The sequence below is a fragment of the Saccharopolyspora mangrovi genome (assembly GCF_035320975.1).
Taxonomy (GTDB): Bacteria; Actinomycetota; Actinomycetes; order Mycobacteriales; family Pseudonocardiaceae; genus Saccharopolyspora; species Saccharopolyspora mangrovi.
Map to the genome: position 1 here is coordinate 1 of NZ_JAWLNX010000014.1, position 57188 is coordinate 57188.

Sequence of the window (57188 nt, forward strand, 5' to 3'; positions counted from 1 at the left end):
CTACAAGATCCCGCGTTACGTGCACGTGGTCGAGGAGTTCCCGATGACGGTCACCGGCAAGGTCCGCAAGGTCGAGATGCGAGAACGAGCCCGCGAACTCCTCGACCTCTGACCCCCGAGGGTGGGGCGAGCAGCGCTGGTTATCGCCTGGTAATTCTGTGCGGGTGGCGGAGTCCCGGGTGGGGCTTCGCCCGCATCGGTCGACGGGAGCGGGATGCGAATCGGGGAGCTGGCGGAGCGGACGCGGATTCCGGCCCGGATGCTGCGGTACTACGAGGAGCAGGGGCTGATCACCCCGCGACGGCTGGACAACGGCTACCGGGACTACGACGAGTACCTGGTGGACCGCGTCCTGAAGATCCGCGGACTGCTCGACGCGGGCATCCCCACGCGGATCATCGGCGACATGCTGCCCTGCCTGAACCAGTCGCAGGACATCGTGGTGGCCAACCCGGACCCGGAGCTGCGCGAACTGCTGGAACGCGAGCGCGACCGGATGACGGAGAAGATCGAGTTCCTGACGCACAACCGCGACGCGATCTCCCGCTACATCGACGCCCTCGGACGCGCCGAGCAGGAGATGACGGTCACCTCAGATTGACCGCCGACACCGTGCGCAAGACGCTGGGCGTCTCCGACGAGTTCAAGCTCCTGTTCGGCATCGCGTTCGGGACCGCGAAACCCGATTCACCGGTGCGCGATCTCGACATCGGGCGGGTTCCGCTGCCGGAGAGCGTGGTGCTGCACGACACCCCGCTGTGGTGAGCTCAATCCCGGTGGTGGGCGAGCAGCGCGTGGGCCGAGTCGGCTCCGGTGGCGGGTTCGGTGTGGACGACCGCGGTCGTCAGGCGCGGAACCTGGTGCACCAGTTCGTGTTCGACGTCGTGGGCCAGGCGGTGGGCCCGCTCCACGGTCAGCGCGGGATCGACGGCCACGGCCAGTTCGGCGTGCAGGCTGTGGCCGATCCAGCGCATCCGCACCCGGTCGACGCCCCGGACCCCGGTGACTTCTGAGGCGGCGCGTTCGGCGAGGTCCACGGTGCGCGGGTCGACCGCGTCCAGGAGCCGGTGCAGGACCTGCTTGGCCGCGTCGCGCAGCACGAACAGGATCGCCACCGTGATCGCCAGGCCGATGATCGGATCGGCCACCGGGAAGCCCAGCGCCACACCGGCGGCACCGAGCACCACGGCCAGCGAGGTGAATCCGTCGGTGCGGGCGTGCAGCCCGTCGGCGACCAGCGCGGCTGAGCCGATCTGACGCCCGACGGAGATCCGCCAGCGCGCGACGAGCTCGTTGCCGGCGAACCCGATCAGGCCCGCGGCGGCGACCACCCACAGGTGCTGCACCGGCCTCGGCTCGATCAGCCGGAGCACCGCCTCGTACCCGGCGAACGCCGCCGAGGCGGCGATGATGAGCACCACCACGACCCCGGCGAGGTCCTCGGCCCTGCCGAGCCCGTAGGTGTAGCGCCGGGTCGCCACGCGCCGGCCCAGCAGGAACGCGATGCCCACCGGCAGCGCGGTCAGCGCGTCGGCGAAGTTGTGGATGGTGTCGCCCAGCAGCGCCACCGAGTGCGTGTGCAGCACGAGCACGAGCTGCGCGATCGCGGTGACCAGCAGCGCCGCGAACGACCACACCAGGGTGCGCAGGCCGCGCCGGCTGGTCTCCAAGGCCGTGTCGAACCGGTCGGCGCTGTCGTGGCTGTGCGGCGTCACCGCGTGCGTGACGTGGTGCCACCACCTCCGGCGAACCTCGCCGTGCCCGTGCCCGTGCCCGTGCCCGTGGCCGTGGGGGTGCTGCGCCATGAACTCGCCACCTCCGCTCGCGTGCGTCCGCTTGAAGAATGCCCTGGTCGGAGGCAACATGCAAGCATGCGCGCGCACGACAACATGGCAACAGCCAACGGCTCGCAGCAGCCGGACGACGCCCGGTTCGCGGTGGCGGCGGAGGTGCTGCGGCACCTAGCCGACCCGACCCGGCTGCACCTGCTGCGCCTGCTGACCACCGAGCAGGACGTCAGCACGCTGACCGACCAGGTGGCGGCTTCCCGCTCGTCGGTCTCCCAGCACCTGGGGCGGCTGCGCCTCGCCGGACTCGTCCAGTCCCGCCGCGAGGGGCGGCGGATGCTCTACCGGATCGCCAGCGATCACCTGGCCGCGCTGGTCTCCGAGGCCCTCGAGTTCGCCGATCACACCGTCCACGGCATCCCGCACCACACCGACGCCCCGGACTGACCGCTACCGTCGGGGCGGAGTCAACCGAGATCGAGGAGCGATCGATGCCGCACGTGAACATCAAGCACTTCCCGAAAGAGGTCACCGACGAGCAGAAGCGCGCGCTCGCGGAGTCGATCACGGCAGCCTTGATCGAGCACCTCGGCACCCGCGACGGAGCCGTGTCGGTCACGCTGGAGCCGGTGGAGAAGGAGGTCTGGAACGACACCGTCGTCGAACCCGAGATCAAGGGCCGTTCCGACCTCCTGATCAAACGTCCCGACTACCTCTGACGACGCGGCGTCGAGGCGGTCAGCGGCCCGCCGGGGCTTCGGTGAACAGCTGCGGGGCGATCTCCAGGCCCTGGGCGAAGTTCTGCTCGACCTCGGCCTTCTCCTCCGGGTTGGGGAGGTCGTTCGCGCAGTCGGTTCCGGCGCTGGCCCCGGACATCAGGTCCTCGCAGACGCCGGTCCGGTTGTCGGGCAGCCCCAGGATGTGCCCGAGCTCGTGGGTGGCGATGCGCGGGACGTGGTGGCCCTCGTTGACCGCCTCCCGGCCCATCCACACCGTGCCCGCGCCGAGCGAGTCGGTCTGGGCGCGCGGCCAGCCGTCGTCGGCGAGCACCGTGAGGTCGGCCTGCCCGTCGGTGGCCTTCTCGAACTTGACGTTGGTGACCTGGGCGTTCCACGTCGCCGTCGCCTCGTCGATGGCGGCCTGGAACTCCTGGGCGTGGCTCGCGTCGTAGGTGACGATGTGCGGTTCGGCGGCGTCACCGGAGACCGCTCCCGCCAGCGGTGCGCCCGCTACCAGCAGAAACGCCGTCGCCACACCGGCGAGCGCGGTGGTCGTCGAAAACCTGGGCATGTCGGCTCCTCACTGTCGGACGTGCTCATCGGGAGGCGATGAGCACGTCCGGAGGCTAGGCACGAACCCCGCGACGATCCGGACACTGGCGGATACCCGCCATTCCCACCCTTCTTCACAGTCCTATGTGGATTTTTCGGGCGTGCTCGCACGGCACCGGTTGACGATTTTGCCAGAATTTCCCGCGATCAGCGTCCGCCACGTCCGGTCAACTCCACTGAAGACCGCCTCAGTAGCGGCGGTCGATGACGGAGTTGTTGGCGGCGGTCCAGCGGATGAAGCCGTGCTGGAAGTTGTTCTGCCTGCCGCCCGAGACCGAGAACTCGCCGGTCGTCGGGTAGCCCAGGTACGAGCGCTCCCAGCCCAGCACCGCCCAGCGCTCCCGGATCCGGCCGTAGACCTCGTGCGACCAGGTCTGCGGTGTCCAGTAGATCGACGCGGCCTTGCTGAAGTGGTTGTACCGTCCCACCTGGTCGGGCGTGATGCTCTCGTCGGTGGTCGGGTAACCCATCGGCCCGGTTTCCCAGCCGAGCCGGCTCCACAGGTCGCGGTTCGCACCCCAGATGCCGTGCGCGCCGGTCTGCGGTGTCCAGTAGATCGACGACGCCTTGCTGAAGTGGTTGAACCGCCCGACCCGGTCGGGAGTGCCGGTCTCGTCGGTCGTGGGATAGCCGACGGGGCCGACTTCCCAGCCCAGCCGCGCCCACTGCTCGCGGATCCCGCCCCACACCGCGTGCGACCAGGTGCCGGGCGTCCAGTAGATCGACGCGCCGTTGGTGAAGTGGTTGTAGCGGCCCACTCCGTCCGGTGTGGACGTCTCGTCGGTGAGCGGAGCGCCGAAGAACGCGTGCCCGCCGAGTTCGAGGTACTTGGCGAGGTTGGCGCCGTGCACCGCGTGCACGCCGGTCTCCTTGGTCCAGTACAGCCTGCCGTTGGCGTAGGAGCGGTGGTGCACCGGCCCGTCGGTGATCTCCGGTCCGGTCGGCGCGCCCAGCAGTGCCCGCAGCCCGGGATCGGTGCTGTAGCGCTGGTCGATCACCGACAGGTACTCGGCGCGCAGCGTCTGATCGGCCGGGCCCATCGTGATGAACCGGGACCGCGCGGTCGGCCCGTCGACCCACCGCGAGAACGTCGACCCGCCGTCGGTGGCCGTCTCGGCGGCCAGCACGTCCAGCTGCGCGCCTTCGGTGACCATCGCCGAGCTCGCCCCGCCTTCGACGGGGATCTGCAGCGCCGCCGGGACGTTGCTGGTCAGCGTCAGCAGGTGCTCGCGCGGGTGGGCGACGTAGCTGGCCGAGGAGGTGACGCCCTCGGCATCGGTCGCGGTGGCGGTGAACTGCATCCGCGCGTCCGGGTGGTCGGTGAACGCGGTGTCGAAGTCGGGCCCCTGCGCGCCGCTGCCCGGGTGGTCGTGGCAGGTCGTCTCCTCCGGGCAGTGCACGACCGAACTCGTCCACGTCACCTCCAGCGGCCCGTCCTCGGCGTCTGTGGCCTCCGCCGACAGCTGGATCGGGTCCCCGACCGCGTAATCGGCCTGCGCGGGCGGTGTCAGACTCAGCGCGGGGGAGTGGTTCGACGGGGCCACGACGATGTCGAGCCGGTCGGCGGCGTTGAACGGGTCGCGCACGGTCAGCCTGGCGGTGAACCGCGGCGCACCCGGCGCGTAGGTGTGCGTCGCGCGGACTCCCGTGGCGGTGGTGCCGTCACCGAACTCCCAGTCGTAGCGCAGGTTGTCGCCGTCGAAGTCCAGCGAACCGGAGGCGTCGAAGGTGACTGTGCGGGTGGCCGGGTCGGTGGTCGTGGTGGCCTCTGCCACCGGCGGGTTGTTGGCCGACGAGTAGCTCAGGCGGCGGAGGGAGCCGCCGTAGATGTCGGCGTAGACCAGGTCGCCGTTGGGCGCGGCCTCGAACTTCACCGGCCCGCCGATGTCGGTGCTCAGCGGTGGGCTCTGCGGCGCTTGCGCCAGGTTCCCCTGGTCGTCCAGCCGCAGGCTCCACAGCTTGCGCTGGCTGAAGTCGCCGAAGAAGTACGCGCCCCGATAGGCCTCCGGGTAGCTCTCGCCCTGGTAGGTGATGCCGCCGGTGACGCTGTTGCCCTGGTCCGTGCCGCTGCCGTGGTGGTACTCCCACACCGGGGGCGTGTTGGCGACGTTGGCGCACTCGGGACGCTCGGCGTAGCCGGGAGCGGGGTGGTTCCCCTCCCAGCAGGGCCACTTGTAGTTCTGCCCCGGCCGCACGGCATCGACCTCTTCCCAGGTGCTGTAGCCGACGTCGCCGAGGATCGGCGCCCCGGTGGTGGGGTCGAGCGACAGCCGGAACGGGCTGCGGAAACCGCTGGCGTAGACGCGACTTCGCCACGAGTTCGGGGACGACGGCTGGAAGTGCGGGTTGCTCGCCACGCCGCGGCCGTCCGGCGTGATGTGCACGACCTTGCCCGCGGGCGAGTCCAGGTTGAACGCCTGGAACGCGGCGGGGTCGGTGAACCGGAAGTCGGCCAGGTCGCCGATGGACACCCACAGCGTGCCGTCGCGCGCGGCGACGATCCCGGTCATGCCGTGGACGTCGGAGAAGGTCCTGGTCTCGAAGATCACCTGCTCCTGCGCGAGCCCGGTCGGCTCCGGGCTCCCGGTGACCGTCCAGCGCGCGAGCCGCAGCAGGTAGCCGCTGGCCCCGTCCGGGACCGAGCGGGCTAGGTAGATGTGCCGGGACGTTTCGAAGTCGGGTGCTGCGGCGATGCCGACCAGCCCGAGGTCCTGCACGGTGTCCACCGGCAGGGTGGCCAGCGAGTTGACCTTGCCGCTGGTCGACACCCACGCCACCTTCCCCTTCTTGCCGGTGCTGAGCACGCTGTTGTCCGGCAGGTGCGTGAAGTCGGTGAGGTCGTTGGGCGCCTGTCCGCTGGGCTGGTCGCGCAGCACGAACCCGGGCGGCAGCGACGGCGCGGCCGAGGCCTCGGGCGGTGGTGGGGCGGCGATCAGCCCGACGGCCATCGCCAACGCGCACAGCACCGCGCATGCCTTCGAACGATCGACGTCGATCATCACCGTTACCCCAGTTCAGCCGGGAACAAAGCAACTGTGCCGCGTTCCCGACAAGAACAACCAGGGCCCTCCGACCCAGCCCGGCACGGGCTGCGAAGAATTCCGCCCGGTTCGGGGTGGCGTGGTCACCTCGCGTTACAGGAGTTCCCCGCAGTGTGACAACACGCACTCGCGCAGGCGTGTGGTGCGGCGTTGATCTGCTGGAGATCGTAGGCTGGTCAGTCTGCCGCGAGTGGGTCGTTCGGACCACCGCACAGCCGACAGGAGAAGGATGCCCGTGGGTTCACGTCCAGACCTCAGCTTCGAGACCTCGCAGTCGGCGGAACGGCGGCTGCGGTGACGCTGACAACGGCACGTGAACCGCTGCGGGAGACCTCGACCGGCGCGCTGTTCTGGTCGGACTTCGCCCCGGACCAGCGCACCCTGATCGACCTCCTCCACGCCACCGCCAAGCGCCACCCGGACGCCCCCGCGATCGACGACGGCTCGTCCGCGCTGACCTACCGCCGGCTGCTCGGCGAGGTCGGCGCCGTGCGCGAGCGGCTCGCGAAATCCGGTATCGGCGCAGGTGACAGGGTCGGCATCCGCATCCCCTCGGGGACCAACGAGCTGTACGTGTCGATCCTGGGCGTGCTGGCCGCGGGCGCGGCCTACGTGCCCGTCGACGCCGACGACCCCGACGACCGCGCCCAGCTGGTGTTCGCCGAGGCCGACGTGTGCGCGGTACTGACCGGCGGCGGAGCGGTGGAGCGGCTGCGCACACCGCAGGGCAACCCCGGCGAACCGGCCCCGGCCGACGACGCCTGGATCATCTTCACCTCCGGCTCCACCGGCAAGCCCAAGGGCGTGGCCGTCACCCACGCCTCCGCCGCGGCCTTCGTCGACGCGGAGGCGCGGTTGTTCCTCACCGACGAACCCATCGGGCCCGGCGACCGGGTGCTGGCCGGGCTGTCGGTCGCCTTCGACGCCTCCTGCGAGGAGATGTGGCTGGCGTGGCGCCACGGCGGCTGCCTGGTGCCCGCACCGCGCGCGCTGGTGCGCACCGGCGTCGACCTCGGCCCCTGGCTGGTGGCGCAGCGGATCACCGTCGTGTCCACCGTGCCGACCCTGGCCGCGCTGTGGCCGGTCGAGGCGCTGGAGGACGTGCGGCTTCTCATCCTCGGCGGCGAGGCCTGCTCGCAGGAGCTGGCCGAACGCCTGGACGTCGAAGGCCGGGAGGTGTGGAACACCTACGGACCCACCGAGGCGACCGTGGTGGCCTGCGCGGCTCAGCTCAGCGCCGACCAGGAGGTCCGCATCGGCCTGCCGCTGGCCGGCTGGGAGCTCGCGGTCGTCGACGACCGGGGCGAACCGGTCGCGATGGGCGGGACCGGCGAGCTGGTCATCGGCGGCGTCGGCCTCGCCCGGTACCTCGACGTCGACAAGGACGCCGAGAAGTTCGCGCCGCTGCCCTCGCTGGGCTGGTCGCGCGCCTACCGCAGCGGTGACGTCGTGCGCGCCGAACCGGAAGGCCTGCTGTTCGTCGGACGCGCCGACGAGCAGGTCAAGCTCGGCGGCCGCCGGATCGAGCTCGGCGAGGTGGACGCGGCGCTGGCGGCCCTGCCGCACGTGGCCGGTGCGGCCGCCGCGGTGCAGACCACGGCCGCCGGCAACCAGGTCCTGGTGGGCTACGTCGTGACCGGCAGCGACGAGTTCGTCCACGACGCCTCCGTGCGGCAGCTGCAGGAGCGGCTGCCGGCCGCGCTGGTGCCGCTGCTGGCGGTCGTCGACGACCTGCCGACCCGCACCTCCGGCAAGGTCGACCGCGCGGCGCTGCCCTGGCCGCTGCCCCACCCCGGGACCTCCTCGGACGCCGCAGAGCGTGCGCTGACCGGCACCGAGTCGTGGTTGGCGCAGGGCTGGGCGGAGATCCTCGGCGTCGAGGTCGCCGACCCGGCCGCCGACTTCTTCGCGAACGGCGGCGGCAGCCTCACCGCCGCGCAGCTCATCGCCCGCATCCGGCTGCGCCACCCGCAGGTGTCGGTCGCCGACATCTACCAGGAATCGACGCTCGGCGGACTCGCCGCGCACCTCGACGCGCTGGACGCGGCCACCGAGAACCCGCAGCACGAGGTCGTGCCGACACCGCGCCGCACCGGACTGCTGCAGCTGCTGATCATGCTGCCGATGCTCGGGCTGGTCGGGCTGCGCTGGCTGACCGCGCTCGCGGCCCTCGGCAACGTCCTGACCTGGACCGGATCTGTGGGGTTCCTGCCGACCGCGTCCTGGTGGTGGATCGCGGGGGCCTGGCTGGTGCTGTTCACCCCGGCCGGGCGCATCACGATCTCGGCCGTGGGCGCGCGGTTCCTGCTCGACGGGGTGCGCCCAGGCACCTACCCGCGCGGGGGTGGTGTCCACTTGAGACTGTGGGCCGCGCAGCAGCTCGCCGAGTTCTCCGGCGCCACAGGCGTTTCCGGCGCCTCCTGGACCGCCTACTACGCGCGGGCGCTGGGCGCGAACGTCGCCGACGACGTCGACCTGCACTCGCCGCCGCCGATCACCGGCATGCTCAAGATCGGCAAGGGCGCCGCCGTCGAACCCGAGGTGGACCTCTCCGGCTACTGGGTCGACGGCGACCGGGTGCACATCGGCAAGATCCGGATCGGTGCCGGATCCCGCGTCGGCGCGCGCAGCACGCTGCTGCCGGGCGCGCGCATCGGCAAGCGCGCCGAGATCGCCGCGGGCTCCACCGTGCACGGCTCGGTGCCCTCCGGGCAGCGCTGGTCGGGATCTCCGGCCAGCCGGGTGAGCAAGTCCGCGCAGGCCTGGCCGACCTCGCGCCCGCCCAGGTCGCGGACCTGGGTCGTGCTCTACGGCATCTCCTCGATGCTGCTCGGGATGCTGCCGGTGGCCGCAGCGGTGCCCGGTGCCGTCCTGCTCGGTCGCGCGATCGCCGGTGCACCGGACCTCGCTTCGGCGCTGGTGCGGATCCTGCCGGTGGTGCCGCTGGCGGGCGCGTCCTACTTCCTGGCCTACGCGCTGCTGGTGCTGGTCTGCGTCCGCGCGCTGAGCATCGGCTTGCGCGAGGGCTACCACCCGGTGCACGGCCGCGTCGCGTGGCAGGCGTGGACGACCGAGCGGCTGATGGACATGGCGCGCGTCGGCCTGTTCCCGCTGTACGCGAGCCTGATCACGCCGGTGTGGCTGCGGCTGCTGGGCGCCAAGGTCGGACGCGACGTGGAAGCCTCCACAGTGCTCGCGCTGCCGAAGATGACCGAGGTCGCCGACGGCGCGTTCCTCGCCGACGACACGATGGTCGCCGCCTACGAGCTCGGCGGCGGGTGGCTGCACGTGGCACCGGCGCGCATCGGCAAGCAGGCGTTCCTCGGCAACTCCGGGATGACCGCCGCCGGACGCCGCGTGCCCAAGCGTGGGCTCGTCGGCGTGCTGTCGTCGACTCCGCGCAAGGCCAAGAAGGGTTCGTCCTGGCTGGGCATGCCGCCGATGCCGCTGCGGCGGTCGGTGGACCGGGCCGACCGGAGCCGGACGTTCGCGCCGCCGCTGCGGCTCAAGCTCGCCCGCGCCTTCGTCGAGCTGTTCCGGATCGTCCCGGTCCTGCTCAGCGTCGCCCTGTCGGTGCTGGTGCTCGCCGGGCTCGCCCAGCTGCACGCCAGCGTCGGGATGCTCGGTGCGGCGTTGCTGGCGGGACCGGTGGTGCTGGGCGCCGGTCTGGCGGCCTGCCTGGTGGCGACCGCGGTGAAGTGGCTGCTCGTCGGGCGCTACCGGGCCGGTGAACGCCCGCTGTGGTGCTCGTTCGTGTGGCGCACGGAGCTGGCGGACATGTTCGTGGAGGTGCTGGCGGTGCCGTGGCTGATCGGTTCGGCCGTCGGCACCCCGCTGCTGACGATGTGGCAGCGCAGCATGGGCGCGAAGATCGGCCGCGGCGTGTGGCTGGAGACCTACTGGCTGCCCGAAGCCGACCTGGTGCGGCTCGGCGCGGGAGCGACGGTCAACCGGGGCTGCGTGGTGCAGACCCACCTGTTCCACGACCGCGTCATGCGGCTCGACGAGGTGCACCTGGACGCCGGGGCTACGCTGGGCCCGCACGGGATCGTGCTGCCCGGCGCGAGCATCGGTTCCGACACGACCATCGGACCGGGCTCGCTGGTGACCCGGGGCGACGAGGTGCCCGCCCGCACGCGCTGGCTCGGCAACCCGATCACGAACTGGCAGAAGGGACGCGATCGGTGAGTTCTGCTCCATCACCGGGTGCGGATCGATCGGCGGACCCCTACCTGCCCGAGCACGGCAACGGCGGATACCGCGTCGAGCACTACGACCTGGACCTGGACTACCAGGTGGGGCCGAACCGGCTCGACGGCCAGGCCCGCATCTCGGCGGTGGCCACCCAAGCCCTGTCGCGCTTCAGCCTCGATCTCGCCGACCTGCGCGTCCGGCGGGTCCTGGTGGACGGCAAGCTCGCCAAGCACACCCACAGCGGCGGCAAGCTGCGGATCAGGCCGCAACGGGCCATCCCGGAGGGCGCCGGGTTCCGCGTGGAGATCCGGTACTCGGGCACGCCCAAGCCGATCCGCGGCCGGTGGGGCGAGATCGGTTGGGAGGAGCTCACCGAAGGTTCCCTCGTCGCCGCCCAGCCGATCGGCGCGCCGTCGTGGTTCCCGTGCAACGACCACCCGGCCGACAAGGCCGCCTACCGGGTCTCGTTCACCGCCGCGACGCCGTTCTCGGTGCAGGTGACCGGGAACCTGGTGTCGCAGCAGCGGCGCGGCAGCACCACCACGCACGTCTTCGAACGGCCGGAACCGACCTCGACCTACCTGATGAGCGTCCAGGTCGGCCCCTACACCGACGTGCCGCTGATCGGCGGTGAGGTGCCGCAGCGGGCCGCGATCCCGGCCCGGTTGAGCGAGCGCTTCGCGTTCGACTTCGGACGCCACGGCCAGATCATGGACTGCTTGCAGGAGCTGTTCGGCCCGTACCCGTTCGGCGGGCACGTCGTGGTCGTCACCGACGACGACCTGGACGACCCGGTCGAGGCCCAGGGCATGTCGATCTTCGGCGCGAACCACGTCGACGGCCAGCGCACCCACGAACGGCTCGTCGTGCACGAGCTGGCGCACCAGTGGTTCGGCAACAGCCTCACGATCGCCGACTGGCGGCACATCTGGCTCAACGAGGGCTTCGCGACCTACGCGGAGTGGCTGTGGTCGGAGCGCTCCGGGGGCCCGACCGCCCAGCAGCACGCCGCGGACTGGCACGCCCAGATCGCCGGCGACCTGGCCATCGCCGATCCGGGCGTGGACAGGATGTTCGACCCCCAGGTCTACAAGCGCGGCGCGATCACCCTGCACGCGCTCCGCCACGAGCTCGGCGACCAGCCCTTCTTCGCGCTCCTGCGCCGCTGGGCCACCGACCACCGCCACGGCACGGTGTCCACACCGGACTTCACCGCCCTGGCCGCGGAGTTCGGCACCCCCGACGGCTTCTTCACCAGGTGGCTCGACGAGGAGGAACTCCCGCCGCTGCCAAGCTGATCCGCGGTCAGCGGGGTTGCAGGGTGTGGGGGAGGACGAGTTCTCCGGTGGTGCGGCCGTGGCGGTCGAGGATCCAACCCATGCGCTTGCGGGTCCGCAGCGTCAGCACCGACTCGGACAGGCGCAGCCAGGGCAGCTTCTCGTTCACCGAGCGCTCGATGCGCATGAGGTCGCCGGAGGATCGGGCCCACAGCAGGAACATCAGGTTCGACTGGCCGGCCGTGGACACCAGCAGCCGCAGCTCGGGCAGCGTCGACAGCGAGCGGACCGTGTGGTCCAGCTCGGTCATCGGGACCTGCGCGAACCACGTGCACACGATCGGCCAGCGGCTCCGCAGGCCTGCGACCTCGCAGCGGAACGCCAGCGCGTCGGTGGCCAGCAGGCGGGCGACCTGCCTGCGCACCGTCGCCGGATCGCGGCCCAGCGCCCGGGCGATCTCGGCCGCGTTCTGCCTGCCGTCCTGCGCCAGCCGCTGCACCACCGGCCAGTACGAATCCGGGATCCGCCCCGGCGCGGGAGTTTCGGCGTGCCGGGCCGCGTCGCGCACCGCGAGCTGCTGCTCGCGGTCGAGGGCGTCCAGGCGCCAGTCCGCGCCCTGCCGGTGCACCTTGGTGGCCACGTGCGTGTTCACCGCCCGCACGCCCGGGGTGGTGGGCAGCTCGTCGAGGGTGAACGCGGCCAGCGAGTCGTAGTCCGGGACGATCACCGTCAGGACCAGGTCGCGACCTCCGGCGGTCTCCTCGACCGAGGCCGCTCGGGGATCGCGCGAGATGCGCTCGATGGCCTCCGCCCGGTGGGCCGGGTCCACCCGCAGGTCCACGAACGCCACCACGTCGTGCGACTGCTCGCCGGAATGCACCGTCACCCACGCCAGGCCCGCCGCGCGCAGCCGCTGCCAGCGCGCGGCCAGCGCCGTCGGCGAGGAGTCCAGCACGCGCGCGGCCTCCGCCCAGCTCACGCGCGGCGCGATCTGCAGCGCGTGGATCAGTGCCAGATCCTCTTCTGCCAGCTCCGGTGCACGGGAATGCACGAATCACCTCTCCTGGCGGCAGTCGTTGCACGAATCCTGCGATTTAACACGTCCGACCCGGCCGACATCGCACACTGACGCGCTCTGGTGCCGTTATGAACCAGGTCACTTCCGGAGGTAGCAGTTGACTGTGCACGAGGACGCGCGGGCGATCCACGACGAGCTGATCGCGCTGCGCCACGACTTCCACCGGGACCCCGAGGTCGGGCTGCGACTGCCCCGCACCCAGGAGCGGGTGCTGGCCGCGTTGGACGACCTCCCGCTGGAGATCACCACCGGGCGGGACACCACCTCGGTGACCGGCGTGCTGCGCGGCGGCGACGGGCCGACCGTGCTGCTGCGCGCCGACATGGACGCGCTGCCGGTCCGCGAGCGCACCGGTCTCGACTTCGCCTCGCAGACCGGCGACACCATGCACGCCTGCGGCCACGACCTGCACACCACGATGCTCATCGGCGCGGCGCGGCTGCTGTGCGCGCACCGCGACCGGCTGGGCGGCGACGTGGTGCTGATGTTCCAGCCGGGGGAGGAGGGCTGCGACGGGGCGCGGATCATGGTCGACGAGGGCGTGCTGGAGGCCTCCGGTCGCCGGGTCGACGCCGCCTACGGCATGCACGTGTTCTCCTCGAACGCGCCGCAAGGCCTGTTCGTCACGCGCCCCGGCACGATGCTCTCGGCCTCCGACGAGCTGCACGTGCGCGTGCACGGCTCCGGCGGGCACGGTTCGGCGCCGCACCGCACCCAGGACCCGGTCGCCGCGATCAGCGAGATGATCACCTCGCTGCAGACGATGGTGACCCGGCAGTTCGACATGTTCGACCCGGTGGTGCTGTCGGTCGGCTCGCTGCACGCCGGGACCGCGGTCAACGTCATCCCGGAGATCGCGACCTTCGGCGCCACCGTGCGCACCTTCTCGCCGGAGTCGCGCGAGCGGATGCGGGAGCGCTCGGCCGAGGTGCTGCGCGCCGTGGCCGCCGCGCACCGCGTCGACGTCGAGGTCGAGTACCGGCCGGGCTACCCGCCGACCAGCACCGACGCCGAGGAGACGGCCTTCGCCGACAGCACCATCCGGGAGCTCTTCGGCGAGGAGCGGCACGAGACCCTGGTCAACCCGCTGTCGGGCTCGGAGGACTTCTGCCGGGTGCTCGACGAGGTGCCGGGCAGCTTCATCGGCCTCGGCGCGGTTCCCGAGGGCATCGACCCGGACTCGGCCGACTACAACCACTCGCCGACGGCTCTGTTCGACGACGCGGTGCTCGCCGACGGCGCCACCGCCTACGCCGAACTCGCCCTGGCCCGCACCCACGTGGGGGGATGATCATGACGACCTCCGTGCCACAGCCGGTGCGCCGCAAGGCGGTGCTCGCGGCCTCCATCGGCAACTTCATCGAGTGGTTCGAGTTCGGGCTCTACGGGTTCTTCGCCGCCGCGATCGCGGCGAACTTCTTCCCGGGCAGCAACAGCCTGATCGCCACCTTCGCCGCGTTCGGCGTGTCGTTCGTGCTGCGCCCGCTGGGCGCGCTGATCTTCGGCCACTACGGGGACCGGATGGGGCGGCGCACCACGCTGTCGATCTCCATCATCGGTATGTCGGTGGCCACCTTCATCATCGGCCTGCTGCCCACCTACGACGGGATCGGCTTGACCGCGCCGATCCTGCTGGTGATCGCCCGCGTGGTGCAGGGGTTCTCGGCAGGGGGCGAGTTCGGCGGCGCCACCGCCTTCATGGTCGAGTACGCGCCGCGCAACCGGCGCACCTTCTACGGCAGCTGGCAGATGTTCACCCAGTACGCGGCCACCTTCGTGGCCACCGTGATCGGCGCGCTGCTGTCGCTGGCGCTGGCGCCCGAGGCGCTCAACGAGTGGGGCTGGCGGGTCCCGTTCCTGATCACCCTGCCGCTCGGCGCGATCGGGCTGTACCTGCGGCTGAAGCTGGACGAAACCCCCGAGTTCCAGGCCGAATCCGCCGAGCACAGCGGCGCCCCGCTGCTGATCACCTTGCGGGAGCACTGGCCCAACGTGCTCAAGGTGATCGGTCTGATCATCTCCGGCACGACCTGTACCTACATGGTCCAGGCGTTCTGGCCGGCGTTCCTGGTGAAGAACCTGCACATCCCGCAGGTGGACATGTTCAGCGCGATGCTGGTGGGCATCGCCGCGCTGCTGCTGACCTGCCCGGCCTGGGCGCTGCTGGCCGATCGCATCGGACGGCGCAAGCCGTTCCTGATCGCCACCCCGCTGGCGCTGATGGTGCTGGCGGTGCCGATGTACGAGCTGATCCTCTCCGGCCGGTTCGCGCTGATCACGCTCGCGTACGTGCTGCTGGGGCTGCTGATGGCGCCCAGCCTGGCGGCGATCTCCACGGCCATCGCCGAGGCCTTCCCGACCAAGGTGCGCTACAGCGGCCTGTCGCTGGCCTACAGCGCCGCGGTGTCGATCTTCGGCGGCTCGACGCCGCTGATCCTGTCCACGCTGGTGGAATCGACCGGCAACCCGATGGCACCGGCCTACTACCTGATCGGGGTGGCCGCGATCTCGGCGGTGGCGGCGGTCCTGCTGGCCGACACCGCCCGCAAGCCCGCACCGGCGGAGGCGGTGGTCGCGGCCTGACTCGCCGAGGGCGTCCGCGCGTTTGGCGGGGCCGGGGTCTGCGGTGGACGATCGGGGCATGGCCGGTGAATTCAGACGGGACATGAACTACATCGCCACGCGGATCACCGCCGACGGGCGGGACGGCTATCCGGTGGAGCCCGGGCGCTACCGCCTGGTGGTGGCCCGGGCTTGCCCGTGGGCGAACCGCGCGGTGATCGTGCGGCGTCTGCTGGGGCTGGAGCCGGTGCTGTCGATGGGCATCGCCGGCCCCACCCACGACGAGCGCAGCTGGCGCTTCGACCTCGATCCGGGCGGCCGGGACCCGGTGCTGGGCGTCGAGCGGTTGCAGGAGGCGTTCCTGGCCCGCTTCCCCGACTACGACAAGGGCATCACGGTGCCCGCGATCGTCGACGTCCCCAGCGGGCAGCTCGTCACCAACGACTTCCCGCAGATCACCCTCGACCTGTCCACCGAGTGGCGCGAGCACCACCGGGCGGGCGCGCCCGACCTGTACCCGGAAGACCTGCGCAGCGAGATCGACGAGGTCGGCGACCTGGTGTTCCGGGTGAACAACGGCGTCTACAAGACCGGTTTCGCCCAGACCCAGGAAGCCCACGACAAGGCCTTCGGCGAGCTGTTCGAGGCGATGGACCAGCTGGCCGAGCGGTTGTCCGCGCAGCGCTACCTCGTCGGCGACACGATCACCGAGGCCGACGTGCACCTGTTCCCGACGCTGGTGCGCTTCGACGCGGTCTACCACGGCCACTTCAAGTGCAACCGCCACAAGCTCACCGAGATGCCGGTGCTGCGCGACTACACGCGAGACCTGTTCCAGACCCCGGGTTTCGGCGACACGATCCACTTCCCGCAGATCAAGGAGCACTACTACGTGGTGCACCGCAACGTGAACCCGACCGGGATCATCCCGGCGGGCCCGGAACTCACGGGCCTCCTGGAACCCCACGGCCGAGAGAAGCTCGGCGGCCGCCCCTTCGGCAACGGCACCCCACCTGGCCCACCCCCGCAGAGCGAGCAGGTCCCGAGCATCGGGTGAGGGAGGGCGTCCTGGTCAGAACCGTCCGCGCGACGTGGAGATCGAGCATGGACGGTTCTGACTGCAGACGGCCGCTAGCCCTTCAGCTCGGGGAACTGGTCGTCGCGCCACTCGGTGTCATCGCGGGGGGCGTCCTCCTCGCGGGCGCGCAGTTCGACGCGGCGGATCTTGCCGGAGATCGTCTTGGGGAGGTCGAAGAACTCCAGGCGGCGGACCCGCTGGTAGGGCGCTAGGTGCTCGCGGGCGTAGCGCAGGATCTCCAACGCCGTGGCCTTGCCGGGTTCGTGGCCCGGGGCGAGCGCGATGTAGGCCTTGGGCACCGCGAGCCGCACCGGGTCGGGCGCCGGCACCACGGCGGCTTCGGCAACAGCGGGGTGCTCGATGAGCACCGATTCCAGCTCGAACGGGCTGATCTTGTAGTCGCTGGCCTTGAAGACGTCGTCGGTGCGGCCGACGTAGGTGATGTAGCCGTCCGCGTCGATGGTCGCGACGTCGCCGGTGCGGTAGTAGCCGCCGCCCATCGCGGCGTCGTTGCGCTCGGCGTCGTCGCGGTAGCCGGTCATCAGCGGCAGCGGTTGCTGCGCGAGGTCGAGGCAGATCTCGCCCTCCCCGGTTCCCTCCACGGGCCGGTCGGTCGCCGGATCGACCAGCACGACAGGCACTCCGGGCAGCGCGCGGCCCATCGAGCCCGGGCGGATCTCCGAGCCGGGCGTGTTGGCGACCTGCGCGGTGGTCTCGGTCTGCCCGAACCCGTCGCGCAGCGCCAGCCCCCACGCGCGCTGGACCTGCTCGATGACCTCGGGGTTGAGCGGCTCGCCCGCGCCGATGACCTCGCGCAGCGACTCGGGCCGGTCGCCGAGGTCGGAGTTGATGAGCATCCGCCACACCGTCGGCGGCGCGCAGAACGTCGACACCTCCCACCGGTGCAGGCGGTCGAGCAGCATGGCCGGGTCGAACCGGCGGTAGTTGCACACCAGGACCGTCGCTTCGGCGATCCAGGGCGCGAAGAAGCACGACCACGCGTGCTTGGCCCACCCGGGCGAGGAGATGTTCAGGTGCACGTCGCCCGGCCGCAGGCCCAGGAAGTACATGGTGGTGAGGTGGCCGACGGGGTAGGAGATCTGGGTGTGCTCGACGAGCTTCGGTCGCGAGGTCGTGCCGGAGGTGAAGTAGTGCAGCAGCGGATCCCCCGGCGCGGTCCCGGGGTGGGCCACCGGCGTCGCCGGGCGCTCCGCCGCTTCGCGCAGGTCGGACCACCCGTCGGCCGGGCCGACGCTGATGCGGCCGTAGTCGCCGGGCACGTCGGCGAACTTGTCGGTGTCGGTGGCGTTGGCGATGACGTGGCGGGCTCCGCTGCGGGCGATCCGGTCGACCAGCTCGGCCGGTCCGACGGCGGTGGTGGTCGGCACGATCACCGCGCCCAGCTTCATGATCGCCAGCATCGATTCCCACAGCTCGACCTGGTTGCCGAGCATCAGCACCACCGGCTCACCGCGCCGCACGCCCCGCTCGGACAACCAGCCGGCGAGCCGGTCGGAGGCGGCGGTCATCTCGGCGTAGCTGCGCCGCAGCTCGGAGCCGTCCTCCTCGACGATCACCAGCGCAGGGCGGTCGTTGCCGCGGGCGATCGCGTCGAACCAGTCGATCGCCCAGTTGAACCGCTCGCCCAGCTCCGGCCAGCGGAACTCGGCGACCGCGCGGGCGTGCTCACCGCGCAGCGCCAGCAGCTGGTCGCGACTTTCCCGGTAGGCGCTGGTGACGTCCATGCGGCTTCCCCTTCGACGTGACGACGGTGTCCGGACGAGACTGCACCGCCGGCTGGTGCGGCGAATACCCACTCGCGGGGGTAGCGGCGATGCGCCGTTGCGCGGTATCCAGCCACGTGGACCGGCGATGGGGCTGGGGAGGGCGCATGGATGACGTGACCGACTGGATCGATCGTCTCCTACCGGAGCGGTTGCGCTGGCTGGCGCGCTCGACCGGCATCCCGGTCGTCTTCGGCGGAACCACCTCGACGACGCCGCAGCGCCTGGTCATCGGCCGGTTGCGAGGCACCTACGGGGCCGGACTGCGCGGACTGGAGGTGCGCCCGGGCAGCGGGCTCGGCGGCCGGGTGCTGCGCGATCGCGCCGCGCACTGCGTCAACGACTACGCCCGCACCGCCGACATCACCCACGAGTACGACCCCATCGTGGTCCGGCAGGAGCGCCTGACCTCGGTGTTCGCCCTGCCCATCACGGTCGGCAACGCGGTCTGCGGGGTCCTCTACGGCGCCTCCCGCGACCACCGGCCGGTCGGGGATCGCGCCGTCCGCACCGCCGAGGTCGCGGCCACCCAGCTCGCCCGAGACGTCGAGGAGCGGCTGCGCCCGGACCCGGAGCTGGCCGACGGGGACCCGCTGGCCGAGCTGGCCGCGGTCATCGCCGAGACCGGCGACGAAGCCCTGCGTGCCCGCCTGACCCGAATCCACCGCCAACTCGGCGGACGCGAACCCTCGACCAGCCGCGGCGTCACCCTCGCGCCCCGCGAGATCGAAGCCCTCCGGCTCGTCGAGATCGGGGCGTCCAACGTGGAGATCGCCGCCCGACTGGGCCTGAGCCCCCAGACGGTCAAGACCTACCTCCGCAACGCCACCCGCAAGCTCGCGGTCCGCAACCGCACAGCAGCGGTCCACGAAGCCCGAACCGCTGGCCTCCTGTAGGTGCGCTCCTATCGGCTGCGCACCGCGCGCAGACCGCCGGGCCGCCTTCCTTCGAGCCGCTCGAGCGCGGCTTCGGCCGCGGCGTCGGCGGGGAGGTGCACGACGAGGCGCTGGTCGTCGTCGGCTGACAGTTCCAATACCTCGTAACTGAGGCGGATTTCCCCCACCTCGGGTTGGTGCATGCGTTGGATGCCTGTGGCTGCGGCGAGGCCCGGAACGGTCTCCACCCGCCGGGCGAAGTCCGCGCCCGCAGCGATCGTCAGCTCGTCGGCCAGTGAGGCGACGTCCGGATCAGCGCGGAACGGTCCGTGCTTCAGCACGGCCACCACCTCGTCGGCCACGTGCTCCCAGTCCGGGAAGGCGCTGCGCGCGCGGGGATCGGTGAAGACGAACCGGGCGAGGTTGGGCCAGTCAGGGGCGTCGAGGAGGCCGAGGGGAGCCATCAGTCGACGGTAGCCATCGGTGCAGGCCAGGACTTCCGTCAGGCGGTTCAGCACGACGGCGGGCGCCGGTTCGAGGTGATCGAGGATCGCGCGCACCGCCTCGCGGACCTCTCGCTTCGGCTGCTCGCCGCCCATGCAGTGGAACCCGGGGTCGGCTCCCTTGCTGAGCCGGTGCAGGTGGATGCGTTCACTCGGCGAGAGCTGGAGGGCATCGGCGAGCGCGGAGAGCACCGGAGACGAAGGCCGGCGGTCCCGCCCCTGTTCGAGCCGGATGACGTACTCGACGCTGACGCCGGCCAGGGTGGCCAGCTCCGCGCGGCGCAATCCGGGTGTGCGACGCCGGTTTCCCGCAGGCAGACCGGCTTGAGAAGGGGTGACCGCTTCGCGCCGGCTCCGCAGGAACAGGCCCAGCTCGTTCTCGCTCACCCCGCGAACGGTACCGGCGTGGGCAGATCACCGGGTGGCTCTCCCACTACCACCATCCGCACGGTCTTCCTAGCAACCGCTGCCAACGGGCAGATTCAGCACCAGCGGCCGATCGGGTCGCCTGACAATCGCGAAGGAGAACGTGAATGTCCCGCATCAAGCTCGCGGTGATCGTCGGCAGCGTCCGCGAAGGGCGCTTCGGCCCGGTGGTGGCGCGGTGGATGAGCGAGCAGGTCGAACGTCACGGCGCGTTCGAGGTGGATGTGATCGACCTGGCCGAGGCCGAACTGCCGCTGGAGCTGACCGCTGTCCCACCCGCAATGGACCCCGGCATGAACCGGCCGGAAGGGATGTCCGACCTGACCCGGCGACTGGACGAGGCCGAGGCGTTCATCATCGTCACCCCCGATTACAACCGCAGCTTCCCCGCGTCGCTCAAGGCGGCGATTGACTGGCATTTCACGCAGTGGGACGCCAAAGCCATCGGCTTCGTCGGCTACAGCGGAGCCAGCGGAGGAGTGCTGGCCATCGAAGCGCTCCGGCAGGTGTTCAACGAGCTCAACGCGCACACCGTCCGCAACTACGTTTCGTTCCCGCGCTACTACCTCCTGTTCGACGACGACGGGGAGCTCCGCCGCCCGGAGGAACCGGCCATCGCGGCGCGCGAGATGCTCGACCAGCTCCAGTGGTGGGCCAATGCCCTCACCGCTGCCCGCGCGGCGCGCGCAGCCGCGTGAAAGGCGAGACGAGAGTGGAACTCGGTGGCCAAGGCTTCGGCGCGATGAGATTGCGCGAGCACCGCAACCCCGACCCTGATCGAAATCCGGTGGCGGTGCTGCACGCTGCGCTCGACGCCGGAATCACGATGATCGACACGGCCGACGCCTACCGGAATGAGGAACTCGTCGGTCGCGCCATCCGGCGACGCCGGGGCGAGGTGGTGCTCGCCGGCAAGTTCGGCCTGGTGTGGAAGGGTGGGATCCCCGGCGACTTCGACGTGCGGGCCGATCCGGCGTACGTGCGGCAGGCGGCCGAGGCGAGCCTGAGGAGACTCGGCGTGGACGTGATCGACCTCTACTACCTGCATCATCGCAGCGAAACGGTCCCGATCGAGGACACCGTCGCAGCGATGGCGGAACTGGTCGACGGGGGAGCGGTGCGTGCGCTTGGCTTGTCCAACGTCACCGCCGACGATCTCCGCCGCGCCCACGCCGTCCACCCGATCACGGCGTTGCAGGAGAAGTGGTCGCTGCTCGAACGAGACGTGGAGCGGGATCTGCTCCCCACCGCGGCCGACCTCGGGGTGACCATCGTGGCGCACTCGCCGACGGGTCACGGCTCGCTGCACCGGCAGCCAGACGCGACCCTCGACGAGATCGCCCGCACGCACGACGTCACCCCGGGTCAAGTGGCGCTCGCCTGGGTCCACCACCGAAGTGGAGTCCACGACCTCCCGGTCGTCCCGCTCCCCGGCACCACGAGCGTTCGTCACCTCCATGCGAACGCCGCCGCGCGCGACATCCGCCTCACCGAAGAGGAACTGCACCAGCTGAGCACGCCGCGGCACCCATCCAACCGCGCCGTGGGGTCCTGAAATGCGCGGTGTTGCGGGACGGAACGTCGTGGCGGCTCTCGCCATCTCAGGATCGCACCACACCGCGGCTGGACGAACTGCTCGAACAGCGGTGACTTCAAGCCGCCGACGTGAGCACGAAGCGCGACGTCCCCACGTCGCGCGAGGACCGTCCGCAGACCTAGGTCGTCGGGACTTCGACGACGAAGAACTGGAACGTCGGTGTCGTGGCGAGGTTCTGGAAGACGTCGGGGAACAGGTCGCGGACGGCCGGATCGGGCTGGGGCTCGCTGATGGTGGTGAGGCGGAACCCGGAGGTGGTGAAGGCCTCGATCATCGCGTGCAAGGACCTGCGCCAGAACTTCATCGGGACCGTCTTGTCCCCGAAGCTCCAGTTGAAGGTGTAGCTGGTGGTCGCGAAGTAGTCCGGCCGGGGCTCGCTGATCGTGTAGGCGACGAAGGGGTGCTCGACCGAGACGATCAACCGTCCTGCTGGCTTGAGGACGCGCCGGAACTCGGCGAGCGTCGGTGACCAGTCCTCGATGTAGTGCAACACGAGCGACGCGACCACATCGTCGAACGCCTCATCGGCGAACGGCAGCCGGTTCCGCAGGTCGGCGAGGTGCAGGTCTGCGTCGTCACCGAGCTTGCGCTTCGCCGACGCCAGCATCCCGGCGCTGGAATCGATCCCCGTGACGAGCGCCCCCCGATCCCGCAGCTTCGCGGACAGGGCTCCGGAACCGCAACCCGCGTCGAGAATGCGGCGGCCCGACACGTTTCCGGCGAGCGCGAGCATCGCGGGACGTTCGTAGTGGGCGTTGACGGGACTGCTCTCGTTCGCCGCCGAGTACTCCTCGGCGAACGCGTCGTAGTCGTTGAACCGCGAATCCATGATCGGAGGGTAGGGGCGCGAGGTTCACCGCGTTCGAGGTTCGGCTGTTCTGCTGCTCGTCGTGGTGATGATGAGGGCGGTCGTGGCGAGGGGGAGCAGGGCCCAGAGCGCTGCTGCCGTGTAGTCGTTCTGGTTGGGCAGCGCCGTGGAGGTGGCGAGCAGGAGCCCGGCCAGCGCGCTGCCGGTGCTGAAGCCGATGCTGCGGACGATCTGGTTGATCGAGAGCACGCTGGCCGTTTCCGCCTGCGGCACACCGGCGAGCACCAGCCGGGGCATCACCGCGGAGATGCCGCCGACGCCGAACCCCAGCAGCCCGATCGCGGTGAGGACGACCGGGAGCGACTGGTCGGCGGCGAACAGCAGCGCCGCCGCGATGGCGATGGCGGCCGAGAGCGCGTACGTCCCACGTTCGGTGAGGCGCGCGAGGAGACGCGGCTGGACCGTGCCCGCGACGAAGCCGAGCGCGGAGAACGGGATCAGCGCCGCTCCGGCGGCGACACCGGGCAGCGCGAACCCGTACCCGGCGCCCGCCGGTGTTTGCACGTAGCGGGTGAGCAAGCTGAACAGCAGGTACAAGCCCATCCCGGCGATGAGCATCGCCAGGTTCGCGCGCAGCACCGTCGCCCGGCCGAGCAGTCGCAGGTCCACCAGCGGCGCGGTGGTGCGCCGCTCGACGATCGCCCAGACGACGAGGACCGCACCGGAACCCGCGAGCACGCCGCAGACCAGCCACGCCGAGGACCAGATCGCCGGTTCGGCGACCAGGAGCAGGAACCCGAGAGTGCCGAGAGCCAGCAGCGTCGCGCCGGTGAGGTCGATCCGCGGTCGCTCACCGGGTTCCTCGACCGGCAACGCCCGCCAGGCGATGACCAGCGCGACGACCGACAGCACGAACCCGAGCCCGTAGGCGGCCCGCAGTCCCGCGAGCTGGTCCAGGAGGCTGATCACGGGATATCCGACCCCGATGCCGACCGTCCCCGCGATCGACAGGGCCGCGATCGTGGACGTCGAGCGCTCCGGCGGCAGGTGCGCGCGGGCGACGCTCATCAGCAGCGCCCCCACCGCCACGCCCAGCCCCTGCAACCCGCGTCCGAGCAGCAGCACCGCGAACGGCAGCGGGAGAACCGTGAGCAGACCGCCGAGCGCGACCAGCGCCAGCGCCGCCAGGATCGTGGTGCGCCGGTGCGGGCCGCTGCCCAGCCTGCCCAGCCTGCCCAGCACCGGGCCCGCTATCGCGCCGGTGAACAGCGGCAACGTCAAGGTCCACTGCGCGGCGTGGAACGACACGTGCATCCCGGTGGCGACGGGGGTGATCAGGGGTGCTCCAACGCTGCCGATCACCGCGGCCGACAACGCCGTGCTCACCAGCGCCTCGCTCAGCCGCCCGCCGACGGCTTCGCTCACCGGTTCACCTCGGTCGTGATGTGGTGGAACAAGCCCGGTTGGACGCGGGTGCGGACCCCTTCGGCCCAGGTCTCGTCGAGCTCCTCGACGTCCATCGCGGCACCGGCGTTGAGCAGCATCCCGAACGCGAGGAACGTCTTGACCGCCACCGGATCGAGCCCGGTGCCGTCCTCGGCGGTGCCCCACATCCGCGCGAAGCACGCGCGGACCGCGTCCTTGACCTCCGGGTCGCCGCACGCGGCGAACCCCTGGAGCTGCAGCAGCAACGAGGTCCGGTCCGCCAGCAGGTCGAAGTACTGAGCGCCCATCGCCGACAGCGCGTCGATGCCCGCCTTCCCGTCGCCGGCCTCGCGCATCCCGGCGCTGACCCGCTCGAACGCCGCCTGGACCAGCTCCAGGAACAGGGCCTTCTTCGTCCCGAACATCCGGAAGACGTAGGCCTGCGTGATCCCGGCGTTGCGCGCGATCGCCTCCGTCGAGGCCCCGTGCAGCCCGTGCTCGGCGAACTCCTCGGCCGCGATCGCCAGCACCTGAGCACGTCGTTCGGTCCCGCTCATCCGTTGAGCCATGCCGACAAGTTACCAGTTACTAACCACTAACCAAACTGGTCGCACCGGGACGGGAGTCCTCGTCCCGCAAGCCGATTCAGCGCAGGAGCGCGCGTTGACAGGGTGCATTCGCGCTCGCACGATGGGCCGCACGTTGACGTGGGCACGATCGGAGCGCGGATGGGTTCGACCGCTGGAACGCTGGCCAGGTGGGCGCACGAACTCGTCCCCGATGCCGAGGACCTGGCGCTGGCGCAGCGCTCGCTGGTGGACACCCTCGCGGTCACCCTCGCCGCCCGCGATGACGACTTGGTGCGGATCTCCGCCGGGCTGCCCGACGCGGCGCGCTGGGCGGCGGTGGGGCACGTGCTGGACTTCGACGACCTGCACATGGAATCCACCGCGCACATCAGCGTGGTGTGCGTTCCGGCCACGCTGGCGGCGAGTGGTGATGCGCGCGCCTACCTGGCCGGTGCCGGTGTCATGGCGCGGATCGGGACGGCTTTGGGCTGGTCGCACTACGCGAGCGGGTGGCATGCGACGTGCACGGCCGGTGCGCCCGCTGCCGCTGTTTGCGCCGCCGTGGCCCTGGGCTTGTCGAGCGAGCAGATCGCGACGGCGATCGCGCTGGCCGTGCCTGCGGCCGGGGGAGTGCAGCGGGCGTTCGGGACCTCCGGCAAGTCGTTGCAGGTCGGGTTCGCCGCGGATGCGGGTGTTCGCGCGGCCCGGTTGGCGGCTGCGGGGGCCACGGCTGATCCGGCTGCGTTGGACGCCTGGCTGCGGCTGGTCGGTGGTGATCCCGGCCGGATCGAGGTCGACGGCCCGGCGGTGCCGGGTGGCCTGGCGATCAAGATGTTCCCCTGCTGCTACGCGCTGCAGCGGCCGATCAGCGCGTTGCGTGAACAGCTCCCCGACGGCATCGCCACCGAGGACGTGGCCGAGATCGAGGTGCGCACACCGGCCGGGACCGTGCAGCCGCTGATCCACCACCGCCCGAGCACCGGCCTGCAGGGCAAGTTCAGCATGGAGTACGCCGTGGCGGCCGCCCTGCTGGACGCGCACCCCGGTTTCGGCAGCTTCACCGACCGGGCCGTGACCCGAGCCGAGGCCCAGCGCCTCGTCCGCCTGGTGACCGTGGACGAAACACCCGGCGGCGACTGGCTCCTGGCGGGCCAGGTCGACATCGCGCTGACCCTGCGCGGCGGAGCGCGACACGCGGTCCGCCTGGAACTGCCGCCCGGATCGCCCGGCCGTCCTCCGTCCGAACAGGACATGAGCGCCAAGATCGCGGACTGCGGGGACGACGTCCCCGCGCTGCTGTCCGAAGTGGAGTGGAAGCGGGCCGCGGCGCTGCTCGCCGAACACCTCCCCGGCACCGACCAGAAGGAACCCGCGTGAACACCCTCAGCGAAGAAGAGCAGGCGATCGTCGACACCGTGCGCGATTTCGTCGACCGGGACGTCCGGCCGGTCGCCCGCGAGCTGGAGCACGCCGACGACTACCCCGAGAAGCTGATCGAGCAGATGAAGCGGCTCGGCATCTTCGGTCTGGCCATCCCCGAGCCCTACGGGGACGTCGCGGTGTCCACGCCGTGCTACGTGCGGGTCACCGAGCAGCTCGCGCGCGGCTGGATGAGCCTGGCCGGGGCGATGGGCGGGCACACGGTGGTGTCCAAGCTGATCCACACCTTCGGCACCGAGCAGCAGAAGCAGCGCTACCTGCCGAAGATGGCCACCGGCGAGATCCGGGCCACGATGGCGCTGACCGAACCCGGCGGCGGCTCCGACCTGCAGGCGCTGACCACCAGCGCGCGTCGCGACGGCGATCACTACGTGATCAACGGGTCGAAGACGTGGATCACCAACGCCCGCCGCTCGCAGCTGGTCGCCCTGCTGTGCAAGACCGACCCGCAGGCCGAGCCCCAGCACCGGGGCATCAGCATCATCCTCGTCGAGCACGGCGAGGGCTTCACCGTCTCCAAGGACCTGCCCAAGCTCGGCTACAAGGGCGTGGAGAGCTGCGAGCTGTCCTTCGACGACCACCGGGCTCCGGTGGACGCGCTGCTCGGCGGCGAGGAGGGCCGCGGTTTCGCGCAGATGATGAAGGGCTTGGAGATCGGCCGGATCCAGGTGGCCTCCCGCGCGCTGGGCGTGGCCCGCGCCGCGCTCGACGACGCCCTGCGCTACTCCCAGGAGAGGGAGAGCTTCGGCAAACCGATCTGGAAGCACCAGTCGGTGGGCAACCACCTCGCCGACATGGCCACCAAGTACACCGCGGCCCGCCAGCTGGTGCTGCACGCCGCCGACCGCTACGACAGCGGCGAGCGGTGCGACATGGAAGCGGGCATGGCCAAGCTGTTCGCCTCCGAGGCCGCGATGGAGATCGCCCTCAACGCGGTCCGCGTGCACGGAGGTTACGGCTATTCCACCGAGTTCGACGTCGAGCGCTACTTCCGGGACGCCCCGCTGATGATCGTCGGCGAGGGCACCAACGAGATCCAGCGCAACGTCATCAGCTCCCAGCTCATCGCCCGCGGCGGACTCGACACCTGACGCGGGGGGCCCCGGGCAGCCGCGGCCGGCCCGCGGGGGCCGGGGGCCCCCCGCCCCCGGGGGGCCACCCCCCCCCCGCCCGCGTCCCCGCCTTCCCCCGGGGGCCGAACGGCGTCTCGCGCGGACCCGCCTCAGCTGAGGGCGTCGGGGTGCGGACCGGTGCGGAGTCCGCGGTCGAGGGTGGCGACCGGCTGCGGGATCGTGACGCCGTCGTTGAGCGTGATGTCGGGAATCACGGGTGAACTCCTCCTGCGCGTTGCGGATCAGACCTGCGCCGGAACCGGTGCGGTGGTCTCGGTGGTCTCGACGGCGCGGCTGCGGCGGTCGAGGAAGGCGGCGAGGAACGACAGCAGCAGCGCGCTGCCAGCGAGGACGGCCCCGACCCAGTTCGGCGCGGTGTAGCCGAACCCGGCGGCGATCACGACGCCGCCCAGCCAGGCGGCCAGCGCGTTGCCGAGGTTGAAGGCGCCGATGTTGGCGGCGGAGGCCAGGGTGGGTGCGGCGGACGCGTGGTCGAGGACCCACTTCTGCAGCGGTGGCACGGTGGCGAAACCCAAGCCCCCGATCACGGGCAGGGTGATCGCGGCGAGCACCTGGCTGTGCGCGGTCACCGTGAACAGCAGCAGGACGACGCCGAGCGCCGAGAGCGTGACGAACAGCATCGGCATCAGGGCCCTGTCCGCGAACTTCCCGCCCAGCAGGTTCCCCAGGAACATGCCGATGCCGAACAGCACCAGCAGCCAGGTCACCGCGCCCGGCGAGTAGCCGGCGACCTCGGTCATCATCGGCGCGATGTAGGTGATGGCGGCGAACACTCCGCCGTAACCGAGGACGGTCATCGCCATCGCCAGCCACACCTGGGCGTTGCCGAACGCGGCGAACTCGGTCCTGATCTTCGCGGCCTCGGGCTTGCGCTGCTCCGGGACGAGCAGCGCGACGCCGAGGAACCCGATCACGCCGAGCAGCGCGACGACGCCGAAGGTGACCCGCCAGCCGAAGGCCTGGCCGACGTAGGTGCCGCCGGGCACGCCGATGATGTTGGCGACGGTCAGCCCCATGAACATCAGCGAGATGGCGGAGGCCTTCTTCTCGGCGGCCACCAGGCCGGCGGCGACCACGGAGCCGATGCCGAAGAATGCGCCGTGGGCGAACGAGGCGACGACGCGCCCGACGAGCATGAGCGCGAAGGTCGGCGCTGCGGCCGAGAGCGCGTTGCCCACGATGAACACGCCCATCAGGAACAGCAGCATCTTCTTGCGGGACACCTTGGTGCCCAGGACCGTGAGGATCGGTGCGCCGATGAGGACGCCGAGCGCGTAGCCGGACACCAGCCAGCCCGCGGCGGGGATGCTCACGCCGAACTCAGCGGCGACCTGCGGGAGCACCCCCATGATCACGAACTCGGTGGTGCCGATCCCGAAGGCTCCGATGACGAGGGCCAGAAGCGCGAGAGGCATGTGCGTGCCTTCCTGATTCATCCGCGTCTGTCATGTACAGGCGTCGACAATAGTTGCAGACGCGGGATACCGCCACGCGCATTACTGTGATGTGGGAGATAGTTGCAGGCGCCGCATAACAGTGCTGGCTGGTAACCTGGTTGCGAAAGGTCGACCGAGGGGAGTCGCTCGTGGGGATCGCGGACGATGCCGTCGAAGTGCGCGCTCACGGCTGGCGCACGCTCGCCGCGCTGCACGGAGTGCTCGACGTCGCGCTGGAGAAGGCGCTGCAGGCCGAGCACGGCCTCTCCGTCGTCGAGTACACCGTGCTCGACGCGCTCGGCCGCCAGGACGGCTGGCACATGCGCATGCAGCAGCTGGCACGCGCCACCGCGCTCAGCGGCAGCGCCACGACCCGCCTGGTCAGCCGGCTGGAAGATCGCGAACTGCTGACCCGGGTCCTGTGCAAGGAGGACCGCAGGGGCATCTACACCGAGCTCACCGACGCGGGCCGATCCCTGCTCGAACGGGCCCGCCCCACCCACGACGCGGCCCTGGAATCAGCGCTGAACTCAGCGGCCGAAACCCCGGAGCTCGCTCCTCTCGTCGAAGCCCTGCACGGCCTGACCCAACCCGTGCCACAAGGCTGAGGCGAAAGCCCTTCCCCTCGCTCGGGTGCTCTCGCGCGTGCGCGGAAGTCGATGGCGGAGCGCCGGTCGTGGAACGGATCCGGGAGCGTCGTCCTCCTGGCCGCGATGTGCGTCCTGACCTACCCGCAGTCCCCGCCGGTGCTGGCCTGGATGGTGGTGTGGAGCTGGTCTTTTCGCGGCGTCGAACGCCGGATCGATGCCCTGGTGGGCTCCGCTGCTCGTGGTCCGTGCATCCTGGTGGGGTCCGAAGCGGATCAGGCGAGGGGAACAGCGCCTGCTGACCACAGGGGGAAGGCATGACCACCGAGAACGAGCGTCCGGAGATCGACTTGTCGCGGGACCCCAACCCGGGCGTCCCCAACCACGCCCGCCCCGAGGGCGCCGGCGTGGACCCGCTCATCGATCTCTCCCGCGACCCCAACCCGGGCAAGGCCGATCACGCCAAGCCCGAAGACGAGGACTGAGCCCGACCCGTGCGAGCTGAGCCGTCCCCGCCAGCCGGGGGCGGCTCAGCTCGTCTCAGGCGCCCGTCCTCGATGGCGTCTCGGCCTGATCAAAGGCAAGGGTGTGCGCGCCAACGGCTTTGCGGCGAGTGCGATGCGGCGGGAGTGGGTCAGCGCGACTTCAGGGCGTTGCCGGAGAGGGCGAGTTGGCGGCTTTGGGCGACGAGGCGGCCTCGGGAGTCGTAGATGACCGCGTCCTCGTTGAACCAGCCGTCCGAGCTGAGGGCGTCGCAGCGGGTGTACCCGGCGACCGGGCCCGGGGCCGGCAGGGCTCGGAGCTGGTAGGTCAGCTCGACGGTGGGGCACCAGCCGGTCTGGCCGAGGCCGAACACCGTCGGTGGCAGCATGTCGACGGCCACGATCAGCGACAGCGGGTCGAAGTCGGTGCCGTCGGTGAGCCGCATCCAGCCGCGCACCTCGCCGCCGCCGGAGGTCTCGCCGCGCAGGAGAGCCGCGGTCTCCGGGTCGAGCCGGATCTCGAGGTGGTCGAGCAGGCCGCCCTCGGCTGACGAGCGGAGATCGCCGCACTCGTCCAGGGGCTTGATCGGCGGCTGCCCGGCCGCCTCCCACTCGTGCGCGGCGCCGGAGATCTCGCCAGCCGTGACGGTGACTTCGACGCAGGGCTTGCCGCCCTGCACCAGCCGCGCGTGGACGGTGCTGAACAGGCGTCCGCGCTTGACCTGCTCGGTGTGCAGCTCGACCTCGCCGACGTCCGGTGAGCGCAGGAAGTGCGTGCTGACCACCAGCGGGTGGGACCGGCCTGCGGTGGTGAGCGCGGCCTTGGTCAGCAGCGCCATCATGTACCCGCCGTGCGGGTTCTTCCCGATCGACCAGTCGGTGTCCAATGTGGACGAGTAAACGCCGTCGCGGATCTCCGTCACGGTCGTGGCCTCGGCGAAGCTGCGCATGCACCGACACGTTACCTGCTCGAACGAGTTCCGGAACGGATCTCGAATCGCGGGCCTCGCGTCTTGCAAAGGATCTTTCGATGATGTGACCTGGGTTACTCGGCCCGGGTTGATCGCTGTCGGAGGAGCTGGTCATGAGCAGATTGCGGTTCGGCGTTTTCCTCGCTCCCTTCCATCCAGCGGGGCAGAACCCGACGCTGGCGATGCAGCGCGACCTGCGGCTGATGGAGCACCTGGACCACCTCGGGTACGACGAGGCCTGGATCGGGGAGCACCACTCCGCGGGCAGCGAGATCATCGCCTCGCCCGAGATCTTCATCGCCGCTGCGGCCGAGCGCACCCGGGCCATCAAGCTCGGCACCGGCGTGACCTCGGTGAGCTACCACAACCCGCTGTGGGTGGCCGACCGCATGGTGATGCTCGACCACCTGACCAGGGGTCGTTCGATGCTCGGCGTCGGACCGGGCTCGCTGCCCACCGACTCGGCGATGATCGGGCTCAACCCGACCGACACCCGCGAACTGCTCGACATCAACTTCGACATCATCATGCGCCTGCTGGCGGGCGAGACCGTCACCGAGCAGACGCCGACGCACAAGCTGGTGGACGCCCAGCTGCAGCTGCGGCCCTACACCGAGCCGCGCTTCGACGTCGCCGTCGCCGCGGTCGCCTCACCCACCGGCCCCCGGCTGGCCGGGCGGTACGGCACCGGCTTGCTGTCCATCGGCGCCACCCTCACCCAGGAGGGCTTCGACGCGCTGGCCCACCACTGGAACGTCGTCGAGGAACGGGCCGCCCACTACGGGCAGCCCGCGCCGGACCGGTCCGGGTGGCGCCTGGTCGGACTCATGCACATCGCCGAGACCCGGGAACAGGCCTACAAGGACGTCGAATACGGCATCGAGCAGTGGTTCACCTACTTCCAGAAGGTGGCCGCGTTCCCGCAGATGGCGGTCGACGGCTCCAACATCCGCGAGATGATCGACTTCATCAACGAGGCCGGCATCGGCGCCATCGGCACCCCGGAGGACGCCCGCGCGCAGGTGCAGCGCCTCGCCGACCAGTCCGGTGGCTTCGGCGCCATGCTGCTGCTGGCCCACGAGTGGGCGACCCCGGAGGCCACGAAGCGGTCCTACGAGCTCATCGCGCAGGACGTCATGCCGCACTTCCAAGGCCACGGCATCAGCCACCACGAATCGACCCTGCGCGCCAAGCAGCGCGCCCGCGACACCCGCAGCGGGCACGCCGAGCAGCAGCTCGCCGCCGTCGAGCGCATGACCGAGAAGTACGCCGAGGAAGTCGCCGACAACTGAAAACAGCACCGACGCGGTCGATGTTCGGAGGAGAACGCGATGCCGTTGGAACCCGCTTCCCAAGCGCTGCTGGCTGAACTGGCCGAATCCGGCGACCCGCCGATCCACGAATCGACCCCCGCGATCGCCCGGCTGAGCGGGCCGATCTTCTCCGGCCTCAGCGGGCCGGGCCCCGAGGTCGCGGCGGTGCGCAACCTCAAGCTCGACGGTGGTGGCGGATCGTTCCGCGTCCGGGTCCTGCAGCCCGAGGGTGACCCGCAGGCCGTCCTGGTCTACTTCCACGGCGGCGGCTGGGTCATCGGCGACATCGACCTGCAGTACGACCACCTCTGCCGCCGGCTGGCGAACCTGACCCGGTCGGCGGTCGTGATGGTCAACTACCGCAAAGCCCCGGAACACCCGTTCCCTGCCGCCATCGACGACAGCTTCACCGGGCTGACCTGGGCCGCCGAGCACGCCACCGAACTCGCCCCGGACGGCGTTCCGCTGCTCGTCGCCGGGGACAGCGCGGGCGGGAACATCGCCGCGGTGATGACGCTGCGGGCGCGCGAGCGGTCCTGGCCGAAGATCGACTACCAGGTGCTGGTGTATCCGGTCACCGACTGCGACTTCGACCGGCCCTCCTACCTCGCTCCCGAGAACCAGCTGCTGCTGAGCCGCGACACGATGCTCTGGTTCTGGGACCACTACCTGCCCGACGAGCAGGCGCGTCGGCATCCCGACGCCTCGCCGCTGCGCGCCGCGAGCCACGAGGGCCTGCCACCGGCGCTGGTCTACGTCGCCGAGCACGACCCGCTGCGCGACGAGGGCGTCGCCTACGCCGAAGCGCTGCGGACCGCCGGGATTCCGGTCGCGTTGGAGGAGGCCGAAGGGCAGATGCACGCCTCCTTCCAGATGGTCAACCTGCTGCCCGGGGCCGAAACCGGGTTGGAGCTGGTCGCCAAGCACGTCAACGAGTTCGCCGGCCGGTTCGGGGAGGCGGTCTGATGCCCGACCACGACGCGATCATCATCGGAGCCGGCTTCTCCGGCCTCTACCAGCTGCACCGGCTGCGCGAACTCGGCTTCTCCGCGCGGGTCATCGAAGCGGGCGGCGACGTCGGCGGCACCTGGTACTGGAACCGGTACCCGGGCGCGCGCTGCGACGTCGAGTCGATCGAGTACTCCTACTCGTTCGACCCGGAGCTGGAGCAGGAGTGGGACTGGAGCGAGCGCTACGCCTCGCAGCCCGAGATCCTGTCCTACGTCCAGCACGTCGCGCAGCGCTACGACCTGTGCCGGGACATCACCTTCAACACCCGCGTCGAGGCGCTGGACTGGGACGACGAGGCCGAGGCGTGGACCGTGACGACCGACGACGGGGCGAGCCGCACCGCGCGGTGCGTGATCGCGGCGACCGGATGCCTCTCGGTGCCGTCGACACCGGAGTTCGAGGGCAGGGAGGACTTCGCCGGTGAGCAGCACTGGACGTCGAGCTGGCCGCACGAGGGCGTGGACCTGGCGGGCAAGCGCGTCGCCGTGATCGGCACCGGCTCCTCCGGTCTGCAGACCATCACCGCCATCGGTCCGGTCGTGCGGAGCCTGGTGGTGTTCCAACGCACCCCGTCCTACGCGATCCCCGCTCGCAACGGGCCGATCGACGAGCGGCTGCGCGAGGTCAAGGCGCGCTACCCGGAGTTCCGCGAGCTGAGCCGGATGGCGAGGATCGGCATGCAGTGCGGTGAGGACGACGCGAACGACTACGTCGACTCCGATCCCGAGACCGTCCAGCGGGAGCTCGAAAGGCGGTGGCTGGATGGAGGGCTCTGCTACACGCAGACCTTCCGCGACCTCCTGCGGGACGCCGACGCCAACGAGGCGGCCTCCGAGTACCTGCGCGAGCAGATCCGCCGGAAGGTCGACGACCCCGAGCTGGCGGACAAGCTCGTCCCGACCACCTACCCGGTCGGTTCGAAGCGGATGTGCGTGGACACCGGCTACTTCGAGACGTTCAACCACGACCACGTCTCGCTCGTGGACATCAACGAGGAGCCGATCCGCCGGATCACCCCGCGCGGCATCGTCGCGGGCGACACCGAGCACCAGGTGGACGTGATCATCTTCGCGACCGGCTTCGACGCGATGACCGGTGCCCTCAACGCCATCGACATCCGCAGCGGCGGCCAGACCCTGCGGGAGAAGTGGGCTTCCGGGCCGCGCACCTACCTCGGCCTGATGTCGGCGGGGTTCCCGAACCTGTTCATGATCACCGGTCCGCAGAGCCCGTCGGTGCTGTCGAACATGATGACCTCGATCGAATACCACGTCGACTGGGTCACCAACGCCCTGCAACACCTCCACGACCACGCGCTGCACCGGATGGAACCCGACCCCGCGGCTGAGGAGAACTGGGTCAACACCACCAACGACATCGCCGACCTGACCCTCATGCCCACCGCCGCGTCCTGGTACATGGGCGCCAACATCCCCGGCAAGAAACGGGTCTTCATGCCCTTCGTCGGCGGAGTCGGCACCTACAAGCAGGTCTGCGACGGCATCGCGACCTCCCACTACCACGGCTTCGAACTGACCTGACCGAAGCCGCGCCCCCCGGGGGCGGGTCAGCGGCCGGTGAGGTTTCGGGTGGCTTGGTGGGCTGCGGTTCGGGTCGCTTCGGCGACGTCGGTGACGATGTCGGTGAGGCGGGTGGTCGGGCCTGCTAACGCGATCGCTGCGACCACGCGTCCGCTGTCGAAGACCGGGGCGCCGACGCCGGTGATGTCGGGCAGCGTCTCGCCGCGGTTGAGCGCCACCCCGTCCGCGGCGATCCCCTCCAGCTCGCGGCGGATCTCGTCGCGCTGCGGCAGGTCGGCGAGGTAGTTCTCGCGGAACCGCGCGGAGCCGAAGGCCAGGAAGCACTTGCCCGAACTGGTCGGGTGCAGCGGGCGCCGCGTGGACAGCGGAGCGGAGTAGCGGATCGGCTGGGTGGATTCGAGCGCGTCGGTGTACACCACGGAGTTGCCGACCAGCGAGGCGAGCATGACGGTTTCGTTGAACTGCCGGTGCAGGCCCTCCATCGCGGCGCGGGCGGCTTCCACGACCGTCGACGGCGCCGCGGCGAGCAGGGTGTTGACCGCAGGGCCGACGGTGTAGGCGCCGCCGTCCTCGCGCAGGTAGCCGGTGGCGACCAGGCCCTTGACCAGACCGTGCAGCGAGGACCGGGGCGCGTCCAGCTCGGCGGCGAGCTCCGACAGGCGGACCCCGGTCCGACGCGCGGCGGCGAGCTCCAGGATGGTCGTGATGCGTGAGACCGTCCGGTGCGCCTTGGCTCCCGACTCCGCAAGTGCCACTGGATCTCCCGTCGTGCTCGTCGACCTGGTCGCCTTCGAACCTACCGCCGCGCTCTCAGGGGCGTTCGGCAACGGCCGGTCGCTCCACCGCGGCCTCGACGGCCTCCCGCTGGTCGAACAGGGCACCGACGCCGATGAAGGCGGCACCGGCGAGGAACATCAGCGAGACCGCCCACGTCGCGTTGCCCGGGGTGGCCGTGACCAGCGCGAGCGCGGCCACCGGTGCGAGTCCGCCGGAGAAGGCGCCGCCGACCTCGCGACCGGTCCCCAAACCGGAAACCCGGGTCCGGGTGGGGAACTGCTGCGAGAGGAACGCGCCCTGGGCGCTGAGCATCGCCGGCACCACGACGCCGGTGGCGAGGACGAGCGCGATCCAGATCGCGACGTTCTGCCCGGTGTCGAGCAGCCAGAAGAACGGGAAGGCCAGCGCCGCGGTGGCCAGGCCGCCCACCAGCATGACCCGCTTGGACCCCACGACGTCGCAGACGCGACCGGCGATCGGCACCGTGATGATGGCGCAGGCGCTGGCGAGGGTGATCCCGAACGCGCCGACGTTGGCGGGCACGTCGCGGAACTGGGTGAGGTACGACAGCGAGAACGTCTTGAAGATGTAGCTGACCCCGTTGTAGCCCAAGGTGACGGCCATGACCACGGCGAGGCCGCGCCAGTCGGACCGCAGCAGCGAGCGCAGCGGCCGCACCTTCGCGCGAGTTCCCCCGGCACGCGCGGACTTCTCGAACTCGGGCGTCTCCGGCATCTGCCTGCGCACCCAGAAACCGAGCCCCACCAGCGCGAACGTGGCCACGAACGGGATGCGCCAGCCCCACGTGTGGAGGAAGTCCTCGTCGAGGCTGGTCAGGACGGTGACGGTGAGCGACGAGGCGAACAGTCCGATGTTGACGCCCAGCGCGGGCAGAGATCCCCGCAGACCACGGCTTTTCGCATCGGCGTGCTCGTACGCGACGGCCGTCGCGCTGCCCAGTTCGGCACCCGCGCCCAGGCCCTGGAGCAGCCGCAGCACGACCAGCAGAACGGGGGCGATCATGCCGACCGAGGAGTAGGTCGGCAGCAGGCCGATGAACCCGGAGGAGATGCCCATCAGCAGGAAGGTCGCCGACAGCACGGTCTTCCGGCCGAACTTGTCGCCGAGGATCCCGAAGAGGATGCCGCCGAACGGCCGCGCCAGGAAACCGACCGCGAAGGTCGCCATCGAGGCCAGCGTCGCCGCGGCCGGGTTGCCCTCGGGGAAGAACAACTCGCCGAAGACGAGCGCGGCCATCGAGGCGTAGAGGTAGAAGTCGAACCACTCCAGCGCCGAGCCGATCACCACGGCAGGCCCGACGGCCTTGCGGGAGGGGGTCGATCCAGCGCTGTGCAGCGTCATTGCTCACGTCCTCTGGCATCGGGTGAAGCGGTGACGTGTTCGCAAATACGAACAATGACTCAAATCAATGGAAAAGTAGGAAGTGAAACGGACCACTGTCAAGTGGTTGACAAGCCGAATTCGACAGATCACCGTGTTCTCACATTCACCAATAGGTTCGTATATGCGAACAGTGCGGGATTCCGGAAAGGATCGCCATGCACTTCGAACTGTCCGCGGACCAACACGACCTGCGGGCGGGTGCACGTGAGCTGGCCCGCAGCTTCTCCGACGAGTACTGGGCCGAGTGCGACGCGAACAACCGGTTCCCGTGGGAGTTCTACAAGGCCTTCGCCGACGGCGGCTGGCTCGGCATCGCCATCCCCGAGCAGTACGGCGGAGGCGGGCTCGGCGTCCTCGAAGCGGCGCTGCTGCTGGAGGAAGTGGCGGCCTCCGGTGCCGGGATGAACGGCTGCAGCACCATGCACCTGACCACCTTCGGGCTCAACACGATCGTCAAGCACGGCAGCGAGCAGCTGCGCGAGGAGGTCCTGCCGGCCGCCGCGGACGGCTCCCTGCACGTCTGCTTCGGGGTGACCGAGCCCGACGCGGGAACCGACACGACCCGGATCTCGACCTTCGCCGACCGCGTCGACGGCGGGTACGTCATCAACGGGCGCAAGGTGTGGATCACCAAGGCGGGCGACTCGCAGAAGATGGTGCTCATCGCCCGCACCACGCGGCGCGAAGACGTGGCCCGATCCACCGACGGCATGTCGTTGTTCCTCATCGACATCGACCCTGAGCACGTGAACCTGAGCCCGATCCCCAAGCTCGGCCGCAACGCGGTCTCCTCCTACGAGGTCGTCATCGAGGACCTGTTCGTCCCGGAGGGCGCCCGCGTCGGGGCCGAAGGCGACGGCTTCAAGTACCTGCTGGACGGGCTCAACCCCGAGCGGATCCTGCTGGCCCACGAGGCGCTCGGGATCGGCCGGGCCGCCCTGGACCGAGCCGTCCGCTACGCCGGGGAGCGCGTCGTGTTCGACCGGCCGATCGGCCAGAACCAGGGGGTCGCCTTCCCGCTCGCCGAGGCGGCGACCCGGCTCGACGCCGCCGAGCTGATGGCCCGCAACGCCGCCTGGCGCTACGACCAGGGCCTGCCCTGCGGGAAGGAGGCGAACATGGCCAAGTGGCTGTGCGCGGACGCGGGATTCCAGGCCGCCGACCAGGCCGTCCAAACCCACGGCGGCATGGGCTACGCCCGGGAGTACCACGTGGAGCGCTACTTCCGGGAGTCGCGCATCCTGCGCCTCGCCCCGGTGAGCCAGGAGATGGTCATGAACTACGTGTCCAACCACGTCCTCGGACTGCCCAAGTCCTACTGAACGAGAACGGGACCAGCACGATGACCGCACCTGAACCGACCGGAAGCCTGCGCGGCGTCCGGGTTCTCGACCTGTCCCGCATCCTCGCCGGACCGCTGTGCGCGCAGATGCTCGCCGACCACGGAGCCGAGGTCGTCAAGGTCGAACCACCGGCCGGCGACGACACCCGCGAGTGGGGGCCGCCCTTCGTCAGCGACACGATGAGCGCCTACCACAGCGCGATCAACCGCAACAAGGCCAACATCTGCCTGGACCTCACCCGCCCGGAAGGGCAGCGCGTGCTCGGTGAACTGCTGGCCGACGCCGACGTGCTGGTGGAGAACTTCAAAGCGGGCACGCTCGCCAAGTGGGGCTACTCCGACGAGGTCATCGCCGAGCGCTTCCCCGGCCTCGTGCACTGCCGCATCACCGGCTTCGGCATCGACGGCCCGATGGGGTCCACGCCCGGTTACGACGCGATCCTGCAGGCCTACGGCGGGCTGATGAGCATCAACGGGGAGCGGAGCGGTCCGCCGCTGCGGGTGGGCGTGCCGATCGTGGACGTGGTCACCGGGATCTACGCGTTCTCCGGCATCCTGCTGGGGCTGCACGACCGGCACACCACCGGGCGGGGGCAACTGGTGGACTGCACGCTGCTGGACACCGCGGTCTCCCTGCTGCACCCGCATTCCGGGGCCTGGCTGGCCTCGGGCCGCACACCGCAGCGGACCGGATCCGCGCACCCGTCGGTCGCCCCGTACGACACCTTCGAAGCAGCCGATGGGCTGATCTTCATCAGCGGAGCGAACGACCGACTGTTCCGCAACATCGCCGCGGTGCTGGGAATCCCGGATATCGCCGACGATCCCCGGTTCGCGACCAACGCCGACCGGGTGCAGCACATCGCGGCGCTGCGAGAGCTGCTGGCCGAGCGGATCAGCACCAGGACCCGCCACGAGCTGGCCGAGGCGCTGCTGGCCGAGGGCGTGCCCGCGACCGCGGTGCACGACGTCGGCGAAGCGCTGACCGACCCGCAGGTCCAGCACCGGCAGATGGTCGTCGAGCGCGACGGCTACCGAGGCATCGGCATCCCCATCAAGCTCGACCGGACCCCCGGCAACGTCCGGACGACCCCGCGCGAGCAGGGCGCGGACACCCGGCGCATCCTCGCGGCGCTCGGCTACGGCGAGGCCGAGATCGCCGCGCTCATCGAGGCCGACATCGCGCTCGGGTCAGGCGGAGCGACGCGGTGAACCGGCGCCGGAGCGCTCGGAGATCTTCGTCGGGTCGGCCAGGAACCCCTCGACGTCGTACATCTCGGAACGGACGTGGATGTCGGCGCGCTCGTCCCAGTTGGCCCGGTTGCCGGTGACGGCTTCCGCTTCGTTCATGGGCTGTCCCTCCGCGGTTTCGGACGACCGCGGTTTTGTATCACGCGTGTGATATTTCCTGCCGCGGATTTAAGGTGATGCGGTGCCTGTGCGGATTGATCCCGATGAGCGGCGGCGACACGTCACCGACGCGGCCCTGCGCCTGATCGTCGCGGAAGGCGTGGCGGGCGTGACCTTTCGCAAGGTGGCGGCCGAAGCCCGGCTGAACATCGGATCGGTGCGCCACTACTTCGCCGATCACGAGACCTTGGTCGTAGCGGCGGTGACCGCGGCGGGTGATCGCATGGGAGGCCGCCTCTCCCGCCTGTCCGCACCGGAGCGCTGCGGCGGCGACGCGGCGCGCGACCACCTGCTGTCGGTGCTCGACGAGCTGGTCCCGCTGGACGAGGAGCGGCGCGCGGAAGCCGTCATCCTCGTGGAGGTCATCGCCGCCTCCCGGACCAACCCCGCGTTCGCCCCCGTGGTGAGCAGGATGGCGGCCGACCTCCACGCCGTGCTCGTCGAAGCGCTCAGCACGATCGGGACGGCGCGACCGGAGACCGAAGCGGTTCGCCTGGCGGGGCTCATCTCCGGTCTGTCGCTGAACGCAGTCACCCCGCACGGCGACGTCGCGCCGGACGCGATCCGAGCAGTCCTGCGAGCGCACGTCGCGACGCTCGGGAGGTGAAATGGCCGCCGCTCAGGTGGAGTTCGCGTGGCGCGTGGTGGCTCGGGTGAGCAGGCCCTGGATGAGTTCGCCGACCAGCTCGGGGTGTTCCAGCGGAACCATGTGGCCGGAGTCGGGGATCATCGCGAGTCGGGAGTTCGGGATCGCCTCGGCGATGGCGGTGCTGTGCGCCGGCGGAATCGTCCTGTCCTGCTCGGCGCCGATCACCAGCGTTTCCACGCCGCCCAGCACGGGAAGGGCCGCGCGCAGGTCGAGGGTCAGGAACTCGGGGACCAGCGCGATGAGCGCGTGCACCGGGTTGGACCGCGTCAGCTGCAGGACGAACTCGACCAGCGAGGGCGGGACGCGGGAGGCGAAGGCGAAGCTCCGCGCCACGAGCAGCGCCGCGCGCCGGAGGAGGTGGCAGGAGGGCTGGGTCAGCCGCAGCCGGTCGATGGCGGCCAGTACCACGTTGGCGATCTCGGGAGGCAGCACGGCCCGCCCGTTGACCGGCGCCGCCGCGGTCGTCACCAGCCCCACCCCGACCACGCGGTCGCCGAAGAGCTCGGGGTGGCGCTCGGCCAGCGCCATGATCGACATGCCGCCCATCGAGTGCCCCACCAGCACGACCTGACCCAGCGGCGCGGCCTGGTCGAGCACCGCCGCCAGGTCGTCGCCGAGCTGGTCGAGGTTGAGCCGGTCCACACCTCCCAGCGCGGACCGGCCGTGGCCGCGCTGGTCGTAGGAGACCACCCGGGCGTCCCGGGCCAGCGAAGATCGCTGGAAGAGCCACATGTCGCTGTCGGCCAGGTAGCCGTGGCAGAGAACCACGGTCACCGGTGCCGCCGGGGCGCCGTCGGCCTCGACGTGGAGCCGCACTCCGTCGGGAGCGGTCACGGTCACGGCCGGCCTCGGGGTGCGGCCGTCCGCGTGGTGGAGCTTGCCCACGTGCGCCTTCCGTGTCGGGGAGACCCGGTCACCACCCGCGGGTCGGGGAGCGGATGCCTGGAGGGGGCGTCGTGACCGAATCGTGACGTACCTTCGCGAAGGTAACGGAAAGTCACCGCGCCTTCAAGCGGATGGCCCGTTCGGGTTAAGAGAGTGCGACGTGCCGACCCGTGCGATTTCGCTGGGTAGCTGCGAGGCGTCAGGCGGTGTCAGCCGTCCTGCTGGGCCGTAGCGCCGGTGAGGTCGCGGAGGAAGAGACCGGGTGCGGGTTTCGGCGAGAACCACGTCGACTTGGGCGGCAGCACCAGGCCTGCGTCCGAGACGGCCATGATCTGCTCGATCCCCGGTGGGCGGACCAGGAACCGCACCGCTTCGTCGGCGGCGTGCCTGCAGTGCTCGGGAGCGCCGTTGCCGCACGAGATCGGCTCGATCCCGAGGGCAGGCAGCACCTCCTCGTCGAGCGCGACCACGTCCAGGGACGCGCGCACGTGCCCTGGTGCGGCGGACGAGCGCAGCCCCATCAGGTAGCTCTCGTCGGCGAAGCGCACCACCACCGCACCCGGCTCCGGGGTCGCGACCGGGCGCTTCTCCCACCAGGCCGTCGTCGGCAGCGACATCAGCTTCTCGAGCACCCCGGCCGCGGACCCGCCCGACACCGGCAGGCAGCGGTGATAGCCGTGCACCCGCATGTCGTCGGTGGGGAACAGCGCGGCGGCCGTGAACGCCGCCGGGTGGTCCGGGCCCAGGTCGTGTCGCTGCGCGGCGTAGTGCTCGGCCGCGGCCATCCGGTGGTGGCCGTCGGTGATGTGCAGGGCCTCGAACCTGCCGACACCCCGCTCGATCGCCCGCGCGAGCTCGGGATCGTGCCGCACCCACGCCGTGTGGCGGGTTCCGTCCGCGGCGGTGAAGTCCACGTCGGGCTCGGTCGAAGCGACCTCCTCGGTCGCCGAACGCAGCTCGCCGCTGGGGGAGTGGGCGAGCATCACGGGCATCTGCTCGATCCCGGACAGCTCGGTGAACTCGGTCAGCAGCCGCTCCCGCTCGGACTGCGTGGCCTCGTGCGGCCGGATCCGCCCCGCCCGGTAGTCGTCGACGGACACCTCCACGACGATCCCGGTCTGCTCGTGCCCGCCCTCCGCGATGCGGTACACGACCACCGCCGGTTCCGGCAGGTGCGGGTACCGGCCGGTGTCGAACGACTCCCGGATCCGCGCGGCATCGCCGGGGTGATCGCCGCGCCGGCGGTCGAGCACCAGGCCGCGCGGCAGTCGCGCGGTGATCCCCGCGGCCGGCGCGCGGGTGCGCGGGGTGCTCACGGCCCCTCGCTGATCGACAGGGACGGCACGAACTCGCGGACGGCCTCCGGGTTCACGCAGTGCAGCACGGTTCCCGCTGCGAACTCCTCGACCATGCGCACGACCTCCGCGGCCACCGCCAGCTGCGCCTGCTCGGTGGACGCGCCGATGTGGTGGGTGCCGCAGACGTTCGGGTGCGCGGCCAGCCGGGATTCGACGGGGCCGGTCGGCGTGCCGGGCTCGTCGGCGAAGACGTCGATCCCGGCGCGCACGCCCTTGGCGTCCATCGCCTCGATCAGCGCCTCCTCGTCGACGAGGTCGCCGCGCGCGGTGTTGAGCACGATCGTGCCGGGGCGCACCTGCGCCAGCAGGTCGCGGTCGACGAGGTGCCGGGTGCCCTCCGCCGAGGGCAGGTGCAGCGACAGCACGTCGCAGGTGCGCGCGAGCTCGGCGAGGTCCGCGACGAAGGTGATCCCGATCGCCCGGGCGCGCTCCAACGTCTCGTCGTCGCGGTCGGGCTTGGCCACCGCGTGCACGCGCATGCCGAAGGCCGCCGCCCGTTCGGCGACCGCCAGTCCGATCCGGCCCAGGCCGACGACGCCGATGGTGCGGCCGAAGAGCCCTCGCGCCCGGGAGTGGCGCTTCTTGTCCCACCGCCCGGCGCGCAGGTCCGCGACGTTGTCGGGGATGTTGCGGTCCAGCGCCAGGAGCAAGGCGAAGGTCAGTTCGGCGACCGCGATCGCGTTGCGCCCGGGCACGTTGGAGACGTGGATCCCCAGGCGGGAGGCGGCGTCGCGGTCGATGGTGTTGGTGCCCGAGCCCGCCCGGATCACCAGCCGCAGGGCGTCCGCGGCCCGCAAGGTCTCGGCGGTGACGCGCGTGCTGCGCACGACCAGCACCTCGCAGCCGCCGATCCTCTCGGCCAGCTGGTCCGCGGTCGTGTCCGGCTCGTAGGCGCAGTCGTGCGCCGCGGCGAGCCGGTTCAGGTGTTCCTCGGGGAAGGCGTCGGCGATCAGGATCTTCATCGGCCCTCTCCAACGTCGTGCGGGACGAGCGCGTGCCGGGAATTCAGCCGGAGGTCCCGGCGTCCGCGCCGAGCGCGAGACCGGTGTTGCTCATTGCGCATCGCATTGCTGATAGCGCAATGGTGCGAGAGCCGCGCCGAGCGCGTCAACACCCCCGTTCGTGTCGCGGGACGCGGGCCTCAACCGAGCCCGAGCCGCAGCAGGGCCGCGGCGGCGATGCCGATGAGCACGGCGACGAGCATGGGCGCCTTGAGCACGTGCGCGATGCCCGCGGCACTCACGCCGCAGAGCTGGGTCCAGTCGAACTCGCTCCACCCGCTGCCGCCGAGCTCGACGACGATCAGCCCGGCGAGCAGCGCGGGAGCCATCAGGCCGGTGATGCGCACCGCGGCAGGCGGCAGCCGCCGGTGGCCGAGCACGAGGGGTCCGCCGGCCTTCATCACCCAGCTGATGACGGTCACGGCGAGAACGGACAGCCAGAGCTTCATCCCGACTCCTCCTCGGGATCGGATCCGGGGAGCGCGCCGATCAGCGCAGCGGCGGTGGCTCCCAGCAGCGCGATGCCGGGATCGGTGAGCGGCAGCAGCACCGCGGCGATCCCCGCCCCGCCCGCGGCGGCGGCCTTGGCCCGGCGAGAGCGGTGCAGCTCGTGCACGGCCAGCACGAGGAAGAAGGCGGGGAACGCGACGTCCAGGCCGACGGTGCGCAGCAGGACCGGCGGAGGTGCCGCCACCAGCCCGATCGCCGTCCCCGACACCCAGGCCGACCACTGGGGAACGCTGGCCCCGACCAGCCGGGTGATGTCGAAGCGGCCGCCGCCGTGGTGTGCGAGGGCGAACGAGGCATCGGTGAGGGCTTGGGCCAGCACGGACCGCCGGAGCCGCCCGCCGCGCAGGCTGTCGTTGAGGACCGCGCTCATCACCACGTAGCGGGCGTTGATCAGCACGGCGGCGCCGACGGCCGCCAGCGCGCTGCCGGTCGACAGCGCGGTCAGCAGGGTGAACTGCGCGGAACCGGAGAACGCCAGCGCCGAGAACACCAGCGGCTCACCGAAACCCCAGCCCGCGCCGGACGCGGCGGCGCCGTAGACGATCCCGAGCACGAACGTCGGCGCCGCAGGTCCGACGCCCAGCCGCATCCCCGCGGCGAACGACCCTGCCGCATCGCGGTTCTCGGTGTTCATCGTCGCTCACCTGCTAGTGCCGGACGAGGTTTCGGGTGGTGGACGGGAATCGTCGCGGTGGCGCGCGTGGTGTCGACGTGCCCGCGTTCGGTTGCCGCAGTCGGCCGAGCTGCACCACCTCCGGGAGGCGTTCTTGCTGCGGTCCAGGAACAGCCACCCGCATCCGCGGTCCTGGCACTGGCGCAGCCGGGCGAGGTCCTCGAACTGCAGCAACTCCCACGCCGACAACGCCAGCGCGCGCGGGACGTCCTCGACGCCCCGGACCGCCACGACCCAGCGCAGCGGGACCACGGTGTCGATCTCGGCGTGGGTGATCGCGTCCGCGATGGCCTGCCGCACGCGCCCGAGCTCGGCAGCGGGCGGTTCTCGGCCGACGGCCACCGGCTGCAGCAGCCCGTACAGCTCCTCGCGCAGTCCGCGCGCCCGCTCGGCGACGACGAGCGCCCGCCCCGGAACGGCTTCGGCCTCGGCCTCGGCTCGGAGCTCATCGGCTCGCTGCTCGCCGAACAGGCCCGCCGCGCAGCACCACCCGATCAGCGCGCCAGCGTCCGGCAGCCGATCGGCGGCCCGTTCCGCGTCCAGCCGCCACGGCACGGTGTTGACGAAGTCCAGCACCAGGTGCCCACCGCGGAACCACTCGGAACGCCACTCACCGACAGGCACGTCGCACCACCTAACGAGCAAAACGGGTTGCACCCATTAGCTACCCGTCCCAGCGAGCCGCAAACCCGACCGGGGAGCGGATCGCGCCGAAATTCTGGGACCGGTCCGTTGACATCGACGTCAACGTCAATCACCGTGGTGACCATCACGTGGCGCACGCCATTCCGAAGGGACTGCCATGACCGCATCCGCCCCGGCCTCCTCGTGGTGACGCTCTGATGTCGTCCACCCGGCCGCGTGCGGATGGTCGACACCGAGGTCCAGACAATGGAGCGGTGACGACAAGTGATGCTCAGGAACGCGCGCGGGCCAGTCGGCGTGAGACGTCCGGTCCCCGGCGCGAGGAACTGCTCGCGGCCGCGGCCGCCTGCTTCGACGAACTCGGCTACGCGGCGACCACCGTCGAGGTGATCGCGGCCCGGGCGCAGACCTCGCGGCCGACGTTCTACGCCTACCTGCGCTCGAAGGACGAGGCCTTCCTCGCGGTCACCGAACAGGTCTGCGCCCAGCTGGAATCGACCCAGCTGCTGGACGGGATCGAGTCCCTGCCGCCGGTCACGGTCCTGCGGGCGACCACCCGCGCCTTTGCCGAGGCGATCTTCGCCAACGGGTCTCTGGTGGCCCAGATCGACAACCGCGCCGGGGTCGACCCCGAAGTGGACGAGCTGTGGAGCGCGCTGCGGCAGCGGCTGGAGCGGCGCTTCACCAACTACCTGTCCGGGCTGGACCCGGCCACGATCGATCCCTGCGTGCCGCCCCCGCAACTGGTCTCGATGCTCAGCGACTCGATCGTCCGCGGCGCCGCCCGCCTCGGGCACGCCCCCGACGAGGTCAAAGAGCAGTTCATCACCGATCACATCAGGCTCACCGAGCGCGCGGTCGGCGTCACCGATGACGCGCGTCCCGAACCCTAGGAGGTCCGAATGCCGTTGTCCCGCCGCGACATCGCGCTCGCCGAGATCCGCGAGCTGCAGGCCGCCCACTGGCCCGACCAGGTGCCGCGCACCGTCGAGTACCCGGTCGACGTCCCCGGCCTGCCCGAGCACCTCCGGCACTGGGCCGCGACGCGACCGGGCACCACCGCGATCTCGTTCTACGGGCGCGACATCAGCTACGCCGAGTACGACGAGCTCAGCGACCGGTTCGCCGGTTGGCTCGCCGAACGCGGTGTGGCGCCGGGGGATCGGGTCGGCGTGTTCCTGAGCAACTGCCCGCAGTTCCTCATCGCGATGGTCGGCATCCTCAAGGCGGGCGCGGTCCACGTGCCGGTCAACCCCATGTTCCGCGGCCACGAGCTGCGCTATGAGCTCGACGACGCCGGGGTGACGGTGCTGCTGGCGCAGGACACCTTCGCCGACCTCGTGGAATCGGTGCGCGCCGACACGCCGCTGCGGCACGTGGCCTTCACCGGCCTCGCCGACCTGCTCACCGAGGAGCCGAACGTGCCGGTGCCGTTCGAGCTCACCGCGGAGCGGTCGGACTGGGCCGAGATCACCGCTTCGGCGCGCGCCGAAGCGCGGCCGAGCGACCCCGACGCGCTCGCGGCGCTGAACTACACCGGCGGCACCACCGGGATGCCGAAGGGCTGCGAGCACACCCAGCGGCACATGGTCTACACGGCCGCGACCGCCAGCGCCGCCGGCGGCTCGCAGATCGGCGACCCCGAGGTCGTGTCGCTGAACTTCCTGCCGGTCTTCTGGATCGCCGGCGAGGACTTCGGCGTGCTCAAACCGCTGGTGAACGGCCAGCAGATCGTGCTGATGACGCGCTGGGACCCGGCTGCGGTCGTCGCCCTGGTCGAGCGGCACGGCGTCACCGACCTCGTGGCCACGGTCGACAACTACGTGGAGCTGATGGACCTGCCGGAGTTCGACGGCACCCGGCTGTCGACGCTGCGCAACGCGCTCGCCGTCTCGTTCGTGCTGAAGCTGACGCCGGAAGTCCGCCACCGGTGGCGGGAAGCGGTCGGCAGCGTGCTGCGGGAGGCCTCCTACGGCATGACCGAGACGCACACGGCCGACACGTTCACGCTCGGCTTCCAGGACGACGACCGGGACCTGCACGCCGATCCCGTCTTCTGCGGTCTGCCCGTTCCGGGAACCGACGTGCTCATCGTCGACGACTCCGGCGAGCCCGTCCCGGTGGGCACGCCCGGGGAGATCATCGTGCGCAGCCCGTCGATCCTGACCGGTTACTACGGCCGGCTCGACGCGACCGCGGAGACGATCCGCGACGGCTGGCTGCACACCGGCGACGTGGGCCGGCTCGACGAGTGGGGCGCGCTGCACTACCTGGCGCGCGCCAAGGAGATGATCAAGACCAACGGGATGAGCGTGTTCCCGTCGGAGGTGGAAGCCCTGCTGCGGCTGCACCCGGCGATCGAGTCGGTGTCCGTGGTGCCCCGGCCCGACCGCGCGAGAGGTCAGGTGGCGGTCGCCTTCGTGGTGGTGCGGGACAGCGCCACCAGCGAGGAACTGCGGAAGTGGGCGAACGAGAACATGGCCGGGTACAAGGTCCCCGAATTCGTCGTCGTCGACGGGCTGCCGATGACCGCCACGGGCAAGGTGCGCAAGGGCGAGCTGCTCGACCGCGCCGCGGAACTGCCCGCCGCCCGCGACCACGCGTAGCCGGAGGAGCTCGTACCGATGAAGAAGCTGCTGATCGCCAACCGCGGTGAGATCGCGCTGCGCGTCGTGCGCACCGCCCGCGAGCTGCGGGTCAACACCGTCGCCCTGTACGCCGAAGACGACGCGGACACGCCGCACGTCCACGCCGCCGACGAGGCGTTGCCGCTGGCCGGGGTCGGCCCGGCCGCCTACCTCGACCACGCCGCGGTGCTGGCCGCCGCGGAGCGCTCCGGTGCCGACGTCGTGCACCCCGGGTACGGATTCCTCTCGGAGAACGCGGAATTCGCGCGCGCCTGCGCGGCGGCGGGCCTCGAGTTCGCGGGACCGGATCCGGCGGTGCTGGAAACCCTGGGGGACAAGGCATCTGCGCGCGCGGCCGCGGAGGCGGTCGGCGTGCCCGTGCTGCCCGCGACCACCGGTGCCGCGACCGCCGAGGAGGTGCGCGCCTTCTTCGCCGAGAACCCGGGCGGGATCATGATCAAGGCCCTGGCCGGAGGCGGCGGGCGAGGCATGCGGGTGGTCCGCGACGCCGCAGCGGTCGACGAGGCCCACCGGGCGTGCGCCGACGAGGCCGAACTGGGCTTCGGGAACCGGGAGGTGTTCGCGGAGGCCCTGTTCGACGACGCCCGGCACGTCGAAGTGCAAGTGGTCGCCGACGGCACCACCGCCCTGGCGCTGGGCGACCGGGACTGCAGCGTGCAACGGCGGCACCAGAAGCTGCTCGAGATCGCGCCCGCCGAGCTGGCGGCCGAGGTGCGTCGCGGGCTGCACGAGTGCGCGGTGCGGTTGTGCGCGAGCCTCGGTTACCGGGGGCTGGCCACGGTGGAATTCCTCGTGCGCGGGCAGGAGTTCGCGTTCCTCGAGGTCAATCCCCGGATCCAGGTGGAGCACACCATCACCGAGGAGGTCACCGGCGCGGACCTGGTGGCCGCGCAGCTCGCCCTCGCCGACGGCGCCGCGCTGCACGACCTCGCGCTCCCGGGCGGCGTCGTCGCCGACGCGGGCGGCGCGCGGGGCGAACCTGCCGCCGCCGCGAGCACGGCGGTCCAGGCCCGGGTGAACCTGGAGACCATGACCCCCGACGGCGGCGCCGTGCCGACCGCGGGCACCCTCACGACCTTCACCCCGCCCACCGGGCCGGGCGTCCGGGTGGACACCTTCGGGCTGCCGGGCCTGGTGGTGAGCCCCCGCTACGACTCCCTGCTGGCCAAGGTGATCGTGCGCGCGGGAACCCGCGCCGCCGCGCTGGCCAAGCTCGACGCGTCCCTGGGGGAGTTCGCGATCGAGGGCGCCGCCACGAACATCCCGTTCCTGCGCGCCCTGCTCGCCGACGACGACCTGCGCGCAGGTCCGGTGAGCACCGCGTTCCTGGCGGGCAGCGCGCCACGGCTGGTGGCCGAAGCGGAGGCGACCGCCCCGACGACCTCGGCGTCGGTCCCCGCGCTGGAGCTGCGGCCGGGCGAAGAGGTGGTGCGGGCCCAGATGGCGGGCACCGTCGTCGCGGTCGCCGCCGAAGGCGACGAGGTGCCGGCGGGTGGCCAGCTGGTCGTGCTGGAGGCCATGAAGATGGAGCACGTCCTGGCCGCAGATCACGCGGCGCGCGTGGTGCGCGCGCTGGTCCCGCCGGGCCGCACGGTGGCGCCGGGAGATCCGCTGGTGGTGCACGCACCCACCCGCGCGGTGGAGGCGGAATCCGCCTTCGAGCTCGACCTCGACGCCTCCCGGCCCGATCTCGACGAGCTGCGCGAGCGGCAGGCCCTCACCCAGGACCCGGCACGTCCCGAGGCGGTGGCCAAGCGGCACCGGCTCGGTCACCGCACCGCGCGCGAGAACATCGCCGACCTGGTGGATCCGGGCAGCTTCGTCGAGTACGGGTCGTTGGCGATCGCGGCACAGCGCAGGCGTCGGTCCGAACAGGACCTGATCACCAACACGCCGGCCGACGGCCTCGTCGGCGGCGTCGCGACCATCGGCGCCGACCGGTTCGGCCGAGGGGCGGCTGAAGTCGTGGTGATGTCCTACGACTACTCGGTGCTCGCCGGAACGCAAGGGATGCGCAACCACGCCAAGACCGACCGGATCCTCGTGGTGGCCCGGGACCGGCAGGTTCCCGTGGTGCTGTTCGCCGAGGGCGGCGGTGGCCGTCCCGGCGACACCGACATGGATGTCGTTGCGGGACTGGACGTTCCGACGTTCCGGCTGCTGGGTTCGCTGCGCGGTGGTGCACCGACCGTGGCGATCGTCTCCGGGCGCTGCTTCGCGGGCAACGCCGCCCTGGCAGGCGCGTGCGACGTCGTGATCGCCACCCCCGATGCGAACATCGGCATGGGCGGACCGGCGATGATCTCCGGCGGCGGGCTGGGGGAGTACCGGCCCGAGGACATCGGCCCGATCGACGTGCAGCGCCGCAACGGTGTCGTCGACCTCGTCGCCGCCGACGAGGAGCAGGCGGTCGAGCTGGCGCGCCGCTACCTGTCGTACTTCCAGAGCCCGCTGTCGCCGGGCGAAGGGGTCGAGTGGGAAGCACCGGACCCGCGCCTGGCCCGGCACGTGGTGCCCGAGAACCGGCTGCGCGCCTACGACATCCGCAGCGCCATCGACGCCATCGCCGACGTGGGCTCGGTGCTGGAGCTGCGCGCGGACCACGGCGTGGGCATCGTGACAGCGCTGGTCCGCGTGGAGGGCGTCGCCTACGGCCTGGTGGCCAACAGCAGCCACCACCTCGGCGGCGCGATCGACGCCGAAGCGGCCGGGAAACTGGGAGAATTCCTCATGGTCTGCGAATCCGGCGGCTTGCCGATCGTGTCTCTCTGCGACACACCGGGTTTCATGGTCGGCCCGGAAGCCGAGAAGGACGCGACGGTCAAGCGCTTCGGTGAGCTGTTCGTGCTCGGCGCGCGCCTGAGCGTGCCGTTCGGCGCGGTGGTGCTGCGCAAGGGCTACGGCCTCGGAGCGATGGCGATGACCGGCGGTTCCTTCCGGGCCCCGCAGTTCACCGTGGCCTGGCCCACCGGCGAGATCGGCGGCATGGGGCTCGAAGGCGCGGTCCGATTGGGCTACAGCAAGGAGCTCGCGGCCGCACCCGACGAGGCCGCGCGCAAGAAGCTCTACGACGAGCTGGTCGCCGAGGCCTACGAGCGCGGCCGGGCGCTGCGCGCGGCCACCACCTTCGAACTCGACGACGTGATCGACCCGGCCGACACCCGGCGCTGGATCGCCACGTTGCGGCCCCGGCGGGACGCCGGTGTGTGAGAGACGCGAAACCGCGGCTGGACAGTGCTGATAGAAGCTCTCTATCGGAGCCCTTCAAAATCCGTCTAGCCAGATTCCCCTGATTGGTTTGATCGAGCGGCGCGCAGCTGAGAGCCTCAGCGGAAGCACACAACGAAAGAGGTCCTGCCGCCTGGCGCCCGACCCGCCACATCGCTGGCGGCGCGGCTTGTGAAAAGCCCTGCCGAGCTTGAGAGAACGGCGCAGGACGAAGTCGTGATGCCGGCGCATCGACAGCCGGCGACGCCCCGCGCGGGCGTCCTGTGAGGAGGGTCATCACACCTGTCGAAGAGTTCGCCGTTTCCCGGCGGGGAAGCGGCGATGCATTCCGCTCGTGCCGAAATCTCCAAAACAGGATTTCACAATGAAAACATCGCAAAGCAATCGGGCGGCGAATCATACCGTTTTCGCGGTATCGATCGCCGTTTCGGCGCTGGTCGTCCTGTGGGGCGCGGTGGACCCGAACGGGTTCGGGACCATCACGACCCAGCTCTTCGACCACGTCGTCTCGGACATGAGCTGGTTCTTCCTGCTCGCCGCGAACGTCCTGCTCGTGTTCGTCATCTACCTGGGCCTGAGCGGCTACGGGCGGATCAAGCTGGGCGCCGACGAGGACGAACCCGAGTTCGGCCGGATGTCGTGGTTCGCCATGATGTTCCAGGCCGGGATGGGCCCGGCGATCATCTTCTGGGGCCTGGCCGAACCGCTGTCGCACTACGTCGACGTCCCCTTCGGCCTGGCACCGCCCGGCACCGACCAGGCCGCCGGGGTGGCGATCCAGTACTCGTTCTTCCACTGGGCGCTGCACCCCTGGGCGATCTACGCGGTCGCCGGCCTGGCCGTCGCCTACTTCACCCACCGCAGGAACGAGCGGGGGCTGCTCAGCGCGATCTTCCGGCCGCTGCTCGGCGACCGGGTCGACGGACCGCTGGGCAAGGCCATCGACGTGCTGGCCGTGCTGGCAGTGGTTTTCGGCATCGCCGTCGCGCTCGGCCAGGCAGGGCTGCAGATGACCGCCGGTCTGGGCGAAACATTCGGACTGCCAACGGGAATCATCGTCCAGCTGATCGTGCTGGCGCTGACCACGGCCGCGTTCATGGGCTCGGCGACGACCCGGATCGAGCACGGCATCAAGTGGTTGTCGAACATCAGCATGCTCATCGCGCCGATCCTGCTGATCTTCTACTTCGTGGTGGGGCCGAGCATCACCCAGATCAACGCCTTCACCGAGGGGCTCGGCAACTACCTGGGCGACATCGTGCCGATGAGCTTCCGGCTCGACGCCTTCAGCCCGGAGAACGGGTGGATGGGCAGCTGGACGGTCTTCTACTGGTCCTGGTGGATCGCCTGGGCCCCGTACGTGGGCCTGTTCATGGCGCGGATCTCGCGCGGCCGCACGATCCGCGAGTTCGTCGCCGCCACCGTGCTGGTTCCCAGCCTGGTCAGCATGGTCTGGATCGCGGTGTTCGGCGGTGCCGCCCTGCAGCTGGCGCGCAGCGGCCTGGCCGGGGACATCGCGCAGACCGTGCAGCAGAGCCCGGCGGCCGGGATGTTCGTGTTCATCCAGCAGTACCCGCTGGCCGGGATCATGTCGGTGATCACGCTGATCGTGCTGTGGGTGTTCTTCGTCGCGGGGGCCGACGCCGGGACGGTGGTGCTGGGCGAGTTGTCCACCGGCGGTGAGCCCAACCCCAAGACTTGGGTGCGGCTGCTGTGGGGCGTGCTGCTGGCCGGGGTCGCCGCGGTGCTGCTGGTCTCCGGCGGCCTCGACGGCCTGCAGAAGGCCTCGGTGCTCACCGGCACGCCGTTCGCGATCATCCTGGTCGGCATCTGCGTGGCCTTCTACAAGGCCCTCCGGCAGGACCACGCCCTCGGCGAGCCGATCCGCACCGGGCAGCGCACCGCGTCGACCGGTGAGGAGCGTTCCGCGCACGACGAGGTCCCGGACGCGGTACCTTGATCATCGCGCGCCACGACCGCAGGTCGCGGGTGATGCGGTGGCGCCGGTTGCAAGGCGTCCGCAGGTGGTGTGCACATGTCCGTCCCGCAAGCGAGGACCGGAGCGCGGTACTGGGCGTTCCTGTCCTACAGCAGAGCTGACCTGCGGACAGCTCGATCGCTGCAGCGCCGGTTGGAGCGGTTCGCCGTCCCACCGGCGCTGCAGCGGCCGCCGCGCGAACGAGGCACGCGCGGCGGGCGCCGGGGGCCCCGGGTGCGGGGCGAACCCGACCGGGCGGCCGCGGGCATGCTGGACGAGAGGTTGCGCTCCGCCATCGACGCTTCCGCGGCGATGGTGCTGCTCGCCTCGCCGGACTCCGCGCGATCGCGCTACGTCGACTTGGAGGTCGAGCACTTCCTCCGCACCCGCGGGGTGGATCGGTTGGCGATCGTGGCGATCGGTGAAGGCGGGCAATGCCATCCGCCGCTTCCCGCAGCGCTCCGGGAGTTGGGTGAGGGCCCGCTGTGGATCGACTGCCGGGACCAGCCCGAAGTGGGTCGCCGGGCGCTGGTGCGCATCGCCGCCGCGGTGCTGGGCGTCGACTTCGACCTGCTGTGGGGGCGGCACCGGCGCCGCCGCCAGCGGATCCTGGCCGCCTGGGTGGCGTTCGTGGTGCTGGTCGCCGCGATCGTCGGGGGCGCGCTCTGGAAGCAGAACCTCGCCGAGCAGCGCAGGCCCGAGCGGCAGGTCGCCGACTTCCGCGAGTGGTTCGCCGAGGAGCACGACGTCGAGGTGGACGACCCGTCCGTCCTCATCGCCCGCACCGATGACCTCAACGGCGACGGCCTCATCGACTACGTGGTGCAGAACCACTCGCCCCGGTTCTGCGGTTCAGCTGGGTGCCAGATGACCGTGCACGTCACGAAGTCGCCCGGTGACTACCGCGAGGTGCTGTCGGCGCTCGGGGACACCACGCCACGGGTGCGCACCGCCGCCGACGGGCGCGCGCAGATCATCATCACCGAGCTGCAGGTGGAGCGGGAGCCGGTGTACTCGGTGTACTCGTTGCAGGGCGACCGGGCCGTGCTGAACGGCTACGAGTTCTGCGACGGCGCCTACTTCGAGTACTGCACCCCGACGAGCATCGAGCCGCGGCCCGATGATCCGACCCCGGAGCCCACCCGGCTGGCGCCGGACGCGGTGCTCCGGCAGAAACCCGACTCCACGGCCCCTGCGGTTGCGCCGGAACGGCAGGAAGTAGGCCGGGCCAAAGGGTTGCGGGTCGTCGGCGTGCTGCCCGACCGGCAGTGGTACCTGGTCCACTTCGTGGCCAACGTCGAGGACAACTCCGCCGCGTTCGTCCCGGCGGACGGGCTGCAGCTCTAGGGAGGCCGTTCAGGCGATTTTGCTGCTGCGGGACAAGCGGAACTGGCAAGATCAGGACCCGCGGGCGGCGGTGATCGGCCCGGAGCAGTGCGAGGACGACACGGGTTTCCCGAGCGAGGGCCCGCGGAGAGAGGTGCATCGGTCGCGATGACAGCAAGCGCGCAGGCGGAGCCTTCCCTCGAGTCCGAGGACATGCCGGGGCTCTTCCAAGCCGCCGACGCGGTGTCGGTCCTCGGCCAGCGCACCTACCTGAGGGCAGTGCGAGCGCGACTGCTGCTGTCGGTGCTCGCCGCGATCTCCGCCGCGATCACGATCACCGTGGGGCCGGCCGACATCGCCGCCATCGGCACCGCGCTGTTCTTCGTCGGCGCCCTGAGCATCGACGTCCTGGTGCTGCGCAGCCATTCCAACCAAGCCTGGTACGACGGGCGCGCGCTGGCCGAGTCGACGAAGACGCTCGCCTGGCGCTATGCGGTCGGCGGGGCGCCGTTCCAGACCAGCCTGCCGCAGGCCGAGGCCGATCGCCTGTTCCTCGACCGGATCGCCAAGCTGCGCACCGACTTCGGCTCCGTCCCGCTGCTGCCCAGCCGCGCCAACGTGATCAGCGACCGGATGCGATCGCTGCGCGCGGCCCCCTTGGCCGAACGGCAGAACGCCTACCTGGCCGACCGCATCGACGACCAACGCACCTGGTACGCCGACAAGGCCCAGTTCCACCGGCGGCAGGCCGGCATCTACCAGCGGCTCATGCTCGTGTGCGAACTCGTCGGCGTTTCCGCTGCGCTGGCCAAGGCCTTCGGGGTGGTGTCCTTCGACCTCGCCGGGATCGTCGCGGCGACGATCTCCGGCCTGGCGGCGTGGACGAGCACCCGGCAGCACGCGACCACCGCGCACGCCTACGTCGTCGCCACGCACGAGCTCGGACTGGTCCGAGAGCACCTGCACCACCACTCCGCCGAATCGGCGTGGGCCGCAGCGATCGCGGACTCGGAGGCGGCCATCAGCCGCGAGCACAGCACCTGGCGTTCCTCGCACGGTGAATAGCCCGCCGGAGACTGCCGCCGCACGGCGGTAGGGAGTTCTGATGACGCAGAACACGATCATGGTCGTCCAGTACGTCGTGGCACTCTCGGCGGCCGTGGTCGTCCGGGCGGGCGCGTACTTCTGGGTGCAATCGTTCCCGGACACGTCCGTGCTGCGCCCGCTGGGCCCCTACGACGTGGCTTTCCTCGGCGGCGGCTCGTCCTGGGTCGTCGAGACCGCAGTCGCGGGATTGGTGGAATCGGGAGGGGTCACCGTCCACCACGGCAGACGCACCGAATACCGCCCCGGACCCGATGCCGCCCGGCGAGTCCGGGATCCCGTGCAGCGGGAAGTGCTCGTGCTGTTGCAGCGCACCAACAGCCTGACCCGGCTCGCCCTGCTGTTCGCCCGGACCGGGACGGCCGCAGATCTGCGACGGGGCTTGGTGTCGGCCGGATTCCTGCTGAGCTATCCCGGACGCACGCCGATCGTCTGGGTCGGCCGGGCGCTGATCCCGCTCGCTGTGATCGCGATGGGACTGCTGCACGGGGTGTCCCGGGATGCGGCGATCGGCGTACTGGTTTTCGCGGGCTTCGGGGCCTTGGTCGTCTGGGCGGCGAGTGAAACGGTGCTGCCGCTGGCGCATTCCCGGCGGGCGAGGCGCCTGAAGTCGGCGATGGCGAAGGTGGTGGCCGAGTGCACGCCCTCGGACAAGCAGCGCAAGCGCGAGGAGGTCCTGGACGAAGCGGTGGTGCGCCAGGTGCGCGGGATCGTCACGGCACGTGCCGGTGAGTGGGGGCTGGCGACCGGGTGGGCCGGGTCCGCGATCGGCATGGTGCCGTTCATGGGCTGGAAGGGCTACACGGCCGAGCGGGCCGAGCTCCGCCCGCTGCCGCGGTCCTGGTCGCCGGGGTCCCGGATGGCGTTCGCGAGCTCCGGCCCGCGCCGCGGACTCGGGTTCCTCTTCCGGGTCCTGGGCGTGGCCTGCGTGCTCGCGGCGCTGGGCGGGCTGGTGAGATCCGGCCCGGGGTACCTGACGATCGGGCTGCTGGTGGTCTTGAGCCTGGCCGGTGCCTGGTCGACCACGCTAGGCAAGAAGCACCTCGCCGCGGACGGGCGCGAGGTGCTGCGCACCAGCGTCCGGCCGCCGGTGCTCTACCTCCGCTCCTTCGAGCACGACGCCATGCTGGAGCAAGCCTCACCGTTCCGGTGGCTGCTGGTGGCGCTGGGTTCCCGGTCCTCCTACATCGAGGAGGTCGTCCGCGCGGTCCGCGGGTTCGGGAAGGTCGTCGCGATCGGCGACCCCGGTGCACCGCTGCCGGGCCTGGGACCGGCGCAGATCCACGTCCCCGAGGACGCGACCGCCGTCATCGGGCCGGGCTGGAACCTCCAGCGGTGGCAGGCCGAAGTGCTCGGCCTGCTGCACCACGCCTCGCTCGTGCTGATCTCGGCAGGTCACAGCGAAGGTCTGCGGTGGGAGTTCGCCCAGGCGACCTCGCGCGTTCCACCGGAGAGGCTGGTGATCCTGGTGCCGCTCGACCGCGCGCAGTACGCGCGGTTCCGGGAGCGCACCCAGGCGTACTTCCGCTCGGGGCTGCCCGCCGATCCGCGCAAGCACTCGGTGCGGAAGAACGAGGAGGTCCACGGGCTGATCTACTTCGACCGCGACTGGACCCCGCACTTCGTCGCGTTCCACCGCCACGCGCTGCTGCAGCTGCACCGCGGCCGCATCGCGATCCGCCCCAGCCTGCGCCGGTTGCGGAATCGGCTGGTGCACGCGCTGTACCCGGTGTTCCACAGCAACCGGGTCTTCTGGCCGGGCATCGTGCTGCCCGTTCCCTTCGGCCGGAGCAGCGACCACCGCGTCGTGCCCGGTCTGTCCGCGGCGAGGACGCTGGTGCTCCTGGTCGCGCTGGCCATCGCGGATGCGCTGATCTCCAAGCACCTCCGCTGACCAGCGCTCGACGCAGCGTCGCCGGCCGGTGACGGCGCGAGGCCGTCGGCGGCCGCAACACCGTGCTCACGCCGCTGCGGGTGGGACGGACTAGGCTCGCGGGCATG

The 57188-nt window shown here is 71.0% G+C and carries 50 protein-coding genes (1 of these 50 running past the window's edge); 30 read left to right on the forward strand and 20 right to left on the reverse strand.

The genetic code is table 11. The features are described 5' to 3' along the window. The first annotated feature begins 214 nt into the window (after positions 1-214). Positions 215-601 (forward strand): MerR family transcriptional regulator, encoded by a 387-nt coding sequence (locus tag R4I43_RS19735; protein ID WP_324267128.1) that lies wholly within the window; start codon positions 215-217, stop codon positions 599-601. Continuing rightward, positions 598-765 (forward strand): nitroreductase family protein, encoded by a 168-nt coding sequence (locus R4I43_RS19740; protein WP_324267129.1) that lies wholly within the window; start codon positions 598-600, stop codon positions 763-765. Before R4I43_RS19735 ends, R4I43_RS19740 begins: the two co-directional genes overlap by 4 nt. A 2-nt stretch (positions 766-767) precedes the next feature. Here the strand turns inward: R4I43_RS19740 and R4I43_RS19745 are convergent, their stop codons facing one another. After that, positions 768-1805, reverse strand: coding sequence for a cation diffusion facilitator family transporter (locus tag R4I43_RS19745; protein WP_324267130.1), 1038 nt, complete (start codon positions 1803-1805; stop codon positions 768-770). 66 nt (positions 1806-1871) lie between these two features. Between R4I43_RS19745 and R4I43_RS19750 the strand changes: the two genes are divergently transcribed. Both R4I43_RS19750 and pptA read left to right on the forward strand, forming a co-directional pair. Further along, positions 1872-2234 (forward strand): ArsR/SmtB family transcription factor, encoded by a 363-nt coding sequence (locus R4I43_RS19750; protein ID WP_324267131.1) that lies wholly within the window; start codon positions 1872-1874, stop codon positions 2232-2234. Positions 2235-2278: 44 nt separating this feature from the next. Next, positions 2279-2506 (forward strand): tautomerase PptA, encoded by a 228-nt coding sequence (gene pptA / locus R4I43_RS19755; protein WP_324267132.1) that lies wholly within the window; start codon positions 2279-2281, stop codon positions 2504-2506. 19 nt (positions 2507-2525) lie between these two features. On the opposite strand, the gene R4I43_RS19760 is transcribed toward pptA, so the two are convergent. Continuing rightward, a complete protein-coding gene (locus R4I43_RS19760; protein WP_324267133.1) occupies positions 2526-3077 on the reverse strand; it encodes a snapalysin family zinc-dependent metalloprotease in 552 nt (183 codons plus the stop codon). Between the two features lie 229 nt (positions 3078-3306). After that, the gene (locus tag R4I43_RS19765) at positions 3307-6117 is read right to left on the reverse strand and encodes a PQQ-dependent sugar dehydrogenase (RefSeq protein ID WP_324267134.1); all 2811 of its coding nucleotides are present in this window, start codon (positions 6115-6117) and stop codon (positions 3307-3309) included. 336 nt (positions 6118-6453) lie between these two features. Here R4I43_RS19765 and R4I43_RS19770 point away from each other — a divergent pair, with 336 nt between their 5' ends. Continuing rightward, the gene (locus tag R4I43_RS19770; RefSeq protein ID WP_324267135.1) at positions 6454-10347 is read left to right on the forward strand and encodes a Pls/PosA family non-ribosomal peptide synthetase; all 3894 of its coding nucleotides are present in this window, start codon (positions 6454-6456) and stop codon (positions 10345-10347) included. Further along, positions 10344-11651 carry a M1 family metallopeptidase gene (locus R4I43_RS19775; RefSeq protein ID WP_324267136.1) on the forward strand — a complete coding sequence of 436 codons (1308 nt, stop codon included), beginning with the start codon at positions 10344-10346 and terminating at the stop codon, positions 11649-11651. Before R4I43_RS19770 ends, R4I43_RS19775 begins: the two co-directional genes overlap by 4 nt. Positions 11652-11658: 7 nt before the next feature. Here R4I43_RS19775 and R4I43_RS19780 read toward each other — a convergent pair whose 3' ends face one another. Next, positions 11659-12681, reverse strand: a complete 1023-nt coding sequence (locus R4I43_RS19780; RefSeq protein ID WP_324267137.1) for an Lrp/AsnC family transcriptional regulator — start codon at positions 12679-12681, stop codon at positions 11659-11661. A gap of 124 nt (positions 12682-12805) precedes the next feature. On the opposite strand from R4I43_RS19780, the gene R4I43_RS19785 reads away from it, so the two are divergent. From R4I43_RS19785 to R4I43_RS19795, 3 genes are read left to right on the forward strand one after another with little or no spacing between them, the layout of a single operon-like run. After that, positions 12806-13999 carry a M20 metallopeptidase family protein gene (locus tag R4I43_RS19785; RefSeq protein WP_324267138.1) on the forward strand — a complete coding sequence of 398 codons (1194 nt, stop codon included), beginning with the start codon at positions 12806-12808 and terminating at the stop codon, positions 13997-13999. A 2-nt stretch (positions 14000-14001) separates the two neighbouring features. Next, the gene (locus tag R4I43_RS19790) at positions 14002-15291 is read left to right on the forward strand and encodes an MFS transporter (RefSeq protein WP_324267139.1); all 1290 of its coding nucleotides are present in this window, start codon (positions 14002-14004) and stop codon (positions 15289-15291) included. A 58-nt stretch (positions 15292-15349) separates the two neighbouring features. Beyond that, on the forward strand, positions 15350-16327 hold the full coding sequence (locus R4I43_RS19795) for a glutathione S-transferase family protein (protein WP_324267140.1): 978 nt from the start codon (positions 15350-15352) through the stop codon (positions 16325-16327). A 74-nt stretch (positions 16328-16401) separates the two neighbouring features. Here the strand turns inward: R4I43_RS19795 and R4I43_RS19800 are convergent, their stop codons facing one another. Further along, positions 16402-18093, reverse strand: coding sequence for an AMP-binding protein (locus tag R4I43_RS19800; RefSeq protein WP_324267141.1), 1692 nt, complete (start codon positions 18091-18093; stop codon positions 16402-16404). Between the two features lie 146 nt (positions 18094-18239). Between R4I43_RS19800 and R4I43_RS19805 the strand changes: the two genes are divergently transcribed. Then, positions 18240-19028 (forward strand): LuxR C-terminal-related transcriptional regulator, encoded by a 789-nt coding sequence (locus R4I43_RS19805; RefSeq protein ID WP_324267142.1) that lies wholly within the window; start codon positions 18240-18242, stop codon positions 19026-19028. A gap of 8 nt (positions 19029-19036) precedes the next feature. Here R4I43_RS19805 and R4I43_RS19810 read toward each other — a convergent pair whose 3' ends face one another. Further along, entirely contained in the window at positions 19037-19897 is an 861-nt protein-coding gene (locus tag R4I43_RS19810; RefSeq protein ID WP_324267143.1) for a helix-turn-helix domain-containing protein, read from the reverse strand. A 167-nt stretch (positions 19898-20064) separates the two neighbouring features. Between R4I43_RS19810 and R4I43_RS19815 the strand changes: the two genes are divergently transcribed. Together R4I43_RS19815 and R4I43_RS19820 are read left to right on the forward strand one after the other, a co-directional pair. Next, complete coding sequence (locus R4I43_RS19815; protein WP_324267144.1) at positions 20065-20634, forward strand: NADPH-dependent FMN reductase; 570 nt, start codon at positions 20065-20067, stop codon at positions 20632-20634. 44 nt (positions 20635-20678) lie between these two features. Continuing rightward, the gene (locus R4I43_RS19820; protein WP_324267145.1) at positions 20679-21491 is read left to right on the forward strand and encodes an aldo/keto reductase; all 813 of its coding nucleotides are present in this window, start codon (positions 20679-20681) and stop codon (positions 21489-21491) included. Between the two features lie 160 nt (positions 21492-21651). Here the strand turns inward: R4I43_RS19820 and R4I43_RS19825 are convergent, their stop codons facing one another. From R4I43_RS19825 to R4I43_RS19835, 3 genes are read right to left on the reverse strand one after another with little or no spacing between them, the layout of a single operon-like run. Next, positions 21652-22362 carry a class I SAM-dependent methyltransferase gene (locus R4I43_RS19825; protein WP_324267146.1) on the reverse strand — a complete coding sequence of 237 codons (711 nt, stop codon included), beginning with the start codon at positions 22360-22362 and terminating at the stop codon, positions 21652-21654. Positions 22363-22386: 24 nt separating this feature from the next. Beyond that, positions 22387-23766, reverse strand: a complete 1380-nt coding sequence (locus R4I43_RS19830) for an MFS transporter (RefSeq protein WP_324267147.1) — start codon at positions 23764-23766, stop codon at positions 22387-22389. Further along, on the reverse strand, positions 23763-24335 hold the full coding sequence (locus tag R4I43_RS19835) for a TetR/AcrR family transcriptional regulator (protein WP_324267148.1): 573 nt from the start codon (positions 24333-24335) through the stop codon (positions 23763-23765). The genes R4I43_RS19830 and R4I43_RS19835 overlap by 4 nt, the downstream gene beginning before the upstream one ends. 159 nt (positions 24336-24494) lie before the next feature. On the opposite strand from R4I43_RS19835, the gene R4I43_RS19840 reads away from it, so the two are divergent. Beyond that, positions 24495-25712 carry an MmgE/PrpD family protein gene (locus R4I43_RS19840; RefSeq protein WP_324267149.1) on the forward strand — a complete coding sequence of 406 codons (1218 nt, stop codon included), beginning with the start codon at positions 24495-24497 and terminating at the stop codon, positions 25710-25712. Further along, on the forward strand, positions 25709-26866 hold the full coding sequence (locus R4I43_RS19845; protein ID WP_324267150.1) for an acyl-CoA dehydrogenase family protein: 1158 nt from the start codon (positions 25709-25711) through the stop codon (positions 26864-26866). Before R4I43_RS19840 ends, R4I43_RS19845 begins: the two co-directional genes overlap by 4 nt. Before the next feature lie 263 nt (positions 26867-27129). Here the strand turns inward: R4I43_RS19845 and R4I43_RS19850 are convergent, their stop codons facing one another. Continuing rightward, positions 27130-28323 carry an MFS transporter gene (locus R4I43_RS19850; RefSeq protein WP_324267151.1) on the reverse strand — a complete coding sequence of 398 codons (1194 nt, stop codon included), beginning with the start codon at positions 28321-28323 and terminating at the stop codon, positions 27130-27132. 170 nt (positions 28324-28493) lie between these two features. Between R4I43_RS19850 and R4I43_RS19855 the strand changes: the two genes are divergently transcribed. Next, positions 28494-28952: a MarR family winged helix-turn-helix transcriptional regulator gene (locus R4I43_RS19855; protein ID WP_324267152.1), complete on the forward strand. Its 459-nt coding sequence runs from the start codon at positions 28494-28496 to the stop codon at positions 28950-28952. A 296-nt stretch (positions 28953-29248) separates the two neighbouring features. After that, positions 29249-29416 carry a hypothetical protein gene (locus R4I43_RS19860; protein ID WP_324267153.1) on the forward strand — a complete coding sequence of 56 codons (168 nt, stop codon included), beginning with the start codon at positions 29249-29251 and terminating at the stop codon, positions 29414-29416. Positions 29417-29565: 149 nt separating this feature from the next. On the opposite strand, the gene R4I43_RS19865 is transcribed toward R4I43_RS19860, so the two are convergent. Beyond that, complete coding sequence (locus R4I43_RS19865) at positions 29566-30363, reverse strand: thioesterase family protein (RefSeq protein WP_324267154.1); 798 nt, start codon at positions 30361-30363, stop codon at positions 29566-29568. A 134-nt stretch (positions 30364-30497) separates the two neighbouring features. Between R4I43_RS19865 and R4I43_RS19870 the strand changes: the two genes are divergently transcribed. Genes R4I43_RS19870 through R4I43_RS19880 form a run of 3 tightly spaced genes read left to right on the forward strand, consistent with a single transcriptional unit; the run spans position 30498 to position 34249 of the window. Continuing rightward, on the forward strand, positions 30498-31676 hold the full coding sequence (locus R4I43_RS19870) for an LLM class flavin-dependent oxidoreductase (protein ID WP_324267155.1): 1179 nt from the start codon (positions 30498-30500) through the stop codon (positions 31674-31676). 39 nt (positions 31677-31715) lie between these two features. Then, on the forward strand, positions 31716-32663 hold the full coding sequence (locus R4I43_RS19875; RefSeq protein WP_324267156.1) for an alpha/beta hydrolase: 948 nt from the start codon (positions 31716-31718) through the stop codon (positions 32661-32663). Then, positions 32663-34249, forward strand: coding sequence for a flavin-containing monooxygenase (locus R4I43_RS19880; protein WP_324267157.1), 1587 nt, complete (start codon positions 32663-32665; stop codon positions 34247-34249). The genes R4I43_RS19875 and R4I43_RS19880 overlap by 1 nt, the downstream gene beginning before the upstream one ends. Positions 34250-34275: 26 nt before the next feature. On the opposite strand, the gene R4I43_RS19885 is transcribed toward R4I43_RS19880, so the two are convergent. Then, on the reverse strand, positions 34276-35004 hold the full coding sequence (locus R4I43_RS19885) for an IclR family transcriptional regulator (RefSeq protein WP_324267158.1): 729 nt from the start codon (positions 35002-35004) through the stop codon (positions 34276-34278). Between the two features lie 55 nt (positions 35005-35059). Further along, complete coding sequence (locus R4I43_RS19890; RefSeq protein WP_324267159.1) at positions 35060-36388, reverse strand: MFS transporter; 1329 nt, start codon at positions 36386-36388, stop codon at positions 35060-35062. Positions 36389-36585: 197 nt separating this feature from the next. Here R4I43_RS19890 and R4I43_RS19895 point away from each other — a divergent pair, with 197 nt between their 5' ends. Together R4I43_RS19895 and R4I43_RS19900 are read left to right on the forward strand one after the other, a co-directional pair. Further along, on the forward strand, positions 36586-37752 hold the full coding sequence (locus R4I43_RS19895) for an acyl-CoA dehydrogenase family protein (protein ID WP_324267160.1): 1167 nt from the start codon (positions 36586-36588) through the stop codon (positions 37750-37752). Positions 37753-37772: 20 nt separating this feature from the next. Continuing rightward, positions 37773-38984 carry a CaiB/BaiF CoA transferase family protein gene (locus tag R4I43_RS19900; protein ID WP_324267161.1) on the forward strand — a complete coding sequence of 404 codons (1212 nt, stop codon included), beginning with the start codon at positions 37773-37775 and terminating at the stop codon, positions 38982-38984. Here R4I43_RS19900 and R4I43_RS19905 read toward each other — a convergent pair. Next, on the reverse strand, positions 38964-39122 hold the full coding sequence (locus R4I43_RS19905; RefSeq protein WP_324267162.1) for a hypothetical protein: 159 nt from the start codon (positions 39120-39122) through the stop codon (positions 38964-38966). The genes R4I43_RS19900 and R4I43_RS19905 overlap by 21 nt on opposite strands. 82 nt (positions 39123-39204) lie before the next feature. Between R4I43_RS19905 and R4I43_RS19910 the strand changes: the two genes are divergently transcribed. After that, on the forward strand, positions 39205-39789 hold the full coding sequence (locus R4I43_RS19910) for a TetR/AcrR family transcriptional regulator (RefSeq protein WP_324267163.1): 585 nt from the start codon (positions 39205-39207) through the stop codon (positions 39787-39789). A gap of 12 nt (positions 39790-39801) precedes the next feature. Here R4I43_RS19910 and R4I43_RS19915 read toward each other — a convergent pair whose 3' ends face one another. The 6 genes from R4I43_RS19915 to R4I43_RS19940 all read right to left on the reverse strand — a co-directional run bounded on the left by R4I43_RS19915 (position 39802) and on the right by R4I43_RS19940 (position 44882). Then, the gene (locus R4I43_RS19915) at positions 39802-40716 is read right to left on the reverse strand and encodes an alpha/beta fold hydrolase (protein WP_324267164.1); all 915 of its coding nucleotides are present in this window, start codon (positions 40714-40716) and stop codon (positions 39802-39804) included. Between the two features lie 209 nt (positions 40717-40925). After that, complete coding sequence (locus tag R4I43_RS19920) at positions 40926-42032, reverse strand: DUF1015 family protein (RefSeq protein WP_324267165.1); 1107 nt, start codon at positions 42030-42032, stop codon at positions 40926-40928. Beyond that, on the reverse strand, positions 42029-43036 hold the full coding sequence (locus tag R4I43_RS19925; RefSeq protein WP_324267166.1) for an NAD(P)-dependent oxidoreductase: 1008 nt from the start codon (positions 43034-43036) through the stop codon (positions 42029-42031). The genes R4I43_RS19920 and R4I43_RS19925 overlap by 4 nt, the downstream gene beginning before the upstream one ends. A gap of 179 nt (positions 43037-43215) precedes the next feature. Continuing rightward, complete coding sequence (locus R4I43_RS19930) at positions 43216-43524, reverse strand: AzlD domain-containing protein (RefSeq protein WP_324267167.1); 309 nt, start codon at positions 43522-43524, stop codon at positions 43216-43218. Continuing rightward, positions 43521-44219, reverse strand: a complete 699-nt coding sequence (locus tag R4I43_RS19935; RefSeq protein ID WP_324267168.1) for an AzlC family ABC transporter permease — start codon at positions 44217-44219, stop codon at positions 43521-43523. The genes R4I43_RS19930 and R4I43_RS19935 overlap by 4 nt, the downstream gene beginning before the upstream one ends. A 6-nt stretch (positions 44220-44225) precedes the next feature. Continuing rightward, on the reverse strand, positions 44226-44882 hold the full coding sequence (locus tag R4I43_RS19940) for a CGNR zinc finger domain-containing protein (RefSeq protein ID WP_324267169.1): 657 nt from the start codon (positions 44880-44882) through the stop codon (positions 44226-44228). Positions 44883-45157: 275 nt separating this feature from the next. Here R4I43_RS19940 and R4I43_RS19945 point away from each other — a divergent pair, with 275 nt between their 5' ends. The 8 genes from R4I43_RS19945 to R4I43_RS19980 form a co-directional block, all read left to right on the forward strand. Further along, complete coding sequence (locus R4I43_RS19945; RefSeq protein ID WP_324267170.1) at positions 45158-45796, forward strand: TetR/AcrR family transcriptional regulator; 639 nt, start codon at positions 45158-45160, stop codon at positions 45794-45796. A gap of 9 nt (positions 45797-45805) precedes the next feature. Then, positions 45806-47509, forward strand: a complete 1704-nt coding sequence (locus tag R4I43_RS19950; protein ID WP_324267171.1) for an AMP-binding protein — start codon at positions 45806-45808, stop codon at positions 47507-47509. A gap of 18 nt (positions 47510-47527) precedes the next feature. Next, complete coding sequence (locus tag R4I43_RS19955; RefSeq protein ID WP_324267172.1) at positions 47528-50761, forward strand: acetyl-CoA carboxylase family protein; 3234 nt, start codon at positions 47528-47530, stop codon at positions 50759-50761. A 382-nt stretch (positions 50762-51143) separates the two neighbouring features. After that, complete coding sequence (locus tag R4I43_RS19960) at positions 51144-52739, forward strand: BCCT family transporter (RefSeq protein ID WP_324267173.1); 1596 nt, start codon at positions 51144-51146, stop codon at positions 52737-52739. Between the two features lie 75 nt (positions 52740-52814). Continuing rightward, positions 52815-54104: a toll/interleukin-1 receptor domain-containing protein gene (locus R4I43_RS19965; RefSeq protein WP_324267174.1), complete on the forward strand. Its 1290-nt coding sequence runs from the start codon at positions 52815-52817 to the stop codon at positions 54102-54104. A gap of 147 nt (positions 54105-54251) precedes the next feature. Further along, the gene (locus tag R4I43_RS19970; protein WP_324267175.1) at positions 54252-55148 is read left to right on the forward strand and encodes a DUF4231 domain-containing protein; all 897 of its coding nucleotides are present in this window, start codon (positions 54252-54254) and stop codon (positions 55146-55148) included. 40 nt (positions 55149-55188) lie between these two features. Further along, positions 55189-57081 (forward strand): TIGR04222 domain-containing membrane protein, encoded by a 1893-nt coding sequence (locus R4I43_RS19975; protein ID WP_324267176.1) that lies wholly within the window; start codon positions 55189-55191, stop codon positions 57079-57081. Between the two features lie 104 nt (positions 57082-57185). Further along, positions 57186-57188, forward strand: the 5' portion of a protein-coding gene (locus R4I43_RS19980; protein ID WP_324267177.1) for a thymidylate synthase. Its footprint extends 795 nt past the window's final position; the window shows 3 of its 798 coding nt (coding positions 1-3); its start codon is at positions 57186-57188; its stop codon lies beyond the right edge, outside the window.

Bases quoted from the DNA above. Each gene is read 5' to 3' on its own strand.
- R4I43_RS19735 (WP_324267128.1), top strand. From the start codon at position 215: ATGCGAATCGGGGAGCTGGCGGAGCGGACGCGGATTCCGGCCCGGATG.
- R4I43_RS19825 (WP_324267146.1), bottom strand. From the start codon at position 22,362: ATGGATTCGCGGTTCAACGACTACGACGCGTTCGCCGAGGAGTACTCG.
- R4I43_RS19840 (WP_324267149.1), top strand. From the start codon at position 24,495: ATGGGTTCGACCGCTGGAACGCTGGCCAGGTGGGCGCACGAACTCGTC.
- R4I43_RS19760 (WP_324267133.1), bottom strand. From the start codon at position 3,077: ATGCCCAGGTTTTCGACGACCACCGCGCTCGCCGGTGTGGCGACGGCG.
- R4I43_RS19795 (WP_324267140.1), top strand. From the start codon at position 15,350: ATGGCCGGTGAATTCAGACGGGACATGAACTACATCGCCACGCGGATC.
- R4I43_RS19880 (WP_324267157.1), top strand. From the start codon at position 32,663: ATGCCCGACCACGACGCGATCATCATCGGAGCCGGCTTCTCCGGCCTC.
- R4I43_RS19820 (WP_324267145.1), top strand. From the start codon at position 20,679: ATGAGATTGCGCGAGCACCGCAACCCCGACCCTGATCGAAATCCGGTG.
- R4I43_RS19930 (WP_324267167.1), bottom strand. From the start codon at position 43,524: ATGAAGCTCTGGCTGTCCGTTCTCGCCGTGACCGTCATCAGCTGGGTG.
- R4I43_RS19860 (WP_324267153.1), top strand. From the start codon at position 29,249: ATGACCACCGAGAACGAGCGTCCGGAGATCGACTTGTCGCGGGACCCC.
- R4I43_RS19960 (WP_324267173.1), top strand. From the start codon at position 51,144: ATGAAAACATCGCAAAGCAATCGGGCGGCGAATCATACCGTTTTCGCG.
- pptA (WP_324267132.1), top strand. From the start codon at position 2,279: ATGCCGCACGTGAACATCAAGCACTTCCCGAAAGAGGTCACCGACGAG.
- R4I43_RS19835 (WP_324267148.1), bottom strand. From the start codon at position 24,335: ATGGCTCAACGGATGAGCGGGACCGAACGACGTGCTCAGGTGCTGGCG.
- R4I43_RS19955 (WP_324267172.1), top strand. From the start codon at position 47,528: ATGAAGAAGCTGCTGATCGCCAACCGCGGTGAGATCGCGCTGCGCGTC.
- R4I43_RS19765 (WP_324267134.1), bottom strand. From the start codon at position 6,117: ATGATCGACGTCGATCGTTCGAAGGCATGCGCGGTGCTGTGCGCGTTG.
- R4I43_RS19875 (WP_324267156.1), top strand. From the start codon at position 31,716: ATGCCGTTGGAACCCGCTTCCCAAGCGCTGCTGGCTGAACTGGCCGAA.
- R4I43_RS19750 (WP_324267131.1), top strand. From the start codon at position 1,872: ATGCGCGCGCACGACAACATGGCAACAGCCAACGGCTCGCAGCAGCCG.
- R4I43_RS19900 (WP_324267161.1), top strand. From the start codon at position 37,773: ATGACCGCACCTGAACCGACCGGAAGCCTGCGCGGCGTCCGGGTTCTC.
- R4I43_RS19850 (WP_324267151.1), bottom strand. From the start codon at position 28,323: ATGCCTCTCGCGCTTCTGGCCCTCGTCATCGGAGCCTTCGGGATCGGC.
- R4I43_RS19745 (WP_324267130.1), bottom strand. From the start codon at position 1,805: ATGGCGCAGCACCCCCACGGCCACGGGCACGGGCACGGGCACGGGCAC.
- R4I43_RS19970 (WP_324267175.1), top strand. From the start codon at position 54,252: ATGACAGCAAGCGCGCAGGCGGAGCCTTCCCTCGAGTCCGAGGACATG.
- R4I43_RS19890 (WP_324267159.1), bottom strand. From the start codon at position 36,388: ATGACGCTGCACAGCGCTGGATCGACCCCCTCCCGCAAGGCCGTCGGG.
- R4I43_RS19790 (WP_324267139.1), top strand. From the start codon at position 14,002: ATGACGACCTCCGTGCCACAGCCGGTGCGCCGCAAGGCGGTGCTCGCG.
- R4I43_RS19935 (WP_324267168.1), bottom strand. From the start codon at position 44,219: ATGAACACCGAGAACCGCGATGCGGCAGGGTCGTTCGCCGCGGGGATG.
- R4I43_RS19805 (WP_324267142.1), top strand. From the start codon at position 18,240: ATGGATGACGTGACCGACTGGATCGATCGTCTCCTACCGGAGCGGTTG.
- R4I43_RS19800 (WP_324267141.1), bottom strand. From the start codon at position 18,093: ATGGACGTCACCAGCGCCTACCGGGAAAGTCGCGACCAGCTGCTGGCG.
- R4I43_RS19905 (WP_324267162.1), bottom strand. From the start codon at position 39,122: ATGAACGAAGCGGAAGCCGTCACCGGCAACCGGGCCAACTGGGACGAG.
- R4I43_RS19965 (WP_324267174.1), top strand. From the start codon at position 52,815: ATGTCCGTCCCGCAAGCGAGGACCGGAGCGCGGTACTGGGCGTTCCTG.
- R4I43_RS19865 (WP_324267154.1), bottom strand. From the start codon at position 30,363: ATGCGCAGCTTCGCCGAGGCCACGACCGTGACGGAGATCCGCGACGGC.
- R4I43_RS19895 (WP_324267160.1), top strand. From the start codon at position 36,586: ATGCACTTCGAACTGTCCGCGGACCAACACGACCTGCGGGCGGGTGCA.
- R4I43_RS19950 (WP_324267171.1), top strand. From the start codon at position 45,806: ATGCCGTTGTCCCGCCGCGACATCGCGCTCGCCGAGATCCGCGAGCTG.
- R4I43_RS19870 (WP_324267155.1), top strand. From the start codon at position 30,498: ATGAGCAGATTGCGGTTCGGCGTTTTCCTCGCTCCCTTCCATCCAGCG.
- R4I43_RS19925 (WP_324267166.1), bottom strand. From the start codon at position 43,036: ATGAAGATCCTGATCGCCGACGCCTTCCCCGAGGAACACCTGAACCGG.
- R4I43_RS19975 (WP_324267176.1), top strand. From the start codon at position 55,189: ATGACGCAGAACACGATCATGGTCGTCCAGTACGTCGTGGCACTCTCG.